This window comes from Actinophytocola sp. (assembly GCF_035762905.1).
In the GTDB taxonomy this organism is placed as follows: Bacteria; Actinomycetota; Actinomycetes; order Mycobacteriales; family Pseudonocardiaceae; genus DASYTH01.
This window is the reverse complement of the sequence record NZ_DASUCC010000076.1, coordinates 1-57,671: the sequence shown is the minus strand read 5'-3', so window position 1 is coordinate 57,671 and position 57,671 is coordinate 1. Positions and strand designations below refer to the sequence as shown.

Here is a 57,671-nt window from a genome sequence, read left to right as displayed (position 1 = left end):
CCAGCTCCCGCCACCGTGCGTCGCCGGCCGGGACATCGGCGCCCACCCGGTGCAGCAGTGCCGGGACGTGCACCGATCCCGGCGGGCGCACCTGCAGGCCGTCGCCCACCGGCCGGGCGCGCAGCAGGTCGTGCCGGTCCAGCACCGCGGTCAGCGTCGCGACCAGTCCGGCGCGGTCGATGCCGGCGGGCAGGTCCAGGACGGCGGACATGGCGAACCGGTCGGTTCGGCCGCCCAACTCGCGCAGCCAGCGTGCGACCGGCGGTAGTGGCATCCAGCCGACGCCGCCGCCGGCCGGCTCGACCGGGACGTCCGCGGCGCCGACCCGGTGGGCAAGGCGCGCGGCCAGCTCGGTGACGGTCCGGTGCCGGAAGATCTCCCGCGGGCTGACCTGGATTCCCCGGGTGCCGGCCCGGGACGCGGCCTGGATCGAGCGGATGCTGTCGCCGCCGATGGCGAAGAAGTCGTCGTCGACGCCGACCCGGTCCACGCCGAGCACGTCGGCGAACACCGCGGCCAGGGTCTGCTCGACCGGCGACCGCGGCGCCCGGTACTCGGGGCCGTGGAACTCCGGCTCGGGCAACGCGGTGCGGTCGATCTTGCCGTTCGGGGTCCTCGGCAGCGTGTCCAGCAGCACGAACGACGCCGGGACCAGGTACTCGGGCAGCCGGGCGGACAGGAACCGGCGCAGCTCGGCACGGGACACGCCGCCGGTGAGGTCGACCTCGGTCTCGCCGATGCTCGCCACGGTGCCGACCCGGGTGGAGCGCACGCCGACCGGGACGAGGTAGCCGACCAGTTGGATGCTGCCGGTGCGGTCCGGGCGGGGGACCACGACGGCCTGGGCGACGCCGGGGTGGGCGGTGAGCGCGGTCTCGATCTCGCCCGGCTCGATCCGCAGGCCGCGGATCTTGACCTGGGTGTCGACCCGGCCGGCGTACTCCAGCTGTCCGTCGGCGGTCCACCGGGCCAGGTCGCCGGTGCGGTACATGCGCGACCCCTTGGGACCGAACGGGTCGGCGACGAACCGCGTCGCGGTGAGTCCGGGCTGGCCGTGGTAGCCCCGGCCGACCGTGCTGCCGGCCACGTACAGCTCGCCGGGCACGCCGGGGGGAACCGGTCGCAGGCCGGCGCCGAGGACGTAGGCGCGGACGTTGTCCAGCGGCCGGCCGATCGGCGCGCCGGTGGTCCACTCGAACGGTTCGTCCGCCGGCAGCGCGAACGCGGTGGCGTAGAAGGTTTCGCTCTGCCCGTAGCAGTTGACCACCCGCACCCCGGGGAAGGCCGCGCGCACCCGCCGCACCAGCGCCGCCGGCAGCGCGTCCCCGGCGAGCACCACGGTGTCCACAGTGGACTTCGCGGCGATCGCGTCGAGCGCCCCGGTGAGCACGGACGGGACCGAGCTGAGCACCCCACCGGTCCAGCCCTCGGTGCGCTCGCCCAACTCCAGCACGTCCCGGACCACCTCGACGGTGCCGCCGGTGGACAGCGTGGTGAGGATCTCGAACACCGAGATGTCGAAGTTGACCGAGGTGCCGGCGGCGATCCGGGCACCCGGCGTGCCCACCGCCGCGACCAGCGCGGGCAGGCAGGTCAGCACGTTGCGGTGGGTGATGCAGACGCCCTTGGGAACACCGGTGGATCCGGAGGTGTACATCACGAAGGCCACGCCGTCCGGCCGCACCGGCACCGGGTTCGCGTTGGTGGCGCACAGGTCCAGCCGGTCCAGGCACAGCCGGTCGACGCCGGCCGGCAGCACGCCGGCCGAGGCGGTGTCGGTGAGCACCAGCACCGGGCGCGCGTCGGCGAGGATGCGGAGCAGCCGGGCGCTGGGGTAGCCGGGGTCGACCGGCACGTAGCCGGCGCCGGCCGCGAGGATGCCGAGCATGGCCACGACCAGCTCGGCCGACCGGGACACGGCCAGCCCGACCAGCGTCTCCGCGCCGGCGCCGCGCCGGGTCAGCTCGGCGGCCAGCGCGTCCACCCGGGCACCCAGCTCGGCGTAGGTCAGCTCGTGCGACCCGCAGGCAACCGCGACCGCGTCCGGGGTGGCCGCGACCTGGCGCCGGACCAGTTCCGGCACGGTCAGCTCGGCCACCGGCACGGCGGTCCGGTTCGCCTCGGCGAGCAGTTCCCGCTCGCCGTCCAGCAGCAGGTCCGCCGTGCCGACCGGCGCGCCGGGGTGCGCCACCAGGTGCCGCAGCAGCCGGACGAACCGCTCGCCGAGGCGCTGCACCGTGGCCCGGTCGAACAGGTCGGTGGCGTACTCCAGGACGCAGCGCATGGTGCCGGCCCGGGTGTCGGTGGCGAAGTTGAACTCCAGGTCGAACTTGGCGGTGCCGGTTCCAAGGACCGCAAGGGTTCCGGTCAGGCCGGGTAGCCGCAGGTCGATCCGGTCCTCGCTCTGCCAGGTGAACATGACCTGGAACAGCGGGTGGTACGCGGTGGACCGGTCCGGGTTGAGCGCTTCCACCAGCCGGTCGAACGGCACGTCCTGGTTCTCGTACGCGGCAAGCGCGTGTGTCTGGACCTGGTCCAGCACCTGTGCGAAGGACGGGTTCGCGGCCAGCCCGACGCGCAACACCCAGGTGTTGACGAAGAATCCGACCAGCTCGTCCAGTGCCTCGTCGGTTCGGCCGGCGATCGTGGCACCGAGCGGGATGTCGTCGCCGGCGCCGAGGTGGTGCAGCAGCACGGCGAGCGCCGCCTGCACGGCCATCGGTGTGGTCGCGCCGTGCTTCCTGGCCAGCCATTCCAACGCGGCCAGCACGTCCGGGGGGATCGGGAAGTCGACCGCGCCGCCCTGCCGGGTGGGCAGTGCCGGGCGGGGCCGGTCGGTGGGCAGCGGGAGGTGCGGCGGGGCGCCGTCGAGCCGCTCCCGCCAGTACCGCAGCTGGGTGGCCAGCACGCTGTCCGGGTCGTCCTCGGCGCCGAGCAGCTCCCGCTGCCAGAGCGTGTAGTCGGCGTAACGCACCGGAAGTTCTTGCCACCGAGGGGGTTGCGACCGCAGCCGGGCCTGGTACGCGGTGGCCAGATCGTCGGCGAGCGGCCGCAGGGACTCGCCGTCGATCGCGATGTGGTGCACGGTGAGCACCAGATCGTGCGCGTCCGGGGCGTGCCGCAGCAGGCAGGCGCGCACCGGGATCTCGCCGGCCAGGTCGAACCGGTGGCCGGCCGCGCGTGCCGTCGCCTCGGCCAGATCCTCGGGTACCACGTCGATCACCGGCAGGTCGAGCCGCAGCTCGTCCATCGGCACCACCACCTGGGCCGGGACGCCGTCGGTCGCAACGATCCTGGTGCGCAGAACCTCGTGCCGCCGCACCACGTCCCGCAGTGCCACGCGCAGCGCGGCAACGTCGAGGACGCCGCGCAGCCGCGCGACGAGCGGTACATTGTAGACCGTTGACGGTCCCTCGAACCGGTCGATGAACCACAGTCGCCGCTGCGCGTTGGACAGGGGGATCATTACGATGGCTGCTCCCGTACGCCAGTGTCCCGGCGAACACAGTGGACTTTCCGGCGAGATTTCCCGGCCTTTACATTCAAGGCCACGGGGCACCGGGATCAATGGAATACGGCTGAGGTCTGACCGCACTCGGCATCGTGGGCCTCGCGACAACTGCGGGGTGGCCCGCCCGACGGTCGGTCGGGTGGGCCACCCCACGATGCCCCTGCTCGGATGGTGCGCGAGAGGGCATGTTCGGCTGAGGGTGCTCAGCCGGCCAGGGGGAGGTCGCGGCGTTCGATGCTGGCGGCCAGCGCGGCGACGGTGGGGTTGGCGTACAGCTCGGCGGTGCTGACCCGGGTGGCGAGCCGGCTGTTGACCAGGGCCAGCAGGCGCGCGGCGCGCAGGGAGTTGCCGCCGAGTTCGAAGAAGGAGTCCTCGCGGCCGACTTCCGGGCGGTTCAGGGCATCGGACCAGATGCGGGCGAGCCGGCGTTCGAGGTCGGTGGCGGGGGGAACCGGGCGCCGGCGGCGGCCGGTGGCCGCGCCGGGTAGCAGGCGGGGTCGGTGGTCGGGGATCAGGTCGTCGATGATCGCCGGGTTGGTGCGGTCGAGGCCGATAAGGACCTGGTGCTCGGGCAGGGCGAGCGCCTCGAGGAACAGGCGGACGCCGGTGTCCGGCTCGATCGAGCGGAAACCGCGGTGGTGCGCGGCGACGGTGGGTTGGGCGCGGCTCATTCCGACGCCGGTCCACATGCTCCAGGCCAGCGCGCGGACCGGTCGGCCGCGTTCGTGGTGCCAGTGGTCGGCGAAGCCGGACAGGAAGCTGTTGGCGGCCGAGTAGGCGCCGAACGAGTGGCCGCCGAACTCGCCGTTGACCGAACCGAACAGCACCAGGGACGTGCGCGGCCGGGTTTCCAGGACCCGGGCGATGGCCAGGGTGCCGGCGACCTTCGCCCGGTACTGCTCGGCGAACGTGGCCGGGGACTCGGTGCCGATGGTGTGCTGTTCGAGGTTGGCCCACTGGCCGGTGGGATCCTCGCCGGCCAGGTGCAGAACGCCGTCCAGCGGCCGGCCCCAGCGGGCTTCCGCCGCCGCCACCGCCGCCGAGAGGGCGTCGGCGTCGGCGATGTCGAGCCGCTGGTAGTCGACGTCGCCGAGCGCGGCCAGCTCGGCAAGCCGGGCGGCCCGCTCCCCGGTGACCGGCGAGCGGCCGACGAGCAGCAGCCGGATCCCATGGCCGGCAACGAGATGGCCGGCGATCTCGGCCGCGATGCCACCGAGCCCGCCGGTGATCAGGTACCGGCCGCCGGGGACGACCGGCGACGAGGCGGGCGCGGGCGCGACCACCGGCGCCAGCCGCCGCACGAACCGCTGTCCACTTCGGACGGCGACGATTCCCCGGTGCTCCCGGTCGGCCAGCTCGGCGCGCACGGCGCCGGGCCAGTCGGCCGGGTCGGCCGGCAGGTCGACCTGGCGAACCGGCAGGTCGGCCTCGGCGACGACGGTGCGGACCAGCCCGGGAAGCGCGCAGCTGCCCAGATCGATGCGGTCGCCCGGACGAACGGACACCGCACCGGAGGTGAGCACGAGCACCTGGGGCCGGCCGAACTCACCGGTGCCGAGCGCACCGATCAGGGCGCTCAGCTCGGCGGTCGCCACGGTGAGCCGCTCGACCGGGTCGGCGCCGGGCAGGGACAGCGGCAACGCGAACACGACGGTCGACACCCGCTGGGTCAACGAGCGCAGCAACGCGGCGGGATCACTTGCGGCGCACCGGTCCGCGGTGACCACGGGACCGGGAACGTCCAGCAGCGAACGACACTCGGGCGAGCCGAGGACGAGCCGGACCCCGGCGTCGCCGGACCCGGAATCGGACCCGGCGACCGGCGCGAGCGCCACCCACCGCCGCCGCACGAACCAGGTGTCGGCGGCCGGTTCCGCCGCACCGGAGCCGATCGCCCGCCCGGCGAACGTGCCGGCCCGCAGCTCGGTCACCAGCGCCGCGCGCTGGATCTTCCCGCTGCCGGTCTTCGGGAACTCCGCCTCGGTGACCGGAATCAGGAGATCCGGCGCAAGGCCGGCGGCCCGGCCGAGCGTGGCCCGGATCTCCTCGGCGAGTGCGGGCAGCGCGTCCCAGCGCCGCGGCACGAAGAAGATCACCAACTGGTCGGTGTCGTCGCCGGGCTCGCGAACCCCGGCCGCGGCCACGAACGTGACCCGGACATCGGCCACCCGCTCGACGACGCTCTCGATCTCGTGCGCCAGGTAGTTGCTGCCGCGCACGATGATCTGGTCCTTGATCCGCCCGGCGATCACCACCTCGCCGTCGTGCACGAAGGCGAGGTCGCCGGTGCGGAACCAGCCATCGGCGTCCCAGGACTCGCGGTTGGCCTCGTCGTTGTCGACGTAGTGGCGCAGCATCGTGTCGCCGCTGATCCGCAGTTCCCCCAGCCGGCCTTCGGGCAGCACCTGGCCGGCCTCGTTCACCACCCGCAGCCGCACCCCGGGAATCGGCCGCCCGACCGTGGACAACACCACCGCGCCGGTGTCCCTCGGGTCGACGTGGCGGATCACGCCGGACAGCGTCGACGGGTCGATCGTGACGGTGCCCGCGGTCCGGTCGTCGCGACTCTGCCGGGTGTAGGTGACCCCGGAGCAGGTCTCCGACATGCCCCAGCACGGGGTCATCACGTCGGCCGGCAACCCGTGCGGCGCAAGGAGGTCCAGGAACCGGTGGCTGGTGGCCGCGATCACCGGTTCGCCTGCGTTGGTCAGCTCCCGGACACAGGACAGGTCCCAGGACCGTTCGCGGATCTCCGCCGCCCGCTCGTTGATCATCGCGAAGGCGAAGTTCGGCGCCCACAGGTTGGTCACCCGGTACCGGTCGATCCAGTCCAGCCAGAGCAGGCTGTCACCGAGGAAGTGGTTGGTCCTGGCGTTGACGTGCAGGCACCGCAGGAACGTGTCGCGGACGTTGTACATGGCGACCGTGACGTGGTCGAACGGCATCCAGATCAGGGTGACGTCGTCGCCGGTGAGCCCGCAGTGCTCGATCACCGCATAGGTTCTGGCCACCACGCTGGCGTTGGTGTGCTGCACGCACTTGGGCACGCCGGTGCTGCCCGAGGTGAGCAGGTTGAGCACGGGAGTGTCGGCGGTGGCCGGGAACCAGTGCGTGTCCGGCGGATACCCGGCGAGGCCGGCGACGGTATGGATGCGCACCTCCGGCTCGCCCCACAGGTCCCGGACCCCGGCGAGGGCTCCCGCGGTGCCGGCGTCGGTGAGCAACACCGGCCGGCCCAACAGGTGCCAGGCGTTGTGCAGCTTGCGGTTCACCTCGTTGGCCGACTCGTAGCCGGCCGCGACGGCGACCGGCGTCGGCACGAACCCGCCGAGCACACAGGCCCAGAAGGCGGTGAGGAAGTCCCGGTTGTCGTCGAACACGAACAGCGCGGCGTCACCCGGACGCAGCCCGGCCGCCCGGAGCCCGGCGAGCACCCGCTGGGCGCCGTCGAGCAGTTCCGGATAGGTCTGCATGGCATCCGCGTGGCCCTCGGTGATGAAGATCGTTCCCCGGTCCGGGGCCAGCTCGGCCGCCGCGCGCAGCGCCTGTTGCAGGGTCACCGGCGCGCCGTGCGGGATCGGCACCGGGCCGCCGTCGAGGTTCGTCATGCGGTCTTCCGGTCCGTCGTGGCCGCCAGCAGCCGACCGCACATATGGCGGACCACGTCGGCGGTCCACTCCAGGAAGTAGAAGTGTCCGCCGGGGTAGAACCTGGTGCTGAACCCGGCGGTGGTGTGCGCGCGCCATTCGTCCACTGTCTCCAGTGGGGCGCGCGGATCGGAGGTCCCGCACAGCACGGTGATCGGGCAGTCCAGCGGAGCCCGCGGGGTGCTGCGGTGCCGTTCCCACAGCCCGAAGTCGGTTCGGAGCAGCGGCAGCAGCGCGGCCATCACGTCCCGGTCTTCGGCGATCTCGTTCTCGATGCCGCCGAGCGCGACCAACTCGGCCAGGAGCTCGTCGTCGGAAAGATCGTGCAGCTGCCGGATTTCGGTCGTGTGCGGGGCCGGCCGGGCGGACAGGAACAGCTGCTCCGGTCCGCGGCGGCCGCGGGACCGCAGCGCCGTGGCCAGTTCGTAGGCCAGCGCCGCGCCGCCGGAGTGTCCGAAGAAGGCGAACCGGCCGTCCAGCACGGGGCGCAGCGCGTGGGTGAGCACGGTGAGGAGCGGACCGGTGTCCACAAAGGGTTCCTCGGCGATGCGGTTCTGCCGGCCGGGCAGCTGAACAGCGACCAGCTCGATTTCGGGTGGCAGAAACGGAACCCAGTCGGAAAATGCGGTGGCACCCGCCCCGGCGTGCGGAAAGCAAATCAACCGGTGCGTGTGCGCCGGATTACGCGCCCGCCAGATATAGGGGCTCTCCGGAAGGAGTTCCCGGTTTTCCAACGGATTCATCTGCCACCTTATTCAACCGGCGAAACTCAAGCCGTGATCTTCCCCAGGTTCGGCCGCGCCGGCCGGCCGGTCAAGCCGGCCCGCGTCCGGTCGACCGGACGCGGCTCCTTGCCACCGGATCACCATGCTCCGTGCTCGTGCGGAACATGCCCAGGTCGAAGCGAACTTGCACACTGTCCAAGTCCGGCCTATCGTTCAACTTGAACGACGTACAAGTCGGACGAGTCGGAGAGCAGCATGCCTACCTACGCCACCCCCGGGCCGCTCGCGGTGACCGTCGACCTGGACGTCGGGGACGTGCAGATCGTTGCCAGCGACCGCGCCGACACAATCGTCACGGTCGTCCCGGCCGACCCGGGCAACGACGACAGCCGCCAGGCCGCGCGGCGCGTGCGACTGATCCAGTCGCCCGGCATTCTGGAGATCCGGCAGTCGCTGCCCTGGTACCAGCAGTTCGGCCGCGGCACCAAGTTCGGAATCGTCACCATCACCATCGAGCTGCCCACCGGTTCGACCGTTCGGGGCCGGACCTCCCTCGGCACGTTCGTCACCGATGGCCGGCTCGGCGAGAGCGAGTTCAGCTCCGACCTCGGTGACTTCCGGCTCGGCGAGATCACCGACAGCCTGCGGGTCAACGGCGTCACCGGGGACGTGCTGGTGCGGCGCGCGCACGCCGACGTGGACGTCACGACCACCACCGGCGACATCCGCCTCGCCGAGGTGATCCGCGGAACGGTCGTGCTCAGCACGTCCATCGGCGAGATCGAGGTCGGTGTTCGGGAGGGCTCGGCCGCCCGGCTCGACGTCCGCACCAAGCTCGGCCGGGTTCGCAACACCCTCAACGGTGTCGACAACCCGGCGGACTACGCGGACACGATCCTGGTCCGCGCCCGCACCAACCTCGACGACATCGTCATCCGGCGGGTCTGACAACCCCACTTCCGGTCGGGTACCCCCCAGCCCAGCCGGCGCCAGCGGCCCGGAATCGCTCACCCCCGGCGATTCCGGGTCGCGGCGCGTCCACGGCCAAACCGGGTTGAGCCAGGGTCCGGGCGGGCTCCCGCGACGTTTGAGGCGCAGTTGACACCGGGACCGGACCATGGGCGGTGTCCGGAGAGGACGGTGTGGCGGCCCGACACGATCGGGCCGGCACCGTCGTGGTTGCCCTGCACACAAAATTGGGAGGTTTTGTGGCCGAGACTTATGAGTTAGCCAGAACGGCTGTCGCCCTGCCCGACGTGCGTCCGCGCATGGAGGGTCCGGCACAGCTGCGGCAGGTGCGGATGAACGGAGTCGGGCTGCAGATTCCCCGGGATCTCAGCTTCGAGGACTGGGCGAAGGCGGGTCGCCAGCTGTCCGGGATTGTCGACTCGTCGGCATGGTGGCTCGGCGACTGGTTGGTGTTCGGCAAGACGCACTACGCCGACTGCTATCAACTCGCCATCCAGGGTGCGGGGCTGCGGTATCAGACGCTGCGCAACTACGCCTGGGTGGCGCGGCGGTTCGACCTCGGCCGGCGCCGCTCCGCACTGACCTTCCAGCATCACGCGGAGGTCGCCTCGCTGCCGATCGAGGAGCAGGAACGGTTGCTGGATCAGGCGGAACGGGAGATGTGGTCGACGAAACAACTCCGGTCCGCGGTTCGCGAGGAACGGGTCGGCGAGGCCGAGGAGGAGGAGACGGCGGCGCTGGTGCCGATCAGCTCCCGGATCGCGGTGCCCAGCCATCGGGTCGGCGTGTGGCGCCGGGCCGCCGACTGCCTCGGCGTCGCGTTTGACCAGTGGGTACTGACGATCCTGGACCGGGCGGCCATCGAGGCGCTGGACAGCGAGTTCGTCGAGGGCGCCGAGGTTCTGGTCTGAACCCCGAACAGCGGTCGCCGTCAGTCCCGTCGACATGAAACTCTCCGAATCGCGACGCAAAGGGAATCCTATGGTGCTGCCACAACCAGATGACGACGCCTTGACATCCGGCAGAACGGCTCGGCCGCGGACCATCTTGATGTGTGAGCCGACGTACTTCGACGTCAACTACTCCATCAACCCGTGGATGGATCCGAGCCGGCCCACGTCCCAGGCCAGTGGCCTGGATCAGTGGAAGTACCTGCACGACCTGTTCGTCGAACTGGGCCACGAGGTCGAGCTGGTCGGGGCCCGGCCCGGCCTGCCCGACATGGTGTTCGCCGCGAACGGGGCCACCGTCATCGACGGAAAGGCGCTCGTGGCACGGTTTCGGCACGCGCAGCGGCATGACGAGTCCGAGGCGTACCTGGAATGGTTCGCCCAGCACGGCTGGACCGACGTCCGGATGTCCAGGCACGTCAACGAAGGTGAGGGCGACATCCTGTTCGCCGGCGACGTGATTCTTGCCGGCACGGGGTTCCGGACCACACGCGCGGCGCACGATGAGGTCGCGGAGTTCTTCGGCCGCCCGGTGATCAGTCTGACACTGGTCGATCCGCGCTTCTACCACCTGGACACGGCGCTGGCCGTGCTCGATCACAACGAGGTGATGTACCACCCGCCGGCATTCGACGAGCAGAGCCGGGAACTGCTCGCCGCCCACTTCCCGGACGCGGTCCTTGCCGCCCGGGCGGACGCGGAAGTCTTCGGCCTCAACGCGTTCTCCGACGGCCGGCACGTCGTCCTGCCGCAGGCGGCGGTGGGGCTGGCCGGGCAGCTCGCCGAGCGCGGGTTCGAGCCGATCGGCGTCGACCTGGCCGAGCTGCTCAAGGCCGGTGGCAGCGTGAAGTGCTGCACGCTGGAACTTCGCCGGTGACACCGAGCCGGGTGCGCGCTGGGGTGGCGGACCCGCGCACCCGGCACCGGCTGCCGTTCGGCATCGACGACGACTTCTGACGGGAGCCCCGATCGTGACCCATCCCGCCCAGCCGTGGCCCCCGGTGCTGGTGCCGGCCGACCGTCCGCGCCGGCCGGGATCGGTCCGGCGCACGGCGGTGCTGCGGGCCGAGCTTCGGCTGCCCCGGTTGGCCTTGGGTGCGCACGCGGACATCGTGTCCGCCGGCTTCGCCGCCGTGCTCTACCGCTATACCGGCCAGGACCGGATCAGCCTGCGCCAGGACGGTGCGCAGGTCCGGGTGCGGGTGGGCGGCGAGTCGACGCTGCGGGAGCTGACCGCCGCCGTCGCCATCGGCCGGGTTCGGAGTTCCGGGCCGGCCGAACTCGAGCTGCGGGTGCTGGACGGGGCGGTCGAACTGCACTACGACGCCGCGCTGTTCAACCGGGACACGGTCGAGCGGTTGGTCGACCACTACCGGACGCTGCTGTGGGACGGCGTCACGCACCCGGACCGCCCGGTGTCCCGGCTGCGGCTGATGACCGACCCCGAGCTGCGCCGGGTCCTGCTCGACTGGAACCGGACCGAGGCCGACCTGCCGCACGATGCCTGTCTGCACGAGGCTTTCCAGTACTGGGTGGGGCGTTCGCCCAACGCCGTCGCGGTCGTGCACGGCCGGCAGCGCTGGACCTACCGGCAGCTCAACGCCTCGGCCAACCGGCTGGCCCACCACCTGCGCGCGCTCGGGGTCGGCCCGGACGTGCGGGTCGGCCTGTGCCTGGACCGCTCGCCCGGTCTGCTGGTGGCGGTGCTCGCGATCCTGAAGGCCGGCGGCGCGTACGTGCCGATCGACCCGGACTACCCGGCCGCGCGGATCGCCGCGATGGTCGAGGGGACAGCGTGTTCGGTGACGATCAGCCGGTCGGCGGTGTCCGGCAACCTGCCGGACACCGGTGCCGGCAAGCTGATCCTGCTCGACCGGGACGCGCGGCCGCTGTCCGGCTGGCCCGAGCACGACCCGGATGCCGTTGCCGGGCCGGACAACCTGTGTTACGTCATCCACACCTCGGGCTCCACCGGTGCGCCCAAGCCGATCGCGCTGTGCCACCGCGGCGTGGTGAACAACCTGGCGGACCTCAATACCCGGTTCCGGGTCGGGCCGGGCGACTCGGTGCTGGCGCTGTCCTCGCCGAGCTTCGACATGTCCGTGTACGAACTGCTCGGCATCACCGGCGCAGGCGGCACCGTGGTGCTCCCGGAGCCGGGCCGCACCAGGGATCCCCGGCACTGGGCGGAACTGCTCGCCGGCCACCGGGTCACGATCTGGAACTCGGCCCCGGCCCTGCTCGGGCTGCTGGTCGAGGCGCTGGAGCAGGCCGGCGGTCCGGCGTTGCCGTACCTGCGGCTGGCGATGCTCGGCGGCGACTGGGTGCCGGTGCCGCTGGCCGACCGGGTCCGCGCGATCGCACCCGGGGTGCGATTCATCGTGCTGGGCGGCGCCACCGAGGCGTCCATCCACTCGACGATCTACGAGGTGACGGCGACCGATTCGGGTTGGCCGAGCATCCCCTACGGCCGCCCGATGGCCAACCAGCGCACCTACATCCTCGACGACACCGGGACACCGGTGCCGCCGGGCGTGGCGGGGGAGCTGTACCTGGCCGGCATCGGTCTCGCCCGTGGTTACCTCGACCAGCCCGAGCGCACCGCCGAGCGGTTCAGCACCTGGTCCTACGGCGAGGTCCGTGGCGAACGCCTGTACCGCACCGGTGATCTGGCCCGGTTCGGTCCGGACGGACTGATCGAGTTGTTGGGGCGCAAAGACTTCCAGGTCAAGATCAACGGCCTGCGGGTGGAGCTCGGTGAGATCGAAGCGGTGCTGCGCGCGCATCCGGGCGTGCGGCAGGTCGCGGTGGCCGCCCGCGACGGCCGGCTGGTCGGCTACGTGGTGCCGGCGGGCGGGCTGTCCGAGGACGACCTGCGCGAACTGGCGGCGAGCCGGCTGCCCGCGTACATGGTTCCCGGCGCGTTCCTGATGCTGGACCGGTTGCCGTTGTCGCCCAACGGAAAGCTGGACCGGGCCGCGCTGCCCGAGCCGGACCGGGCGGTCGCCGGGTACCGGGCTGGACGGTCCACGCGCGAGCGGGCCCTTGCCGAGGTCTACGCCGAGGTGCTCGGCCTGGACCGGGTCGGCGTCGACGACGACTACCTCGCGCTCGGCGGGGACAGCATCCGCGCCATCCAGATCGTGACCAAGGCCCGCGGCCGGGGCATCGAGATCACCCCGCAGCAGGTTCTCGGCCTCCGGTCGGTGGCCGCGCTGGCCGGTGTGGCCCGGGTCGCCACGGAGTCCACCGTGGACGATTCGGCGCCGCTGGTCACCGTGCGCCCGGCCGATCTCGCGGCCTGGCGCCTGCGCTACCGGCGGGTCGCCGACGTGTGGCCGCTGACCCCGATGCAGGCCGGGATGCTCTACGAGTCGATGCGCACCGACACCGGTCCCGACGCGTATCAGCTGCAGACGGTCTACCACCTGTCCGGGCCGGTGGATCCGGTCCGGCTGCGGGCCGCCGGCCAGGCCGTGCTGGACCGGTACGCCAACCTGCGGGCCGCCTTCGTCACCGATGCCGCCGACGAGTTGGTGGCCGTGCCGGTGGACGGGGTCGCGTTGCCCTGGCGGGAGATCGACCTGTCCGGCGCGCCGGACGACGCGGTGCGCCGGTTCCTCGCCGAGGACCGGGCCCGGCGGTTCGACCCGAACACCCCGCCGCTGCTCCGCATGACCCTGCTCCGCCGTGGCCCCGAACGCGCCGCCCTGGTCGTCACCGCCCACCACGCGCTGATCGACGGCTGGTCCGAGCAGGTGCTGGCGCGCGACCTCGTCCGGCTCTACGCCGCCGACGAACCGGAGCCGGTGCCCGGCTTCCGCGACTTCCTGGCCTGGCTGTGCCGGCGCGACCCGGACAAGAGCGCCCGGGCCTGGGCCGACGAACTTGCCGGTGTGTCCGGCCCGACCATGCTGGTCCCCGGCGCCTCCCGGGCGCGAACCGCCGACGTGGCCGAGGTTCGGGTCGACCTGTCGCCCGCCGAGTCCCGGCTGCTGACCGGTGGCGCCGCCGCACTCGGCGTCACCCCGAGCACCCTGGTGCAGGGCGCGTGGGCGATCCTGCTCGCCGCGCTGACCGGGCGGACCGACGTGGTGTTCGGCGCCACGGTGGCCGGCCGCCCCGCCGAGCTCACCGGCGTGGAGTCGATGGTCGGCCTGTTCATCAACACCGTCCCGGTGCGGGCCCGGACCGACCCCGGCGACACCATCGCCGATCTACTGACCGGTCTGCAGATCCGGCAAACCGCGCTGCTGGACCACCAGCACCTCGGGTTGACCGAGATCCACCGGATCGCCGGTGTCGACGCCCTGTTCGACACCCTGGTGGTGTTCCAGTCCTACCCGCCGGGCGCCGGTGCCGCGGCCGGCATCGAGATCACCGCCATCGACTCGGTCGGCACCGGCAGCTACCCGCTGACCTTGATCGTCACTCCCGGCCGGCTGATCCTGCAACACGACCGCGACCTCGTCCCCGAGCCCGCGGTCCGGCGGCTCGGCACCCGGTTCCGCGCGGTCCTCGGGCAACTCGCCGGCCCCGACCGCGCCCTCGGCACGCTGGACGTCCTGCCGCCCGACGATCCGCTGCGCACCGTGCTCGGCCCGGCGCCGGTTCCGGCCGCTCCCGCGCACGCCCCGGCCTACCGCCCCGGCCGCACCCCGGTGGAGTCGGCGCTGTGCGAGCTGATCGCCGATGTCCTCGGCGCCGACCGGGTCGGCATCGACGACCACCTGTTCGTGCTGGGCTGCAACTCGCTCAAGGCCACCCGGATCATCAGCCGGATCCGCCGGACCCTCGCCATCGAGGTCTCCATCCGGACCCTGTTCCGGTACCCGACCGTCGCCACCCTGGCGCCCCGGTTGGGCCCCGCCACGACCGGCAGCCGCCCCGGCCTACGCAGGATGACATAGGCAGGGCGGCTGGGCCGGTCAGGCCGCGCGGCGGCGGAGCAGGGAGTCGGCGATCTCCCCGCCGCGGATGGCGATGTTGGACAGCAGGGACGCCGACAGGCCGTGGGTGTGCTCGGTACCGCCCTGCAGGTAGATCCCGCACGGCAGCCCCGAGGTGACGACGCGGTAGTCGCGCTCCACGCGCAGACGGCCGGACGAATCGCGCAGGCAGTACTGGTCCAGGTCGCCGAGCAGGGCGGTGGGTTCCATGGCGTCGTAGCCGGTGGCGAACACCACCACGTCGACGGACAGTTCCTGCGGATCGTTGTCGATCAGCGACTGCACCTTGACCCGGGTCTCGGTGCCGGCCCGCTTGACCGCGGCGACCCGGGTCAGGTTCAGGAAGTTCAGCCGCTGGGAGTTGCGGACGCGCTCGCCGTAGGTGCGCCGGAACAGGTCCCGGATCACGTCGTCGTCGACGACCGAGTAGTTGGTGTTCTTGTGGTAGCGCCAGAAGGCTTCCCGGGTCTGGTCGGTGCCGTTGTAGTACTCGTCGACCGCGCCGGGATCGAACACCTGGTTGGCGAACGGGGTGTCGTCGGCGACGGCGTAACCGTAGGACGGCATGATCGCGTAGATCTGCGCGTGCGGCACGTTGTCGTGCAGGAACCGGGTGATCTCGGCCGCGCTCTGGCCGGCGCCGATCACCGCGACGCCCTTGATGTCGTCCGGATTGATCCGGCCGTACCGGTCCAGGAACTCGGAGGTGTGCCAGACCCGGTCGTCGACCTCGATGCCGGCCGGCATCCGCGGCACCAGCCCGGTCGAGATGACCACGTTGCGCGCGTTGACCAACCGCTCGCCGCCCCCGCCGCGGTCGGCCACCTCGACCTGGATGTAGTCGGCCGATCCCGGCGACGTCCCTGGCGGCAGCCGGATCGCCCGGACGTCGGAGTTGTACGAGACCCGGTCGGACAGGCTGGCCGCGGCCCATTCCAGGTACTGGTGGAACTCCTGCCGGGTCGGGAAGAAGTCCTGGTTGTTGACGAACTGCACCAGCCGGCCGGCGTCGTGCAGGTAGGACACGAAGCTGAACCGCGACGACGGGTTGCGGAACGTGGCCAGGTCCTTGAGGAACGAAATCTGCATGGTCGCGTCCGGCAGCAGCATGTTGCGGTGCCAGCCGAACGACGGCTGCCGCTCGAAGAACGCCGAGGAGATCGGACGTCCCCCGACGTTCCCCGGGTGTTCGTCCAGTGCGACGGCAAGCGACAGATTAGACGGGCCGAACCCGATGCCAACCACGTCGTACATCTCGTGTTCAGGCGTACCCATAAGAATCTCCTTGCCGCACAGCCATGACGGGCTCTGCCGCACCTTCGAGGGTCAGTTTCGTAATCCAATGTATGGACTAGTTTTACATTGTTCAACTCAGGCGCCAATGGAGCCTCGGAGGCGGATCTGTAAAGATTGACCGGTGGGCGTCATAGCGGGGGCGTCCTGTCCTGCCGACAGGACGACGCGACGCTTCGCCCGCACCGGCGACAATCGATGGACTGGGCGCGGGCGCGGCTGCCATCGTGAGGTGGTCAGGCTCATGTGGCTGTATGGCAAGGAAAGCTGATGGCCGGTTTCGCTGAGCGGTGGGGTTTCGGCCCGGACAAATTCTGGCTGTACGACGGGTTGCCCGAGGAGTTGGTCGAGTTCGACGAAAGCCTCGGACTCTGGCATGTATATGGATATCCGGAGGCGCTTGAGGTTCTCAACAATCCCGATGCGTTCTCGACCGACTCCGCGCGGCTGTTCAACCTCGATGAACAGACGGCGAAGTACATCGACGGCGACCTGACGCAGATGACCGGTGCACAGCATGCGCACCTGCGCGAGCAGGTCGCCACGGCGTTCGGCGCGACCGCCATGGCCGACCTCGAACCGCGGGTGCATGAGGTGGCCGGCGGACTGCTGGACAACCTGGCCGGACGGGACCGGTTCGACCTGCTCGGCGAGTTCGTCGGCGACCTGTCCGGGATCGTCTTCTGCGAGCTGCTGGGCATCCCGGCCGAGGACCGGGCGCTGTTCGCCCTGATAGACCAGAACATGGACGCCGAAGCGCAGCTGGCCACGGTGGCGACGAGCGAGGGTGCGGACTACTTCGACAACCTCACCGCGCCGTTGCAGCCGTTGCGGGACATGCTCGGCGCGCACATCGACCGGCGGATCCGGCAGCCCCGCAAGGATCTGCTCAGCCTGCTGGTCGGTGTCCGCAAGCTGGACGGCACGCCGCTGTCCCGGGACCAGATCATCAACTTCGTGATCGGGATGCTCGGCGCCGGGCACCTGTCCACCCCGTTGCTGATCGGAAACGCGACGCTGTGCCTGGAGTCGTTCCCTGATCAGGCGGTCCGGGTGCGCACGGACCGCTCGCTGGTGCCGGGCATGCTCGAGGAGACGATGCGGTTCCTGACTCCGGCCGCCGCCACCTACCGGGCCACCACCGTGGCCGCGCAGATCGCCGGCCGGACCATCCCCGCCGACCAACTGGTCCGGGTGTGGTTCGGTGCGGCCAACCGGGATCCGCGCCGGTTCGGCGATCCCGGCAGGTTCGACGTCACGCGCGATCCCAACCCGCATCTCGGGTTCGGCCACGGTGACCATTTCTGCCTTGGCCGGCGGATGATCCGGATCGAGACCCGGATCGTGTTCAACCTGCTCCTGGACCGTTGCCCGGACCTGCGGGTCGACCCGGACGTCGCCCCGGCCTTCTTCGGTTCCCCGGATTTCACCGGTGTGCGTTCGGTCTGGGTGCGCAGGTAACCACCGTTTGGAACCAACAGCTTGGAACCAACAGAAGGACGACCATGACCGACTTTGCCCACCGGTGGGGATTCAGTGCGGACCGGTTCTGGTTACACGGCGCGCCACCGAAGGCGCCGGTCGAGTTCGACGAGGCGCTCGGCCGCTGGAACGTCTACGGCTACCCGGAGATCGTCGAGGTGCTGAACGATCCCGAGGCTTACACGCCCAACTGCACGCGGCTGTTCGACCTCAGTGCGGAGGCCGCGCAGTACGTCGAGGGCGACATGTCGCAGATGACCGGGCCGGAGCACACGCACATCCGCGGCCAGGTCGGCCGGGCGTTCACCCCGAAGGCACTGGACGGTCTCGAGGGGCGGATCCGCGAGCTGGCCAGGGAGCTCGTCGACGACCTTGCCGGCCTGGACCGGTTCGACCTGCTGGGCGACTTCGTCGAGGACGTGTCCGCGATCGCCTTCAGCGAGCTGCTCGGCACCCCGGTGGAGGAGCGCGAGGTGTTGCGGGTGAAGGACCAGGCGATGGACTACGAGGGGGAGATGAGCACCCTCGACTCCGGCGAGGACTACTTCGACGGCCTGACCGCACCGCTGGCTCCGCTGCGCGAGTTCGTCGGCAAGTACGTCGACGAGCGGGTCCGTGAGCCGCGCGATGATCTGCTCAGCCTGCTGGCCGGGTTCCGCAAGCTGGACGGCACCGCGCTGACCCGGGACCAGATCATCAACTTCGCGATCAGCATCCTCGGCGCCGGCCGCCTGGCCACCCCGATGCTGTCCGGCAACGCGCTGCTCTGCCTGGAGTCGTTCCCGGACCAGGCCGCCCTGGTGCGCGCGGACCGCTCGCTGGTACCCGGCATGCTCGAGGAGAGCATGCGGTTCGTGACCCCGGCCAACGTCTCGTTCCGGGCCACCAACGTCGACGTGCGGCTCGGCGGGCACCGGATTGCCAAGGACCAGTTGGTGATGTTGTGGTTCGGTGCGGCCAACCGGGATCCACGACAGTTCACCGACCCCGACGAGTTCGACGTCCTGCGCAACCCCAACCCCCATCTGGGGTTCGGCCGGGGCGCCTACTACTGCGTCGGCGCGCAGTTGGTGCGGATCGAAACTCGAATCATGTTCAACCTGCTCATGGACTACTTCCCCGACCTGCGGGTCGATCCGGACCGTTCGCCGGTTTTCTTCCGATCGCCCGAGTTCACCGGAGTGCGGTCGATGTCGGTGCGCCCGGCCGGGCCGAACGCGGCCGGCCGATCGTACGTCCGGCCCGCCGCCTGATGGGGCGGACTTACGGCGATCGGCAGCAGTCGAGCCGCCCGAACGGCCGGCAGCACGCATTCCCAATACCGCATCGGGTCTGTGCAATTTTTGCGGTTCACGTATAATCACGGAACTTAACGCCTGAATGAATCCGGTGCTGGTGTACGCTACTCACCAAGCATCGGACCTGTTCAGGTGGACTGGGATATGGCCCAGGGGGTTGTGGTCCGCCGAATGTAGGCGTGAGCATCGCGTCCGTCCGGGGGTGGTCGTCGGTGTTGAGGATTCTCGGGCCTCTCGAGCTCACTGCGGAGCGCCGGTTGTTGAAGATCGGTGGGCCGCGCGAGCAGGTCGTGTTGGCCATCCTCGCGCTGCGCGTTCACCGGGTGGCCTCGATGGACCAGCTCATCGACGTGGTCTGGGCCGACGATCCGCCACCGACCGCGCGTGGCCAGATCCAGACGTCCATCTCGGCCCTGCGCAAGCTGCTCGGGGATGCCGGCCGGCCGGACGCGATCAAGACCCGGTCCTCCGGCTACCTGCTCGACATTCCCGACGACGACCTGGACAGCACCCGGTTCAGCAGCCTGATCGCGGCCGCGCACCAGCAGGCTGCGGAGGGCCAGCTGGCGGCCGCGGCCGAGACCATGCGCAGCGCGCTGAACCTGTGGCGAGGACCGGCCTGCGACGGCATCCAGAGCGACATCGTGCGCAACGCCGCGTCCGTGCTCGAGGAGTCCCGGCTCACCGCGACCGAGGAACTGGTGCGGCTGGAGCTCGAGCTCGGCCGGCACGTCGACATCACCGGCGAACTGCAGGCGCTGATCGCCGAGCATCCCTGGCGCGAGCGGCTGTACGGGTTCCTGATGCTGGCCATGTACCGCTCCGGGCGGCAGGCCGAGGCGCTCGAGGTGTACCGGCGGGCCCGCACCGTGCTGACCAACGAGGTGGGCATCGAGCCCGGCCAGGAACTGCGCGATCTGGAGCGCGCCGTGCTCAGCGGCGACCCGTCGCTGGACCTGCCGGAGGCCGGCGAGGAGCCCGCAACCGAGCAGCCCTCGGTGATCCCGCGCCAGCTGCCGAGCAGCATCGCCGACTTCGTCGGCCGCGAGGATCTGCTCGACGAGATCAGGCAGATCCTGGCCTCGGGGGAGTCGACCGCCCCGTACGCGGTGCCGGTGGTGGCCATCTCCGGCCGGGGCGGCGTCGGCAAGTCGACCCTGGCGCTGCGGGTGGCGCACGAGCTCGGCGATGCGTTCCCGGACGGGCACATTTACGTCGACCTGCAGGGAGTTCGCGACGACGAGAGCCCGCTCGCGCTGCTGGCGCGGTTCCTGCGCGCGCTCGGCGTCCGCGGCTCGCTGATGCCGGACGGCCTGGTCGAGCGGGTGGAGATGTATCGCAGCCGGCTGGCCAGCAAGCGGTTGCTGCTGGTGCTCGACGACGTGACCAGCGAGCAGCAGGTGATCCCGTTGCTGCCGGGCAGCCCGAGCTGTGCGGTGCTGGTGACCAGCCGGGCCCGGCTGGTCGGCCTGCCCGGCGCGAGCTTCATCGGCATCGACACGTTCGACGAGGCGACCGCCGCCGAGTTCCTGGCCCGGATCGTCGGCCGGGACCGGGTGGAGGCCGAGCCGATGGCCACCACGGAGGTGATCACCTACTGCGGCCGGCTGCCGCTGGCGCTGCGGATCGCCGGCGCCCGCCTGGTTTCCCGGCCGCACTGGCGGATCGGCGACCTGGCCCGGCGGCTGAAGAACGAGGTCCGCCGGCTCGACGAGCTCAGCCATCAGGGCCTGGCCATCCGGTCCAGCATCGGGCTGACCTACCGCAGCCTGCCGGAGCAGGCCAAGCGGCTGTTCCGGCTGTTCGCGATGATCAAGGTGCCGGACGCGCCCGGCTGGCTCGCGGCGGCTCTGCTCGACATCGAGCTGACCGAGGCCGAGGACCTGCTGGAACGGTTGGTGGAAGCCCAGATGCTGGACGCGGTCCGCGATCCGGTCGGGCAGATCCGCTACCGGTTCCACGACCTGATCCGGGTCTACGCGCAGGAACGCCTTGCCGAGTCGGAGAAGGAGGATGAGCGGCGAGCGGCGTTGGAACGGGTGCTCAGCGGCTGGCTCGCGCTGGTCGAGAACGCGCACCGCAAGGAGTACGGCGGGGACTACACGATCCTGCACGGCACCGCGCCGCGGCTGCGGCTGGCCGAGTGGGCCTATGACGACCCGATCGGCCACCCGATGGACTGGCTGGAGAACGAGCGGATCTGCCTGGTGTCGGCGATCCAGCAGGCGGCCGCGGCCGGCTTGGACGAGACCTGCTGGGATCTGGCGCTCACGGCCGTGAGCCTGTTCGAGGTCCGCGGCTACCTCGACGACTGGCGCAAGACCGCCGAGCTGGCCCTCGCCACGGCCCGGCGGGCCGGCAACCGCACCGGAACCGCGGCGATGCTGTACTCCCGAGGGTCGTTGCATTACAACCAGAAGCAGCTCGACGACGCCGCCGTGATGTTCGCCCAGGCACTGGAGATGTTCGAGGCGGACGGGAACCTGCACGGCCAGGCACTGGTGCTGCGCAACGCCGCCAACGTGGACCGGCTGCGCGGCAACTTCGACGCGATGCTCGCCAGGTACACCGACGCGCTGGCCATGATGCGCACCGTCGGCGACCTCATCGGCCAGGCCAGCATCCTCACCGCCCTGGCCCGGTACGAGATCGACGAGGGCGACTTCCCCGAGGCGCAGGAACTGCTGCGGGAGGCGCTGGAACTGTGCCGGACCGCGAACTACCGCCGCGGTGAGGCGCATGTGGTGTGCCGCCTTGCCGAGCTGTACCGCCGGACCGGCCAGCTGGCGCTGTCCCGCAAGTCGCTGACCGACGTGCTGCGCACGGTTCGGGAGACCGGCGACCGGGTGGGCGAGGCGTACGTGCTCTACGGGCTCGGCATGGTCCGGCGGGACGAGGGCCGGCTGGACGCCGCCGAGGCGACCCTGGCGCTCGCCCTGGACCTCGCGGAACGGACCGGCGAACAGCAGGTCGAGGGCCAGTCGCGGTACTCGCTCGGCGAAATCGCGATCGTCCGGGTGGACAACACCACCGCGGCCCGGCATCTGGAGAAGGCGCGGGAACTGTTCAGCCGGCTGGGTGCCGCGATCTGGATGGCCAGAACCTACATTCTGCAACTCGAGCTGCACGATGCGGCGGGCGAGGCCCAGCAGGCGCAGAATGTACTGGAACAGGCACAGAACGTGCTGTCCGGAATCGATTCGAAGCAGTCGACACAACTGCTGCTTCAACTCGAGGAAATGAAATCCGCGCTGCTCACCGAGGACATCTCGGGGCAGCGCGGATAACGGAGGCGAATGTCAGGGCCGGTCCCACGGCCAGTCGTCGCTGTTCGGGCTGGGGCCGTCCCACGGCCAGTCGTCGCCATTGGGCGCCGGCCCATCCCACGGCCAGTCGTCGCCATTTGCCTGGGGAGCGTCCCACGGCCAGTCGTCGCTATTCGGCTGGGGACCGTCCCACGGCCAGTCGTCCTCGACGGCGCCGGCGGGAGCGGATAACGCCGGTGCACTGCTCATCGAATCCGCGGAATCCGCCGATGCGGTTGCGGGCAGGGACAGCAGGAACAGGGTCGCGCCGGCGGCGGTCAGGATGGCGCCCTTGATGCTCATGGTGTTCTCCCAGATTTGTTTGGATTTCGAGCCGTTCTCGATCTGGGCTGAAGCACACAGTCCGGCGATCCTGATCTACGCTTCACTCGCTCACGGCTACTCCTGAGAGCTGAGGATCGGTTGAGGAGCGGTTGAGGAGCGGGCCGTTGACGATGAGGTGCAGACGATCTGGTCTGGGATAACTAGCGAGCGGTGAGTCATGAAGAACGTTCCGATGCGCCTACGGCACAGCGACATGCTGCGTGCCCTGGAGACCATCGATCTGCTCGATGTGGTGGCGCACGAGTTGACCCGGCGGGCAAATGGAGCCGCCGGCCGACCCCGTGGGTACCGGCTCGTTCCGCACACCGAAGGTGCGGCGGCCGGCGAGCTGACCGCGGTGGAGGACGTGGAAACCGGGCAGGTCTGCCTGATGCCGGCGCCGAGCCTGCAGATGATCTGTCTGGCCGGACTGACCGGGCTCGCCTCCCGGACATTCCTCGAGCCACGCGTGGTGACCGCCGCGGTGTTCGGCTCGGCAGTCGCTGCCCAGCTGCACCTCAGCGTGATCGCCCGGTACGTGCCGAACGTCAGTCACGCGGCGGTGCATCCGGCCGTCGTCGAGTCCGGGCCGGACGCCGGCTGGGGACTGCGTGACGAGCTGGAGCTGGCCGGCATCGTGGTGTCCGATGCCGACGATGCCCGCCGGGCCGCGTTGGGCGCCAATCTGGTTGTGGTCGCCGAGCTCGGCTGGGAACGGCTGGACATGCCCGTGCTGCATCCGGGTGTGTTGCTGGTCAACGCCACCCGGCGGGACCTGCCGGACGAGCTGCTGGCCCAGGTCGACCACGTCTACGTCGACGACCTCGAACTGATGGAGCACAACCAGCACCGGAAGTTCGTGCGCCAGCACATGTCCGGATCGAACGGGCCGGATACGGCGCGGCAACACGAGGGCTGGCACCGCCGCGAACCGCGGTGGCGCTATCAGCGGCGGATCGACGGTGAGCTCGGAAACGTGCTCGGCGACGAATACCGCCCGGACATCGACGACATCATCCTGGTCGAACTCTTCGGCGGCGGCGGGCTGGATGTCCGGCTCGCCGGGCACATCCATCAGGCTGCGATCAAGCTGGGTCTCGGCCAGCACGGTAACGACGAAAGGGAGTGAGTCTCGTGCGATTCGACATCAAGTTGCTTGGTAGTTTCGAAGCCACCCTCGACGGTGTGTCCATCGTTCCTACCGCGGCCAAACCGCGTCAGGTTCTGGCGATGCTGGCGCTGAACGCCGGCCATGTCGTATCGGCCTCGGCGTTGATGACCGAGCTGTGGGGGCAGTTGCACCCGCGGGCGGCAACGACGACGCTGCACACCTACATCGGCAAGCTGCGCCGGGGAATCGAGCTGGCGATCGACGGAAAGTCGGCCTACGAAGCCAAGAAGATCCTGGTGACCGAGCAGCTCGGCTACTGCATGAACGTTCCGATCGAGGCCATCGACATCGGCAGGTACGAGCGGTTGGCCCGCGCCGGCCGGATGGCGGCCGACGCAGGCGACTACGAGACCGCGGCCCGCAACCTGGAGATCGCGCTGCAGTTGTGGCGCGGGCCGGTGATGACCGACGTCGCGGTCGGTGCGCACCTGTCGATCGAGGGCGTGCGCCTTGAGGAGAACCGGCGCAGCGACCTGGATCTGCGGATCGAGGCGGACCTGCGGTTGGGCCGGCACCGCAAGGTGCTCGCCGAGCTCGCCTGGCTGTGCACCCGGTTCCCGATGTCGGAGAACTTCTGCGCCAAGTACATGCTGGCGCTGTACCGGTCGGGCGAGCAGTGGCGGGCCCTCGAGGCGTTCACCCGGATGCGGTCGATCCTGGCCGACGAGCTCGGTGTGGACCCGTCGACCAACCTGCAGGAGCTGTATCTGGCCATTCTTCGGCGGGACGCGGCGGTCGAGGACTTCCGGTTCTTCACCGGAAACTGGGCGCTCACCGGGGCGAAGGCCGGCTGATGTTGCTACAGGCAGGCCGGGAACTGCGTGAGGGTGACCGCGGGCTTCGGCTCGGGCAGTCGGCTCATCAGATCGGCGGTGTCCCGGTGCAGTGTGGAGTCGCGCTCCGCGAAGTCGGTGCGGACCCGCTCTTGCACCTGGGGCGGCTGCTCCTGGCTCAGCTTGAACATTCCGTCCGCCTTGGTGATGGTGAACTGGAACGCACCGACGCCGGGCAGAATGCGCAGGAAGTGTTCGATGGAACCGGCCATGTCCCAGCCCGCGCCGAACTCGGCTTCGAAGGCGCGCACGGTGGCCATGACGACGGCGAGCGTGCGCACCCGGGAATCGATCTTCGTCAGCGTGCCGTGCACGTGCACCGAGGTGAAGTTCCAGGTCGGGGCGGCCGGGGTGGTCTGGTATACGGTGGGGGACACATAGGCGTGCGGGCCGGTGAACACGAGCAACGCGGATGCGCCATTCTCGAGTTTCTGCCAGTGCGGGTTGGCCCGGTTCATGTGTCCGAGCAGGGTGACGCCGCTGAGGTCGTCCGGCCAGTTTCCGGTCATCCGGGACTCCGGAATCACCGGTAGGTGGGTCGCGAACGGAACGTCGCCCGTCGGGCCGTCCGTCACCAGCAGAGCCAGTGGGTTCTGCCGAACGATGTCCACCATCCATGAGCCGTCCGGCTCGCGATACTGGCCGGGAACGAACATACGCGCCATCCTTCGGAATTTGTTTGATAGCCCCGATTTCGATGATCAGGGACGGATTCGGCGCGAGCAAGGGAAACGCGGCACTGGGTGTCTGGTCGGCAGGACGGGTTCGAAGGTTCGCTTGCACAATGTTCAAGTTGTGTTCGTGCAGGTGGCGGAGTTGGCCGGGCACTTGCCCGGCTCGCCCCGCTGAACCTGCTCGCCTGCGCCGGAGTGATCAGGCTCGAGGAACGCGTAACGTATCGCCCGGGTGGATCACATCGGGATTGGTGATGGTCAGCGGGTTGGCCGCCACCAGCCGGTCGAAATGGTTGCCCGAGCCGTAGTAGCGGACCGAGAGGTCCCACAGCGTTTCGCCCGGCGCCACAACGTGTTCCAGGTAGTTGCGGTAGCCGGGAACGATCATCCGGCCGAGCAGCACCGGAACCGTCACCGTGTCGCGCTCGGCGCCGTCCGCGGGCGAGACGTGGAACACCGCGACGGTGAGCCGCTCGCTGGTGAACGCCGCGCCCGCCACGTTGGCCACCAGTTGGAACTGGTCGTGGCCGCCGGCGCCGTCACCGGCCATGAAGCTTCCGGTCACCGTGGTGTGGCCGTCCGAGATCCGGTAGTTGAAGGCGGCTTCGAACGCCCCACCGGCCAGGCCGCTGACGCGAACGTTGTCGCCAACCAGGTCCTGCGGTCGCGGTTGCTGAACGTCGATCGACATGCGGGCCATTATGCCGCTATGTTGGCATCTCACGTGATCATGACACTTCTGGTCAAGGAGGTACGGATGAGGCGGCTTCTCGGCAGCGTGGCCGTTTCGGTGCTGGTGGGCGCAACCTGCATGGCGCTTTCCGGATCGGCCGCCGCGGCACCGAACTTCCAACTGCCGTTCACCTGCGGGCAGCAATGGCGCCTGGACACCTGGGGTCACAGCCCCGCGCTGGACATGGTGCGTGAGCCCAACCAGGTCGGTACCGAGGGCGCGGCACTGCTGGCTCCGGCCGCCGGCACCGTGAACCAGTCCTTCTTCCACAGCAACGCCGGCAACGTCATCCAGATCAACCACGGCAGCCGGCACTTCACCACCTACCTGCACCTGCAGTCCCGGGCCGTCTCGGTGGGTGCCCGGGTCGCCCAGGGCCAACTGATCGGCCGGGTCGGCCGGACCGGCCCCACCTCGAACAACCATCCGCACCTGCACTACGAGCAGGGCTTTGACAGCAACGGCAACGGCAGCGTCACCTGGGGCGCCGCCGGCACCGAACGGGTCGCCGCGGTGTTCAACGGAACCACCTACACCGGCTCGAGCCGCACCTGGCGCAACGTGGCCAGCCGCAACTGTGGGGCGGCGGCCGCGGACCTCGAGCGGGTGTCCGACTTCAGTGGTGACGGCGCGGCCGACGTTCTCGGCGTGACCGCGGACGGGAACCTGTTGTATTACCCGAACAACAATTTCGCGTTGTCGTCGGCGCGGCAGATCGGACAGGGCTGGGGTGAGTTCCGGCATGTGATGGCCGCGGACTTCAGTGGCGACGGCGCCGCCGACGTCCTCGGCGTGACCGCGGACGGAAACCTCATGTATTACCCGAACAACAACTTCGCGTTGTCGGCCGCGGTGCAGATCGGGCACGGCTGGAGCGAGTTCCAGCACGTCTTCGCCTCCGACTTCAGCGGCGACGGCGCCGCGGACGTCCTCGGCGTGACGGCGGACGGAAACCTGCTGTATTACCCGAACAACAACCATGCCCTGTCCCCCGCACGGGAGATCGGACATGGTTGGAGTTCGTTCCCGCAGGTGATGTAGCGGTCAGCCCATGCTCTTCGCGCCGTCGAGGGATTCCCTGATGATGTCGGCGTGGCCTGCGTGCTGGGCGGTCTCGGCGATGATGTGCATGAGCACCCGCCTGGCCGTCCAGCGCGCGTTGGGCTCGAACCAGGGCGCCTCGGGCAGCGGCTGGGTGGCGTCCAGATCGGGCAGGCCGGCGACCAGCTCGTCGGTGCGCCGGGCCGCCGCCTCGTAGTCGGCCAGCACCCCGGCCAGGGTCTCGTGCGGGAGCAGGACGAACTGGTTTCCCCACTCGGCCCAGTCGTCCTCGGTCATGGTGGCCGGGTCGCCGCCCATTCCGGCGGGCCCGTCCAGGATGAAGTCCACCCAGTTCCGCTCGACCGCGGTCACGTGCTTGATCAGACCGCCGAGGCACAGCTCGCTTGCGGTGCTGCGCCGCCGGGCCTGCTCGTCGGTCAGGTCGCGGGTGGTGAAGCGCAGGAAGTGGCGGTGCTTGGCCAGCATGGCCAGCAGGTCGGCGCGCTCGCCGGTGACGGTGGCGGTCGGTGCGGGGGCCTGGGTGGCGCTCATCCTCGGTGCCTCTTTCCTTGTCGTTCCGGTCTGAACCCAGGCTATGCGGTATAGCGGCCACTTTTTGACCGCAATGTCCGGCACGATTGACGGCATGGCGAACACCAGCTCCCGAACCCTGCGGCTGCTGTCCCTGTTGCAGACCCACCGGTACTGGTCGGGCACCGAACTGGCCGACCGGCTCGGCGTGTCGGCGCGCACCCTGCGCCGGGACGTCGACCGGCTGCGCGAGCTGGGTTACCCGGTCCAGGCTCAGCGCGGGGTGGACGGCGGCTACCAGCTCGCCGCGGGCGCCGCCCTGCCGCCGCTCGTGGTCGACGACGAGGAGGCGGTCGCCCTGGCCATCGGGCTGCAATCGGCCGCGCAGGGTGCGGTGGAGGGCGTCGCCGAGGCGGGCGTGCGGGCGCTGGCCAAGGTGGTGCAGGTGATGCCGGCCCGGTTGCGCCGCAGGCTCGAGGCACTGCGCGCGATGACCGTGTCCGCGAGCTGGACCGGCCCGGCGCGGCCCGGCGTCGACCCCGGGGTGCTCACCGCGGTCGCGCTGACCTGCCGGGACAGCGAGCGGCTGCGGTTCTCCTACACCGCCGCAGGCGGCGCCCGGACCGACCGGCACGTCGAACCGCACCGGCTGGTCAGCCTCGGCCGGCGCTGGTACCTGGTCGCCTACGACCTCACCCGGCACGACTGGCGCAGCTTCCGGGTCGACCGGCTCGAGGCTCCGCAGGCCACCGGTGCCCGGTTCCGGCCCCGCCCGCTGCCCGCTGCCGACGCCGCCGAGTTCGTCCGCGCGGGGCTGGACCAACAGCCCCGCAACTACCGGGTGGAGGCGCTGGTCGACGCGCCGGCGCCGAGCGTGCGGGACAAGATCGGCCAGTGGTGCACCGTCGAGGAGGTGGATGCCGGTCGCTGCCGGCTGCACATGACGCCGGACTCGCTGGACTGGGCGATCCTGGCGCTCGGCGTGCTCGGCGCCGACTTCCGCGTCCTGCACCCGCCCGAGTTGACCGACCAGATCCACTCCTGGGGCGCCCGGTTCACCCGTTGCTCGGCGTAGCCGTGATCACCAGTCCACAGCCACCTTCGTGTTGTCCACAGCCCCGAACTGGGAAAAGTGCCGGTTATCCACGGCTCAATCCACAGGCTGGGCTACAGCTGGCGGCGTTGCCACTGCTGGTTGGTGCCGGTGCCGCAGGTCCACTGGGTGGCCGGGGCGCCGTCGGTGGTGGCGGCGCCGCGGATGTCTAGGCACTTGTTGCTGTGCCGGGCGATGAGCTGGACGTACCCGGTGCCGAGGTCCTGGACGCGCCACTGCTGGTTCGTGCCGGTATGGCAGGCCCACTGGACCACCCGGGCGCCATCGGCGGTGGACGAGTTGAGCACGTCGAGGCACTTGTCGCTGTTGACGCTGACCACGGTCACGAAGCCGTTGCCGGCGTCGCGGAGCTGCCACTGCTGGTTGGCCTGGCCGTTCGCGGTCCACTGCACGATGTCGGCGTCGTCGGTGGTGGCGGCGTTGAAGACGTCGAGCAGCTTGCCGCTGTGCCGCGCGGTGAGGGTGTAGCGGGCGGGCACCGGAACGGTGCTCTGCGGGGCCAGCCGGTAGAGGGCGGCGCCGTGGGCCGGGATGGTGCGGGTGAGGGTTCCCGTGACGGTGCCCAGGTTGGCGCCGGTCCACAGGTCGGTGACCGTGGCGGAGCCGATGCCGAGGCCGGCGAGGTTGACCGAGACCGGTCCGGCCGCGGCATCGCGGTTGAACACGGCCAGGTACCGGTGGTTCGTGCCGGGCACGTCGGCCGTCCACACGGGACGGTTGCCGCCGGTCAGCTGGCGGTTGTTGGTGCTGTTCTGGTCGACCGCGAGCACCGCGGCGTTGGTCATCATGGCCAGGTCGGCCGGGCGGTTCTCGACCAGGTTTCCGCCCCACATCAGCGGTGAGCGGGTGATCGACCACAGGGTCATCAGCGTGCGCTGCTCGTCGGCGGTCAGGTTGGAGTAGCGCGGCGAACCGACCGGTCCGAACTTGGCCAACCGGCCGATCGGGATCATGTCCGGATCCGGCCAGGCGCCGGTGGACCGGAACGGGGTCCAGTCCCGCAGCACCTCGAACAGCGCGTTGACGCTGGACCAGTTGTCCCACAGGTCGTTGACCGTGCGCCACAGGTGCGCGTTGGCCTGTACGTGCGAGCCGCTGGCCAGCGGGGTGGGGCCGGGGGAGAGGCTGAGCACCATCGGCCGACCACTGCGCTCGATCGCCCGGCGGTAGCCCTCGACCTCGGACTGCCGGTAGGTGGGCGCGGCGATGTCGTCCACCTTGACGTAGTCCACGCCCCAACTCGCCAGCAGCGCGAACGCCGAGTCCAGGTAGGCCTGCGCGCCGGCGTGGCTCATGTTCAGGCCCCACATGAGGTTCAGCCAGGACGCCGTGGTGTTGTTGTTGATCTGGTTGGCGCGGAACGAGGTGCCGAGGATCGGCACGTTGTCGGCGACCGCCTGGCGCGGGATCCCGCGCATCAGGTGCACCCCGAACTTCAGCCCCTGGGCGTGGATGTAGTCGGCCAGCGGCCGGAAACCGTTGCCGCCGGCCGACGACGGGAACCGGGTGGGATCGGGCAGCAGCCGGCCGTTGCCGTCCATGTGCAGCCGCGGCAGCAGGTTCGCGTCCTGGTTCGGGCTTGCGTTGTGCCGGCCCGGGTAGTACCAGGCCCAGTCGATGACGACGTACTGCCAGCCGAACCGGCGCAGGTTGTCGCGCATGTAGTCGGCGCCGGCCCGCACGTCGGCCTCGGTGACGCTCCAGTTGAACGAGTCGTAGGTGTTCCAGCCCATGGGCGGGGTGCTGGCCACCCCGTTGTTCCAGGCGCCGGCCGGCTGCCCGCTCGTGCCGACCAGGCTCGCGAGCAGCAGCAGTACCGCCAGGAACAGCCGCGAGCGCATCACGGTGTGGCCGGCTCGCCGGACGGGCCGGGCAGCCGGGTGCTCAGCGCCACCGGGGTGCCGAAGTTGGGTGTGCCGTTGGCGTTCCAGGTGATCTTCTGGGCCCGGGTGCTGCGGTTGAGTTCGCAGCCGCCCGGCGTGCTCGTGGCGTGGTAGACGATCCAGTCCTCGGTGCCGTCCGGCGACTTGAAGAAACCGTTGTGGCCGGGGCCGAACACCCGGTTGGCGTCGTTGCGCTGGAAGATCGGCTGCGGGGATTTCACCCAGGATGACTGGTTGAGCGGGTCGCCGCCGTTGTAGGTGAGCAGGCCGAGCTTGTAGTCCGGGGTGGAGCAGTGGCTGGCGGAGAACACGATGAACGTTCGGCCGTTGCGCTGGATCACCTCGGGGCCCTCGTTGACCGCGCCGCCGATCCGTTCCCAGTTGAATGTCGGGTTGGACAGGATGCGGCGGGTTCCGCTGGCCGTCCACGGGTTGGACAGCGGGCGGATGAACGCCGGCTGCGAGCCGTTGAAGAACGTGCCGAGCAGGTAGAGCCGGCCATTGAGTTGCAGGATGCTGCCGTCCAGCTCCCAGGTGTTGTTCTGCTGCGGATCGAGCATGGAGGCCTTGAACGTGTACGGGCCCATCGGGTCGAGGCCGGCGCTCTCCGCCACGTGGATGCGTTGGGAGTTCAGGTTGAACGGCTCCCGGCCGGCGGTGTAGTAGAGGTACCAGCGTTGTCCGCTGGGACCGTTGAGCAGGTGGAACTCCGGCGCCCACATGGTTCCCGCGGCGGTGGGCCGGGTGAGCCGGAAGACCACCGTCTCCGGCGCGCTGGCCAGGCCGGCCAGTGTGCGCGCCCTGCGCATCGTGATGGTGTTGTTCCAGGTCGTTGTGGCCAGGTAGTAGTTCCCGTTGAAGTACTGCAGCCACGGGTCCGGCCCGCGCTGGACCAGCGGGTTGGTGAACGGCGCCGCGCCGGCCGCCGGCGCGGAGAGCACCGGGACGAGCGTGATCGTCAGCAGCACCACCAGAAACTTCGCGAACCGGGACAGCCAGGTACGGCGCGACATGGGCAACTCACCCCTCGGCAGCCAGGCGAAACGCACAGCAGGGAACCGGGCGTCACCGAGCGTACCTCCCGTTCGACTTCTCGTATAGCATTCGAAATATCGAACAAGATCAGAGGGTGTCCGGGTATTCGAAGAAGCCCCGGCCGGTCTTGCGGCCCAGCTCGCCCGCGCCGACCTTGGCCACCAGGAGGTCGCAGGGGCGGTAGCCCTCGTCGCCGGTGCGCTCGAGCAGCACGGCCAGTGAGTCCACCACGTTGTCGAGGCCGATCAGGTCCGCGGTGGCCAGCGGGCCGCTGCGGTGCCCGAGGCAGCCGGTGAACGCGGCATCCACCGACTCCGGCGTGGCCAGGCCGTCCTGCACGATCCGGGCCGCCTCGTTGATGGACCGCTGCAGGATCCGGTTGATCACGAACCCCGGGCCGTCGCCGACGTGCACCGGCGTCTGACCGAGCGCGGCGAGCAGTTCCTCCGCCGCGCGGACGGCCGCCGCGCTCGAGCGCCGGCCGTGGATCAGCTCGACCGTGCGGATCAGGTACGGCGGGTTCATGAAATGGATGCCGACCAGATCCTCCGGCCGCGCAACGTGATCGGCCAGCTCGTCGATTGGAATCGCCGACGTGTTGGACACCACCAACGTGCCGGCGGCCAGCACCGCCGTCGCGGTGGCGAGCGCGGTCGCCTTGCTGTCCAACCGTTCGGTGACCGACTCGACCACCGCGGTGGCGTCGGCCACCCGGGCCACGTCGGTGGTGGTCTCCAGCGCGGCGTCCGGCGTGCCGGCCGGGAACGCGCCCATCAGCCGGGCGAGCCGAAGCTGCCGGGCGATGCCGGTCCGGGCCCGGTCCAGTGCCGGCCCGTCGATGTCGACCAGGACGACCGGAACGCCGGATCCGATGGCCAGCGCGGCGATTCCGGTGCCCATCACGCCCGCGCCGAGCACGCCCAGCCGGGGGTCCTGGCCGCCGCTCACCGCCGGCTCGTCTCTGGCTCGACCGGCCGGCCCTGTCTGAGGAAGGCGATTCTGGCCATTACTCCCGTTCCTGTTCGCCAGTCGAGTGGCAACCCGAGACCAGGAAAAGTGAACAATGGCGCACACCGCAAATGTCGGCGAACAATTCCAGGCCCCGGGTTTCCTGTGGCCCCCCTCGGACAAATGCACACAATCCATCCCGGAGCCGCCGCGAACGGTAAGCTACCACGCCCGACGATCACCGGACAACAGATGTTGTTCACACCGCGTGGTCTTCCGGCCGGCCCCTCGGCGACCGGCGCCGGTGACGGGCGGACACGGTGGGTGCCGGACCATCAACGCTTGGTATGGGTCCTTGGGATGGTCGGGACCGGGGTGGGGCACCTAACGTGTTCGTGGGCATACTGCCCGGTTTCGTCGTGTCTCCCTGCTGGCGCGATGTTCGAGGAGTTGACTATGCGCAGCCCTAAGCGATTGGTCGGCCTGGCCGTGGTCGCGGTCAGTGCCCTGGCGGTCCTGGCATCGCCGGCTTCGGCCCATGATCCCAACTCGCCTGAAGGAAAGGCCGAAGCCGCGGCCATGGAGCGGGATCATGAACCGGCCTGGCGCCAGGATCCGGTCACCGGCCTGGCTCTTGTCCCCTGCACCAACGGAATGGCCGGCCAGTTCCCGTGCCGCAACGTTGACCTGCTGGCTCACCTGCCGCTGACCAGCATCGGCGGCGGCCGGGGCAACAGCATGTGGGGCTGGACCGACTCGTCCACCGGCCGGGAGTACATCATCTTCGGCCGCAGCAACGGCGCCGCGTTCGTCGACGTGACCACGCCGACCACCCCGCGCTACCTGGGCAACCTGCCGTCGCACAACGGAACCAGCAGCAGCTGGCGGGACATCAAGGTGTACCGCAACCACGCGTTCATCGGCGCGGACAACATCTCCAGCCACGGCATGCAGGTGTTCGACCTGACCCGGCTGCGCAACGTCACCACCCCGCAGACGTTCACCGCCAACGCCCGCTACACCGGCTTCGGCAACTCGCACACGCTGTCGGTCAACGAGCAGACCGGGTTCATCTACGCCGTCGGCACCAACACCTGCAGCGGTGGCGTGCACATGGTCAACGTGCAGGCCCCGACCTCGCCGCGCAACGCCGGCTGCGTGAGCAACGACGGCTACGTGCACGAGAACCAGTGCGTGGTCTACAACGGCCCGGACACCACCCACCGCGGCCGGGAGATCTGCTTCAACTACAACGAGGACACGCTGACCATCGTCGACGTGACCACGAAGACCGCGCCGCGCCAGCTCTCCCGCACCACCTACACCAACGCGCGGTACACCCACCAGGGCTGGCTCACCGGTGACCACGCCCGCCTGGTGATGGACGACGAGCTGGACAACAACCCGCGCACGCTGATCTGGAACGTCTCCGACCTGGACCGCCCGGTGCACACCGGAACGTACAACCCGACGTTCGGTACCGCGGTCGACCACAACCAGTACGTCGTTGGCAACCGCATCTACCAGGCCAACTACCGGGCCGGACTGCGCATCCTGAACGCCAGCGGGATCGCGTCGAACCAGCTGAGCGAGATCGGCTTCTTCGACATCTACCCGGCGAACAACAGCAGCGGTTTCAACGGTGCGTGGAACGTCTACCCGTTCTTCAGCAGCGGAACCATTGCCATCAGCGGAATCGAACAGGGCCTGGTCCTGGTCCGGGCGACGGTGTAGCCATGCGGGACCGATCGTTTTGATTCGTGACCGAACCGGCCGGCGCGCGGAACTCCGCGCCCGGCTCGGTTACCGCCGACCGAACAGGGCGGTGACGACCTCGATGGCCGTCGCCGCCCTGGTCCTGGCCGGGCTTCTGGTGTTCGTCTCGGCCAGGTCCTGCGGCAGCGCGTCCGGGCACCAGGCCCACCGGGTGGTGCCGCCGAGTACCTCGGTCGTCGACGAGGGCCTGGACGTGGTGCACGACGGCTACCGGATCGTGCTGTCCGAAGAGCCCGCCGAACGCGGTGCGGCGGTCCCGGTGGCCTTCCGGATCCTCGACATGCGCGGGAACCCGTTGACCCGCTACGACATCGGGCACACCAAGCCGCTGCACTTCTACGTGTTGCGCGAGGACATGAGCCAGTACCAGCATCTGCACCCCGAACTGCACGGGGACACCTGGCACACCACGATCGCCGTGCCGGACGGCGGCCTGTACCGGCTCTACGCCGAGTTTCTCGCGCCGGAACGGACCGACCCGATGCACTCCACCGTGCTCGGTGTCTCGTTCGTGATCCCCGGGGACACCGCGCTGGTTCCCCTGGCACCCCCGGCGGCCAGCGCCAAGGCCGGCGCGCTCACCGTCAGCCGCGCCGACGGCGCCGCGGCGGTGGCCGTGAACAAGGTCAACGAGCTGCGGTTCCGGGTCACCGACGAGGCCGGCGCGCCGGTCGACCGCCTGGACGCCTATCTCGGCGCCTACGCGCACATGTCGGCGTTCAACTCGATCAGCATGGGCCTGCTGCACCAACATCCGCAGGACCAGGTGATCGGGGAACTGCTCGGCGGCCCGGAGATTCGCTTCGCCGCCCAGTTCGCGCATCGCGGCGAACACCGGCTGTTCCTCGAGTTCAGCGTGGCCGGCCAGGTACACCGGGCCGAGTTCACCGTCTTCGTCACCTGACCTCGCGGTCCGTCGCGCAATGTGTCGCGGGCGCTACGGAAGGCCGTTTCGAGCATGATCCACCTGGCTGGTTCTTCGTCGTGCCGTGCGACCTTCTTGTGCCAGAATGAGGTTGACCGTAAAGGGTCGTCTGTTCCTGTCTCGGTGGTCGGCTGAGGCGTTCAATCTCCTGACTGGCCGTGGAGGTGCAGGCGCTCCTTCTTCGCCGGGCGAAGGAGATGGCGCACGTTGTCCACGCAATCCGACAGCACGCACCTGTTCGCCAGCCTCACCAAGCGGGAATGGGACGTTCTCCGGCTGCTGGCACAGGACAAGACCGATCGGGAAGTGGCCGTACTGCTGGGAATCCGCGAGCGAACGGCGCGCGCCCACGTGAGCCGGATCATTCAGAAGCTCGGGGTCGCGTCCCGGGTGGGCGCGGCGGTCGCCTATGTGGAATGGACCCTGCGCGCGCCGGGATCGGACCTGGCGGAATAGCCAATGGAGCACACCGCCCCGGCGTGTCACCCTGCGTAGAACCCCCGGACGCCCACCGGCGGGGGGAATCCGGGCCGGCTCTGGGTGCTGGGGGTGCAGAGCCGGCCCGGACCCGGGCTCATCCGCCGGCGACGGACGGGATGATCTGGACCTCGGCGCCGTCGGACAGCGGGGTGGCGGCGGCGCCGGTGTACCGGCATTCCTCGCCGTTGACATAGAAGTTGACGTAGCGGCGCAGGGTGGCGCTCTCGTCGCGCAGCCGGCGCTCGAGCGCGGGGTAGCTCGTGGCGAGCACGTCGAGCAGGCCGGCGAGGGTTGCCGGCTCGGCGACGTCGACGTCGAGCCGGGACTGCCCGTCGGCCCGGTCCCGCAGCACGCCGGGAAGCAGCACGGTGACCCGCATGGCGTCAGACCACAGCGGCCCGGACGCACAGCACGTCGGGCAGGTGGGTGGCGACCGGCTGCCAGCTGTCGCCCTCGTCGCGGCTGGCGTAGACCTCGCCGGTGCGGGAGCCGAAGTACAGCCCGGCCGGGTCGGCGTCGTCGGCGCACATGGCGTCGCGCATCACCCCGGACCAGAACCCGTCCGGCAGTCCCTTGCCAAGCGCGTCCCAGGTCTTGCCGGCGTCCTCGCTGCGGTACACGCGGCACTTGCCCTCCGGCGGGAACCGCATGGCGTCGGCCACGAGCGGGAAGTTGTAGATCACGTCGGGCCGGTGCGGGTGCGCCACCATCGGGAAGCCGAAGTCGCTCGGCAGCCCGTCGGCGATGGACTGCCAACTGGCCGTGGCGTCGTCGCTGCGGTAGACGCCGTGGTGCACCTGGACGAAGTACCGGTCCGGGGCGGCCGGGTTGGCGGCGATCTTGTGCACGCAGTGGCCGTACTCCGGATACGGGTCGGGCACGTGCACCGCGCGGATGCCGGTGTTGCGCGGCTGCCACGAGGCGCCACCGTCCTCGGTGCGGTAGACGCCGCCGGTCGACATGGCCACCGTGACCACCTCGGGCGCGGTCGGGTGCGGGATCACCGAGTGGATCGCCTTGCCGCCGCCGCCGGGCGTCCAGTGCTCGCGGTGCGGGTGGTCCCACAGGCCGCGGACCAGCTCGTAGGTGCGGCCGCCGTCGGTGGAGCGGAACAGCGCGGACGGCTCGACCCCGGCGTAGACCACGTCCGGCTCACCGGCCGGGCCGGGGGCGATCTGCCAGGCGCGGGCCAGCGCCTCGCCGGTGTCCTCGGGGAAAGCGATCGGGGCGTGGTCGGGCTCCTGCCAGGTGGCGCCCAGGTCGTCGCTGGTGGCCACGCTCGGCCCGAAGTGCTCGCTGTTCACTCCGGCCAGCAGCCGCGGCGTGTCCCGGCGGGTGTCGATGGCGACCGCGTACACGTCGGTCATGGCATGGTGCGGGCCGGTCACGTCCCAGCTGGCCCGGCCGTCGGTGCTGGTGGCCAGCCATAGTCCCTTCCGGGTACCGATCGCGAGCAGAACCTTCTGTGGCATCTGTCCTCCCAGGATCTTCGGATCGGCGCTGAGCCTATGCCCGGGGACCGACAGACCGCTCCTTGCGCTGGGGATACCGAGTATGCATACTCAGTATCCATGTCGGTCAGGTACGGGTTGCTCGCGCTGCTTGAGCGCGGGCCGATGCACGGATACCAGTTGCGCGCGGCGTTCGAGGAGTCCACGGGCGGGACGTGGCCGCTGAACATCGGGCAGGTGTACACGACGCTGTCCCGGCTGGAGCGGGACGAACTGGTGCACGCGATGCCGGACGGCGACGACGGGCACCGCGACTACGAGATCACCGACGCCGGACGCGCGGAGCTGGCGCAGTGGTTCGCCACGCCGGTGGGCCGGGCCGACCGGCCGCGCGACGAGCTGGCGATCAAGCTCGCGCTGGCGCTGACCACACCCGGGGTCGACATCCAGGCGGTCGTGCAGACCCAGCGCACCGCCACGGTGCGCTCGCTGCAGGAGCTGACCCGGCTGAAGCCGGCCGACGCCAGGCCGGACGACCTGCCCTGGCGCCTGGTGCTGGACGCGATGATCTTCCAGGCCGAGGCCGAGGTCCGCTGGTTGGACCACTGTGAGGCCAGCCTGGTCCGGTACACCCCACCGCCGGACGCGGCGACGCAGCCGGCAACCGAATCGAGCTGGGAGGTCTCGAGATGACGGTTCTGGAACTGCGCGACGTGCACCGGGTGCACGGCAGCGGCGAGACGGCGGTGCACGCCCTGCGCGGAATCACGCTGGCCGTCGAACCCGGCGAGCTGGTCGCGGTGATGGGACCGTCCGGTTCGGGGAAGTCGACGCTGCTGAACCTGGCCGGCGGGCTGGACCGGCCGAGCCAGGGCTCGGTGCACGTGGACGGCGTCGACCTGAGCGGCTTGGGCAGGCGGGCGCTGGCCACCGTGCGCCGGCAGCGGGTCGGCTATGTGTTCCAGGACCTCAACCTGCTGGCCAGCCTCACCGCGGCGGAGAACGTCGCGCTGCCGCTCGAACTGGACGGGGTGGCCGCCCGCAAGGCGCGGGCGCTCGCCGCGTCCGCACTGTCCGAAGTGGACCTCGACGGCTACGCGTCCCGGTTCCCGGACGAGATGTCCGGCGGTCAGCAGCAGCGCGTGGCGATCGCCCGGGCACTGATCGGCAAGCGCCGGCTGATCCTGGCCGACGAGCCCACCGGGGCGCTGGACTCGCAGACCGGCGAGGCCGTGCTCCGCCTCATCCGGTCCAAAGTAGACGATGGGGCGGCCGGGGTGCTGGTCACGCACGACGCCCGGCACGCGGCCTGGGCCGACCGCGTGGTGTTCCTGCGCGACGGCGTCGTGGTCGACACCGCCGGTCCGCTGGACCAGCCGGACGAGCTGCTCGCGCCGGGCGGTGCCCGGTGAGGGGTTGGCGTGCGGCGCTGCGCATCGCCCGGCGGGAGGCGGTCCGGCACCGGGGGCGCTCGGCGCTGGTCGTCGCGCTGATCATGGTGCCGGTCGCGGCGGTCACCTTCCTGGCGGTCGCCTGGGACACCTTCGAGATCAGCACCGCGCAGCGGGCGCGGCAGCTGATGGGCACCGGGCAGGCCGTCGTGGCCTGGCAGGACGACGGCGCGGTGCGGCAGCTGCCCGAGCACCTGGTTTCGTTCCCGGTCAACGCATCCAGCGCGCCGGCCGGGCCGGCGCCGACCGACGAGCAGCTGCGCGAACGGCTTCCGGCCGCCACCCGGGTGCTCCGGGACCAGTCCGGCGACCTGACCGTGCGCACCGCGACCGGGGTCGGCACGCTCAGCGCCCGGGCGCTGGACTACGCCGATCCGTTGGCACAGGGCATCTTCCTGCCGAAGGAGGGCCGGGCACCGGCGGCCGCGGACGAGGTCGCGCTCACCCCGGCCGCCGCCGAACGGCTCGGCACCGGGGTCGGCGGCACCGTGCGGCTGGCCGAGGGTGACCGGACGCTGCGGGTGGTGGCGCTGGTCGAGGATCCGGCCGACCTGCGGGCCAGCGTGATCGTGCTGCCCGGCTCGTCCGACCTGATCGAGCCGGACCGGCAGGGCCTGCGCTGGCTGGTGGCCACGTCCGCCCCGGTGACCTGGGCACAGGTCAAGGAGCTCAACACCGACGGGCTGCTGGCGGTGTCCCGGCACGTGCTGGAGAACCCGCCGGCTCCGGCCGAGCGGTACGACATGGACGTCTCGATCAACGAGGGAGAGGGGCCCCCGGCGGGCATCCTCACCATGGTCTCCGGTCTGGCCATGCTGGAGATCGTCCTGCTGGCCGGCCCGGCGTTCGCGGTCGGCGTCCGGCGGCGCAGGCGCGAGCTGGCGATGGTCTCCGCGGCCGGTGCCGCCCCGGCGCAGGTACGCCGGATCGTGCTGGCCGACGGCGTGGTGCTTGGCGCGGTGGCCGCGGTGGGCGGGGTCGCGCTCGGCCTGGCCGCGGTCACGCTGCTGCTGCCGGCGCTCGAGCGGTTGGAGAACGCGCGCAGCGACGGCCTGCGGGTGGCGGCCCTGCCGCTGGTGATCGTCGCCGGGCTGGCGGTGCTGACCGGGGTGCTGGCCGCGCTGGTGCCCGCGTGGATCTCCGCGCGGCAGGACGTGGTGGCGGCGCTCGCCGGGCGGCGCGGCGTCGTGCGCAGCCGCCGCCGCTGGCCGGTGCTCGGCGCGGTGCTGCTGGCCGCCGGTGCCGGGCTGGCCGTGCTGGCGGTGGTGCGGGTCGACCCGGTGATCATCCTGGGCGCCCTGATCGTGTTCGAGCTGGGCCTGGTGCTGTGCACGCCGGCCCTGGTCGGTCTGGTGGCCCGGCTCGGGCCGCTGCTGCCGGTCGCGCCGCGGATGGCGCTGCGGGACATCGCCCGCAACCGCACGGCCGCCGCGCCGGCCATCGCCGCCGTGATGGCCGCGGTGGTGGGCACCATCTCGGCCGCCGTCGTGCTGCTCGCGGTGGCCGGGCAGGAGGCGAACGCGGACGCCGGGCAGGTGGGCGACGTCAGCGTCGGCCGGTTCGGTCCGTCCGCCGAGAGTCAGTCGACGCTGCCGCCGAGCGTGGCGGACGCGATCCGCCGGACCATGCCGGTCGAGGCCGTGCACGAGATCAACGTCCCGCTGTGCGGCGGCCGGCGGTGTTTCGCTTTCGCCAAGACACCCGCGGCCAACGCCTGCCCGTACGACCCCGCGACCCTGCGGCGGGACCCGACCGCCGACGAACAGGCCGCCGCCCGGCGCGACCCGCGCTGTGCCGGCGTCGGCGAGGAGCACATCTACTTCGGCGCGATCGGGTCGCCGTTCGGCCTCGTGCTCGTCATCGACGAGGCCGCGGCGGGCGCGGTGACGCAGATCCCGGCCGAGGACCTGGACCGGGTCACCGCGGCCCTGCGTTCCGGCGCGGTGGTCGTCGATCACGAGCGCCTCCTGGACAACGGCAAAGTGACCCTGACGCTCGGGGGGGTCGGCGGCGGCGACGAGCGGACCGTGACCGCGCCCGGGTTCGTGCTGCCGCACCAGCCGAAGGCTCCGATCGCCCTGCTGACCGAGGCGACCGCGCGTTCGCTCGGGTTGGAGTCCGCCCCGCTGGTCGTGCTGGCCACCACCAGCCGGGTGCCCACGGTCGCGGAACAGGACGAGCTCCAGGCGGCGGTCGGCACCGAGTACCAGGTGTACGTCCAGCGGGGCCCCGAGGACGGCGCGCGGGATTTGTTCGTGCTGGCCGTCGTGGCCGGGCTGCTGACGATCGTCACGGCCGCGCTGGCCACCGGGCTGGCCGCCGCGGACGGCCGGGCGGACCTCGGCACGCTGGCGGCGGTCGGTGCGTCGCCGAGGTTGCGCCGGGTGCTGTCGGTGAGCCAGTCCGGGGTGATCGCCGGGTTGGGCTCGCTGCTCGGGGTGGCCGCCGGGCTCGGCGCGTCGTTCGCCGTGCTGGCCGCGCTCAACCAGCGGTTCGCCGGCGTGTGGCCGGAGGAGCCGCTGCTGCCGATCGGGGTGCCCTGGCTGAACCTGGTCATCACGCTGCTGGTGGTGCCGGCGGTGGCGATGCTCGGCGCCGGCCTGCTGACCCGCTCGCGGCTGCCGATCGAACGCCGCCGTTGACATTTGTCGGAACCGGAGCGGAATGGTAGGAGAACAGGCCGGAATCTTATTCCGGTAACCGAATCCGTGATCCGTGTGCTGTACCGATCTTGTTCCGGCCGACCGAGATCTTTCCGGGTCGAAAGTCTCTTGGTGAACGGTTGGCGCGGATCGCAGAATGATCCCCCTGCGGCGTGCGCGGCAGCGCACCGCAGGGCGGCACGACCGGTCGGACTTTGCAGCCGCCACACCGTTTGCTTCGCGCCGGCCGGCGGAGCCGGATCCGGAGGGCGGCATGCCGGAAAGCGCTTCCGAACACCACGGAAGACAGCTCAACCGAGCGGTGGCGATCTTGGAGGCGCTGGTCGAATCGAGTGTGGGGCTCGGGGTCTCGGACGTGGCCAGGCGAACCGACCTGCCCAAGACCACCGCCGCCCGGATCCTGTCCGACCTGGCCGGCGCCGGGATGCTCGAGCGGGTTCGCGAGCACTACGTGCCGGGACTGCGACTGCTGGCGCTGGTCGGCCAGGTCGAACCGGCCGGCGTCCTGGCCCGGCAGCGGGTGATCCTGCCGCAACTGGACCGGCTGCGGGAGGAGACCGGGCTGGCCGTGGCGTTCTCCACCCTGCGGCACGGCCGGGTGCGGTTCGAGGCGGCGCTGTACGTCAACGGTGCGGTCGACCGGGTCTCCCCGGTGCAGCACTGGGTTCCGGCGCATTGCACGTGCAGCGGCAAGGTGCTGCTGGCGTTCACCCCCCATGCCGAGCGGCGCTACCTGCCGGACCGGCCCCAGACGGCCTACACCGCCAGCACGATCACCCATCCACAGGCGCTGGCCGAGGAGCTGCGCCGGATCCGCGACGCCGGCGTGGCGCGCAACGACGGGGAGTACGTTCCCGAGGTCAGCGGGCTTGCGGTCCCGGTGTTCGGGGCCCGGTCGGCGTTGGTCGGAGCGCTCGCGGTGTGCGGAGCGCACAACGACGTGTCGCGGAAATCGGTTTGGTCGGCGCTGCGCCAGACCGCGGTGGAGTTGAACACCCCGGTCCGGTGAACCTGCACCGCCGGCCGGCACGATATGGACGTTTTGACCTTATTGTCAGGTCATGCGAGGCCCGCGGTGACCATGACGGCCCCGGCGATGCCCAGCTCGCCGTTCGTTCCCCGGATCAGCCCGTTCGCCGCCGAGGCCGAGCGGGAGGTGCGGGCCCATCTGCGCCGGTGCGGGCTGCTGCGCTCGCCCGAGGCCGCCCGGTACTACGACACCAGCCGGCTCGGCCGGCTCACCGCCCAGATCTACCCCGACGCCCTGCCCGAGCGGCTGATGCTGATCGCGCAGTGGTTCTGCGTCTGGACGATGTTCGACGACCAGCTGGAGATGCTGCCGGACGTGCGGCCGGCCGCGGCGGTGGACCTGGTGGCCGAGCGGATGATCTCCTGGCTCGACTCGCGCCGCCCGCGCACCGGCGCCGACGGGCCGTTCGCGACCGGGTTCGGCGAGGCCTGGGCCGGCATGCGGGCGTGCAGCTCGGCCGGCTGGCAGCGCCGGTTCCTGGCGCACACCCGGCAGTATCTGGCCGGTTGCCGGTGGGAGGCGGACAACCGGAGCGCCGCCACCGTTCCCGACCTGGAGTCCTACGTGTTCCGCAGGCGGCGGTTCGGCGGCATCCGGGCGGCCATGGACCTGTCCGAGTTCGGCGGCGGCTACGAACTGCCCGGCTGGGTGCACGGCGCCGCGCCGGTCCAGGAACTGCTCGACGTCCTCGGCGACATCGCCCTGTGGGGCAACGACGTGTTCTCCGTGCACGTCGACCGGGAGGAGGGCAACGTCAGCAACCTGGTGTTCGTGCTGCAGCGGCAGCACGCGTGCGACCTGGCCGAGGCGGTCGTTGCGGCGTCGGCGATGCTCGACGAGCGGCTCGCCCGGCTGCGGGCTCTCGAGGACGAGCTGGCCGACTGGTGCGTCTTCCAGCACCTGCATCCGCGGCGGTGCGCCGAACTGGCCCGCTTCGTCGAGGGCCTGCACACCTGGATCAGCGGGAACATCGCCTGGTCGGCGGCGAACAGCCGGTACGTCACCGCCCGGGGACGTACCGGCGGGTCACAGCCGAACTTCCTGCTCGCGCTCCTGCCGGGCTGACCCGGCGCCGGTCCGCGGTTCGGGCAGCATGGTCATCCGGCTGGGCCGGATGGTGGCCAGCGGAACCGGGTGCACCGTCACTCCTGGTGCCGGCCGCAGTCGCCAGCGGGCCGCGATCGTGGCCAGTACCACGAGCATCTCGGTCCACGCGAACCATTCGCCGAGGCACTTGCGGTTGCCGTCCAGGAACGGGATGAACGATCCGCGCGGCCGCGCCTTCTCCACTCCGGGTAGCCACCGGTCCGGGTCGAACTCGTCCGGCCGGGGGTAGAGCGCCGGATCGTGGTGCAGCGCGTAGAGGCTGAACGCCATCTCGGTGCCGGCCGGGATCGCCCACTCGCCCAGCCGCAGCGGCCGCAGCGCCCGCCGGGTGCTGATCCACACCGACCGCTGTCGCAGCACCTCGCACAACACCCGATGGCTGTATTCCAGCGCGTCCAGGTCGGCGGCGGTGACCGGTCGGGTACCCACCACCCGGTCGATCTCCTGATACACCCGGATGCCGACCTCCGGCCGGGTGGCCAGCTCGTACCAGGTCCAGGCCAGTGCCGCGCCGGTGGTCTCGGTCCCGGCGACCATGATGTTCACCAGCTCGTCGAACTGCTGCTGCCGGTTCATGCCGGGCTCGGCGGTCTGCATCAGGTGCACCAGGTCCGGCGGGCGGTCCGGGTCGGCGGCGCACCGCCGCAGCAGCTCGTCGATGATCTGGTGCACGCCCGCCGCGGTCGGGAGGAAGTCGCGGTTCATCGGCAGCGGCAGCCGGCGTACGAAGTCCGGCGCGAGCGCCCGCACCATCGAGGTCCGGATGAGCAACCGCAGCGAGCGCACCAGCCGCTCCTCGGCGTCCGGATCCAGCGCCCCGGAGAACATCACCCCGGTGATCGCCCGGAAGGCCACCCGCATCATCGCCCTGCCCAGCTCGACCGGTTGCCCGGCATGCCACTCGCCGGACAGCCCGAGCGCCGCGTCCCGCATCGACGGGACGTACTCCGCGACCCGCGGCGGGTTGAATCCTGGCTGGATCATCCTGCGCTGCTGGTGGTGCAGTTCCCCCGCCGAGGTGATCAGACCCTCCCCGATGTAGGTCTTGCCCTCCTCGAAGATGCTGCCCTTGTCGCAGTCGTTCGCGTGCACGACGACCAGCTCCCGCAGCAGGGCCGGGCTGGTGACCGCGTAGACCGGCCGGCCACCGAAGTAGATCCGAACCACATCCCCGTACTTCGGCAACGAACGGACGAAGGGGAGCGGCCGAACCAGCAGCGAAGCCAGATGACCGAAGATCGGAACCCGGCCCGGAGCCGTCCGGACCGCGTCGAGGGTGGTGCGCATGACCCATCGAATGTAAGGCCGTCACCCGGTGCTGTCCACGCGAGACGCTCGCGGTCAGCCCTTGATGGCGCCGGTGGTCAGCCCGGCCACGATCCGGCGGTTGGCCACCATGAACATCACCAGCGGCGGGATCGTGATCAGCAGGATGTTCATGAACAGCAGGTTGTACTGGGTGGCGTACTGGCTCTGGAAGTTGTAGAGGGTGAGCTGAACCGTGGCGTTCTGGTCGCCTGGCAGGAAGTACAGCGGGTTGGCAAAGTCGTTGAAGATGACCACCGACTGCACCACGATCACGGTGATCGCGATCGGGCGCAGCAGCGGGAACACCACCCCGAAGAACAGCCGCACCGGGCCGGCGCCGTCGATGATCGCCGACTCGTCCAGCTCGCGTGGGACGGTGGCCAGGAAGTTGCGGAACAGCAGCACCGAGAACGACAGTCCGAACGCGACCTCGATCAGGATCAGCCCGGACATCGTGCGGAACAGGCCGAGCGACTGCAACACCCAGATGGTCGGCACCACGGCCGGCGGGATGATCAGCCCGGCCAGCACCAGCACGTTCACCGGGCCGGTCCACCGGCTTCGCCTGCGCTGCAACACGAACGCCGTCATCGCCGACACGATCACCAGGATGGTCACGCTGCCGACGGTCAGGATCGTGCTGTTGACGAACGCGATGATCAGCATGTAGTCCCGGGCGCGCACCACGTCCAGGAAGTTCTGTACCACCGGAAAGTGGTCCGGCCAGGAGAAGTCCAACCGGCCCGCCTGCTGCCGGTCCTTGACCGCGGTGAGCAGGATGAACGCGAACGGCACCACGAACACCAGCACCGAAACCAGGATCGCCGCGCCGCCGAGCAGGTAGCCCTTCTGTTTCACAGCCGCACCTCCTTGCGGCCGAGGAACCAGGCCAGCGGCAGCACGATCGCCGTCACCAGAACGAACAGCACCACGTTGCCGGCCGTGGACAGACCGTAGAAACCGGCCTGGTACTGCTTGTAGATCACCGAGGCGATCACGTCGGAGGTGAAGCCCGGCCCACCCCTGGTCATCGCCCAGATCAGGTCGAACGAGCGCAGCCCGCCGATCAGCGACAGGATGATCACGGTGACCGTGGCCGGCCGGGACAGCGGCAGCAGCACGTGCCGGAACGTGGCCCACCGGCCGGCTCCGTCCACCCTGGCCGCTTCCAGGTACTCCGGCGGGATGGCCGCGATGCCGGCGATGTAGATCAGCGTGGCCAGCCCGATGCCCTTCCACACGTCGACGAGCGCCACCGACAGCAGCGCGTAGGACGGGTCGGTCAGCCAGCGCGGGCCCTCGATCCCCAGCAGCGCCAGGCTGTCGTTGATCAGGCCCTGGCTCGGGTGCATCAGGATGGTGAACGTGATGCCCACGCCGATCGTGCTGACCAGGACCGGGAAGAACACCGCCGAGCGCAGGTAGGCCCGGCCGATGATGTTCGACGTGAGCAGCACGGCAAGCGGCAGCCCGAGCAAGACCTTGAGCCCGGACGTGACCACCGCGTAGATCACCGTGTTGACCAGACCCTTGACCAGTGCCGGCTCGGCGAAGAACAGCGCGAAGTTCTCCAGCCCGATGAACTCCTGGTCGAACAACGTCCACCGGGTCAGGGCGAAGTAGAACGACACCACGGTGGGCAGCAGGAACAGCGCGCCGTAGACGACCGCGGCCGGCAGGTAGAACCAGTGCGGGTAGGCCGACCGGATCCGGGACCGGGCCGCCGCGGCGGCCCGGCCCGGTCCCTTGACGCTGGTGCGCCGGCTGACCGTGGCGACCATCTGCCTACCAGCCTGGCAGCCCGAGCTGCTTGGCCTGCTTCTGCACGTCCTGGTCGTAGAGCGCGGCGCCGTCGGCCGCGGAGCGGATGCCGGATCCCACCTCGACCGTGATCTGTTCCAGCGCCGGACCCTTCACCGGGGACAGGAACTCCAGTGCCGGCGTGGTGGTGCCGGTGGACTCGAAGTACGGCAGCATGTCCTTGACCGCCTGCGGCAGGTCGCTCGGCAGCTCGTAACCCTTCACCAGGTACGGCCCGGTCGGGGTGTACGCCTCGGTCTGCACCCGGCAGCCGTCCGGGCTGGCGATGAAGGCGAGGAACTTCTTGGCGGCATCCAGCTGGGCTCCCTCCGTGGTCTTGGGAATATAGATGCCGCCGGGGGTCCACACGGTGAGCCCGTTCTTGGCCGCGTCGTCGCCGGGCTGGGCGAAGAACCCGATGTCGTTGATCTGGGCCGCGTGGCTGGCCGTCAGCGCGCCGACGGCGAAGGTCAGGATCGGGTAGTGGGCGCCGGTTCCGGTGGCCAGCTCGCGCAGGCCGTCCTCGTACTTCGCCGCCGCGAAGTCCTCGTTGAGGTAGCCCGCCTCGTGCACGGTCTGCAGGCGCTGGAAACCCTTGAGGGCCGCGGCCGAGGTGGCGTACTTGACCTTGTTCGCGGTGTAGTCGTCGGCGAAGTTCGGCTCGGCCGCGGCGACGTTGTGGAAGTCGCCGAGCACGAACAGCTGCGAGGTCCAGGTGTCCTGGTAGGTCTGGATCACCGGGGCAACCCCGGCGGCCTTTATCTTGGCGTTGTTGGCCATGAACTCGGCCCAGGTCTTCGGCACCTGCAGGCCGAGCCGGCTGTACACGGCGCGGTTGTACAGGATCCCGCCGCCGACCGCGGTGCCGAACGGCACCCCGTAGACGTCCTCGCCGACCGAGACGGTGGGGAAGAACGTCTCCTGGACGTTGTTCAGGAACCCCTCGCCCTTCAGTGACACCAGGGTCTCCTGCGGCTTGAGCGCCTGGAGCAGCGAGCCCGAGTTGTACAGGAACACGTCGGTCATGTCCCCTGTGGACAGTCGGGTCTTCACCACGTTGTCGCCCTCGCCGCCCTGCGGGCGCACCTCGACCTTGACCGTGATGTCCGGGTTCTTGGCGGTGAACTCGCGGGCCAGCGCATCGGCCGGCTTGGTGCTCGCCTCGTTGTTGTCGACCAGGAACGTCAGGGTGACCTTGCCGTCGCCCGCACTGGAACCGAGCGAGCCGGGACTGCAGCCGACCAGGGCGAGCGCGGCGCACACCGGGATGACCAGCGCCAAGCGGCGCTTGGGGAAGGGTTTCATCGAAACCTCCGGGAACTGGACGGGTTCACTCGCCGGCGTGGGCGGTCCGGCCGAGCAACGGATCGAGACGGCTGTGCAGTTCGTCGGCCCGCCGGGCCAGGCCGCCGAGCACCTCGGGCAGCGTGGTGGCCGGCGCGTCGAGGAACCGGGAAACCCGGGCGGCGGCATGGGGTTCGTCGCGGGCGGCGCCCGTTTCGGTGGCGGCGGCCACGACCGCGGCCCAGGTGGGCTCGTGGTCGAGCACGTCGCGCACGGTCGGCTCGGCGGGCAGGGCCGGATCGAGCACCGGATCCGGCACCTGGAAGGCGTGCTCGCCGTGCTCGACCACGACCGGTTCCGGCGCACCGGGAACGTGCACGGTGGCGGTGCTGCCGACCGGCACGGTCACGGTGAGGTGCAGCGTGCCGGCGGTGCGCTGCCAGGACACCGCGGCCGGGCCGTACGGCGTGTGGTGCCGGGCGGACGCGGCGGACAGTCCGGGACCGGGGCGCGGCCGGATGGCCAGCTCGCGGTAGCCGGGTTCGGCCGGGGCCAGTCCGGCCACCGTGCGGTGCAGCCAATCGGCCACCGCGCCGAGCGCGTAGTGGTTGAACGAGGTCATGTCGCCGGGGTTGATGGTGCCGTCCGGCAGCATGCTGTCCCACCGCTCCCACACCGTGGTCGCGCCCATCGTGACCGGATAGAGCCAGGACGGACAGCCGGTCTGCAGCAGCAACCGGTAGGCCAGGTCGAGGTGTCCGGTCGCGGTCAGCGCGTCCATGATCAGCGGGGTGCCGACGAAGCCGGTGGAGGTGCGGAAACCCGCGCCGCGCACCAGATCCGCCAGCCGGTCGCCGGCCCGGTCGCGCTGCTCGCCGTCCGGAAGCAGCGCCCAGTCCAGCGCCATGGCGTAGCCGGTGGCCGCGTCGGTGACGATCCGCCCGGCCGCGGTGGCGTACTCGCGCCGGAACGCGTCCCGCACCTGCTCGGCCAGCTCCGCGTACTGCCGGGCGATCTCGTCCTCGCCGAGCGCACCGGCCGCCGCCGCGACGATGCCGGCGGACCGGGCCAGGCAGGCGGTGGCCAGCACGTCCGGGTCGGTGCGCGCGGCGAACGGGTCGTCCGGCGGCGCGGCCGGGTCCAGCCAGTCGCCGAACTGGAAGCCACCGGTCCAGATCCGGTCCTTGCCAGCCAGGCCCGCGACGTGGTCCACCCAGGCCCGCATGCTGGGCAACTGCCGGCGCAGCAGGGACCGGTCGCCGGTGCGCTGGTAGACCACCCAGGGCACCACGGTGGCCGCGTCGCCCCAGGCCGCGACCGACCGGGGCGCCCCGGGCAGCACGTCCGGCACGACGATCGGGACCGACCCGTCCGGGAACTGCTCGGCGGCCAGGTCGGCCAGCCACGAGGTGAGGAAACCCGCGCTGTCGAACAGGAAGCAGGCGGTGGGGGCGAAGACCTGGATGTCGCCGGTCCAGCCCAGCCGCTCGTCGCGCTGCGGGCAGTCCGTCGGCACGTCGAGGAAGTTGCCGCGGGCGCTCCAGACCACGTTGTCGTGCAACCGGTTGAGCAGCGGGTGCGAGCACTCGAACTCGCCGGTGCGGTGCAGGTCGGTGCCGATCACCACGGCCTCGGCGTCCTCGGCGCGCAGCCCCGGAACGCCGGTCACCTCGGCGTAGCGGAAGCCGTGGAAGGTCAGCGCCGGTTCGAGCAGTGCGTCGCCGCCGGGCAGCAGGTAGCTGTCGGTGGCCGCCGCCGTGCGCAGCGGGCGCACGCCCAGCTCGCCGTTCTCGAGCACCTCGGCGTGCCGCAGCACGACCTCGGCGTCCGGTGCGGCATCCCGCACCCGCAGCCGGATCCAGCCGACCAGGTTCTGGCCGAAGTCCACCAGGGTGGCGCCGGACGGCGCGGTGCGTACCTCGACCGCGGGCACGGTGCCGGTCACCCGGACCGGCGGGCCGTCCGGGGCGACCAGCAGCGTCAGGTCGGTGTCCAGCACGTCGACCGGCTCGGCGGCATCGGTTCCGGCACGCAGGTCGGTGCGCTGCCCGTCGTAGAGGTCGTCGGCCAGGACGCCGCTCGCCCGCGCGGTCCACGATCCGTCGGTGGCCAGGACGTGCACCGCACCGTCCACCGTGGTCACCTCGAGCTGGGCCAGCAGCGCCAGCCGGTCGCCGTAGAGCGCGCGGCCGCCGACGAAGCCCAGCCGGCCGCGGTACCACCCGTTGCCGAGCAGCGCCTCGACGACGTTGTCGCCGGACCGGACCAGGTGGGTGACGTCGTGGGTCTGGTAGCGCAGCCGGTGCGAGTAGCTGGTCCAGCCCGGCGCCAGTACGTGGTCGCCGACCCGCTGGCCGTTCAGCTCGGCGACGTAGACCCCGTGCGCGGTCAGGTAGAGCCGGGCGGCGGCCACCACGCCCGGCACGTGCAGCCCGCCGCGCAGGACGGGGGCGGGCGCCGCGATGCCGCCGAGGGTGCGCGGGCTGATCAATCGCGCCGTCCAGTCGCCGGGCTCGAACAGGCCCGCCTCAACGGTTCCCGGCTCGCTCCACGCGGTCCGGTCGGTGCCGTCGCCGACGCGGACCCGGACCCGGATCCGCTCGCGCGCGGCCAGCGGCTCGCCGGGCCAGGGCACCAGCACCTGTTCGGCGGATGCCACCACGTGGCGCCGGGTGGCGCCGCTGGCCGGGGTCAGCTCGAGCTCGTACTCCCGTTGCCGGAACCCGGGTTCGGCCTCGGGGAGGTACCAGGACAGCCGGGGCCGGCGGTGGCCGATGCCGATGGCCGGCGCCGCATGGTGCTCGAAGCGGAGTCCGGTCGGGGCCGCGGCGGTTGGCATCCTGGCGTCCCTGCCTCTCGTCCTGAAACGTTTCAAGGAGTATCTGGCCCGCCCCGACCCGTTGCTAGCCCGATGTGCACCAGTGGTAGCACGATATTCACTTCGGCCCGATCCGGCCTTAGGGTTGACCGGCATGGATAGCGCACCGGTCGGGAACAAGAACGACCTGCTGTACTTCACCGACGGCTCGCTCGCCTACGCCGGGCACCACCTGCACGATCCCGGACACCACCTGCACACGCACAGCTTCATGGAGATCGCGGTGGTGACCGGCGGCCAGGGCGTGCACGTCTCCCTCGCCGGCCGGGAGCCGGTCCGGGCCGGGGACGTGATCCTGCTGCGGCCCGGGGTCTGGCACGGCTACGAGGAGTGCCGGCGGCTGGACGTGTTCAACTGCTGCTTCTCCACCGGGCTGCTGCACCGGGAGCTGGCCTGGACCCGGGAGGACCCGCTGCTCGGCTACCTGCTCTGGACCGGACCGTACTCGTTGCGGCGCCGGGGGATTCTCAGCACCAGCCTGGACCCGGCCACGCTCGCCGAATGCGCCGGCCACCTGGACGCGCTGGACGCCGTGCGGCACAAGCCGATCGGGCTGCACCGGGGCGACATCATCGGCCGGCTCGCGCTGTTCCTTTCCGCGCTGGCCCGCACCGTCGCCCGGGCCGGCGGCGAGGTGGAGGAGCCCACCGGGCCGACGCATCCGGCCGTGCTGCACGCGATGCGGCTGATGGAGGCCAGTCCGGAGTTCCGCTGGACGCTCGGCGAGCTGGCCACCCGGCTGCACCTCGCACCCGGCTATCTGGTGCGGCTGTTCAAGTCCGCCGCCGGCCTGCCGCCGATCGCCTACCTGGCCCGGCATCGCGCGGAGCTCGCGGCCAGCCTGCTGCTGCACACCGACGAGCCGATCGCGCACATCGCGCACACCGTCGGCTGGCCGGACCAGAACTACTTCGCCCGCCGCTTCAAGGCCCACTTCGGACTCAACGCCTCCGCGTACCGCAACCGGTTCACCCACAACGCCGTGCGCCTCGCCTCCGGCACCATCGTCGCCGGAACCGGGAAGGACGCCGCCTAGGGCACCCAGGGTGGGGAGATCTGCCAGGTGACGTCCGCCGGGAAGCCCACCGCCGACTCGTAGGTGTTCGGACCGCCGTTCGCCGCCAGCCACAGCTCGGCGTTGAAGTGGCGCAGGAACTTGCCGGGGAAGTCCAGGCTGTCCAGCGCCACGTTCGATCCGGTCAGGCCGGGACGGCTGCACCAGGTGGCGTCCCGGCGGTAGAGATCGGAGCCGTCGTTGCCGTCCTTGCGCACCCGGGAGTTCGCGTGCCGCAGGTACTCGCCGGGGAAGTTGACCGACTCGAACGAGTAGCAGGTGGGGTCGGCCAGGCCGGTGGTGATCCGCCAGGTGGCGTCCGCCTTGAGCAGCGCGGCGCTGCCGGCGTCCACGTGCTCGGTGAAGGCCAGCGCGTTCTGGTGCCGGACGTAGCGGTCGGTGAAACCGGGCGTGGTGACCCGCAGAGAGATCCGGGTGTTGACCGGCAACGGTGCGGCCGGCAGCACCCGGGCTCCGGTGAGCAGCGCCCGGTTGGCCGCCCGGACCGCGGCCGCGTTCGTCTTCAGCACCGCGCGGTCGTAGGTGTAGAAGCCGTTGACCTCGTTCTCCACGTCGGTGATCTGGGTGTAGATCGCCGCGGACAGCCCGGTGCGGGACACCAGCCGCTGCACCCCGGCGATCAGGCTGACGTAGCGGTCGGTCAGCACGGTCCCGTTCGGCACCATCTCGACGCCGAAACCGTTGCCCGGGCTCCATTCGTGGCCGGGGACCCGCAGGCCCAGCCCGCCGAACTCGCCGAGCTGGGCGACCCGGGTCGCGCTCGGCCGCTGCGGGTTGCCCGGTCCGACGTAGATGTGGTCGTCGACGGTGTCCCCGTTGCCGCCGTCGAACCCGCAGCAGTTGGAGCCGGAGTTGTTGTCCACCAACCGGGTCGGGTCCATCGCCTTGACCAGGTCGGCGATCCGGGCCGGGTCGTACTCGCCCCAGCCCTCGTTGAACGGCACCCACTGCACGATCGAGGTGACGCTGCGGTGTTGGTCGATCATCTCGCGCAGCTCGGCCTCGAAGTTGGCCCTGGCCGCCGCATCCGGGTTGCGTCCGGTGGTCATGGACGGCATGTCCTGCCACACCAGCAGACCCAACCGGTCGGCCCAGTGGAACCAGCGGTCCGGCTCGACCTTGATGTGCTTGCGCACGGTGTTGAAGCCGAGATCCTTGTGCGCCTGCAGGTCGAACCGCAGCGCCGCGTCGGTCGGTGCGGTGTAGATTCCGTCCGGCCAGTAGCCCTGGTCCAGGGTGCCGACGTGGAACACAAACTGTCCATTGAGGACCGGACGGAGCACGCCGTTCACCATGGCCTTGCCCACCGAGCGCATGCCGAAGTAGCTGGTGACCGCGTCACCGCCGGTCAGCGCCACGTCCAGGTCGTAGAGGAACGGATCGTCCGGCGACCACCGCCGCGCGTTCGGCACCGGCAGCGCGATCTCCGCGTTCACCGCTCCGGTGCCGCGGCTGATCACCGTGCCGCCGGTGCGCACGGTCACCGTCGCGGTGGCGCCCGTGGTGCCGGCCGCCCGGACGATCACCCGGACCCGGTTGCCGGGCAGGTCCGGGGTGACGTCGAGCCGGGTCACCCAGGCGCTCGCGGTCGGCTCCAGCCACACCGTCTGCCAGATGCCGGACGCGGCGGTGTAGAAGATCCCGCCCGGGTTGCGGCGCTGCTTGCCCACCGGCTGGCCGCCGGAGTCGATCGGGGCGAACACGCCGACGATCAACTCGTTGGCGCCGGTGCTGAGCCTTGGCGTGATGTCGAAGGAGAACTTGCCGTAGCCGCCGGTGTGCCCGCCGACCCGGACCCCGTTGACCCAGACATCGGCCTGCCAGTTCACCGCGCCGAAGTTGAGCTGCACCCGCCGTCCGGCCCAGCCGGCCGGCACGGTGAACGTGCGCCGGTACCACATCCGGTCCGAATGCGCCGCGATCCCGGACAGTGCCGACTCGATCGGGAACGGCACCAGGATCGACTGGGCCAGGTTCTGGCCGAACGGCGGCGCCGCCCCGGCCGCGGCCGGCGCGAACTGCCACACCCCGTTGAGGTTCTGCCAGTCCGGCCGGACCAACTGCGGCCGCGGGTACTCGGGCAGCGCGTTGGCCGGGCCGACCTGGGCGGTCCACGGGGTGGACAGCGGCGGGGTCTTCGGCTGCCAGGCCGGCGGCTGGGCGAACGCGGGGGTGACCGAGGCGGAGAGCGCGACCACGACGAGCGGCAAGAAATGGCGGAGACGGGGCATGTCCTCCATTAACCCCCATCGGCTGCCCGGCAAGAAGGGGGGTGTTCTGCCTAGGTGCCCCTGGGTGGTCCGGCGAATTTGTCGGTGCCCCTGGCTATGGTCGCCGACATCCGACAAGCGTGAGGAGAACGGTGATGAGCCATGTGACCGCGAACCAGCCCAACGGCACCCCGACCTGGGTCGACCTGGGCATTCCCGACCTGGACCGGGCAATGGCGTTCTACGGCGCGGTGTTCGGCTGGACCTTCGCGGTGGGTCCGCCCGAGGCCGGGCACTACACGACCTGCCTGCTCGACGGCCGGCGGGTGGCGGCGCTCATGCCGAACCCCGATCCGGGGGAGGCCGAGTTCTGGTGGAACGTGTACCTGGCGACGGACGACTGCGACCGCACCGTCCAGCGCGCCCTCGATGCCGGCGGCAGCGTGATCAGCCCGGCGATGGACGTCATGGAGCAGGGCCGGATGGCCATCGTCCGGGATCCCGCCGGCGGGCAGTTCGGGCTGTGGCAGGGGCGGGCGCACATCGGCGCCGAGGTGGTCAACGAGCCGGGATCCTTGGTGCGCAACGACCTGGTCACCCCGGACCCGGACCGGGCGCGCACCTTCTACGCCGCGGTGTTCGACTTCACCCTGGACCGCAACGAGGATCTGCCCGAGTTCGACTTCACCTTCCTCCGCCGGCCGGACGGGCACGAGGTGGCCGGGATCTTCGGCAACCCGGACGCCAAGAGCACCACCTGGGCCACCACGTTCGAGGTGGCCGACACCGACGCCGCGGTGGCCGCCGCGACCGCTGCCGGCGGAACCGCCGCCGAACCGTCCGACATGATCTACGGCCGGATCGCGACCGTCACCGACCCGTTCGGCGCCGAGTTCTCGGTGATCACCCGCCCGCCGGCCTGACCGTGCTCGTGCTGGGTGGTCATCATCAGCCCGCCGGTCTTCGGGATATGGACCTGGGCCGTTCTTCGGGGTAGAACTGGTCCGTTCGAGAGAGCGCTCTCTCAGCACGTTGCCGGCTGTGCTCGTTGGTTCAATTGGGCTACCGGCCTGCTCTATGCGTGAGAGCGCTTCCACCGCTCAACGGAGAGGGTGAACGGCATGATGATCCAACGGCGTTGGGGCGGCGCGGTCGCGCTCTGCCTGGTGCTGGTGGCCGGCGGGACCACCGCGTCCGCCGACCCGCCATGGCATGGCGGTCACCCCAACCCGGGTCTCGGCCCGCAGGTCACGATCTTCGATCCGAGCATGCCGGTCGCCCAGATCCAGGCGGCCCTCGACGCGACGCACGCCGCCCAGGTGGACAACGAGATGGGCACCGCGCGGTTCGCGTTCCTGTTCAAGCCGGGCAGTTACGGCACGGCGGAGCAGCCGCTGCAGCTCAAGGTCGGCTACTACACCGAGATCGCCGGGCTGGGCGCATCGCCAACCGATGTCGTGATCAACGGCAAGATCGAGGTGTACAACCGGTGCCTTGAGGGCGGCGGCACCAGCAACTGCCTGGCGCTGGTCAACTTCTGGCGCACGCTGTCCAACCTGTCGCTCACGATCAACGCGGCCGGCCAGGACGCCTGCCGGTCCTCGGCGAACTTCTGGGCCGTGTCCCAGGCGGTGTCGATGCGCCGGCTCGACATCAGCGGCGGCACCCTGTCGCTGATGGACTACTGCACGGCGGGCCCGCAGTTCGCCAGCGGCGGGTTCATCGCCGACTCCCGGCTGCCGGCCACGATCAACGGGTCGCAGCAGCAGTGGCTGACCCGCAACAGCGAGCTCGGCAGCTGGTCCAACGGCGTGTGGAACCAGGTGTTCGCCGGAGTGGTCGGCGCGCCGGACGACGCGGCGTTCCCCACCCCGCCGTACACAACCCTGGACACCACTCCGGTCAGCCGCGAGAAGCCGTATCTGTTCGTCGACGACCGCGGCCGGTACAACGTCCGGGTTCCCGCGGCGACCACCGACTCGCGCGGCATCACCTGGGGCGCGGGGATGACGCCCGGCCGCACCCTGCCGCTGTCCGACTTCTTCGTGGCGCGCCCCGGCGACCCGGTGTGGCTGATCAACGCCGCATTGGCGCGGGGCAAGCACCTGCTGCTCACGCCGGGCGTGTACGACATCGCCCGCAGCATCGAGGTCCGGCGGCCGGGGACCGTGGTGCTCGGCCTCGGGCACGCCACCCTCACCGCGGTCGGCGGCGCCGTTCCGCTCGACGTCGCCGGCGTGCCCGGTGTCATCATCGCCGGCGTCACGATCGACGCCGGCACCGTCGAGTCGCCGGTCCTGCTGCGCGTCGGTCAGCGCCACGGCCACGACCACGGCTCCGCCCGCAACCCCACCACCCTGTCCGACGTGTACTTCCGGGTCGGCGGCCCGCACATCGGCAAGGCCGACACCGCGTTGGAGATCAACAGCGACCATGTGCTGATCGACCACACCTGGGTGTGGCGCGGCGATCATGGTGTCGAAGGCTTCACCGACACCGAACGGTGGAACACCAACACCGGGCGGTACGGCGTGATCATCAACGGCGACCACGTGACCGCAACCGGCCTGTTCGTGGAACACTTCCAGCGGTACAACACGGTGTGGAACGGCCAAAACGGAACCACGATCCTGTACCAGAACGAGCTGCCCTACGACCCGCCGACCCAGGCGGACTGGATGAATGGCGCGGTCGAGGGGTTCGCCGGGTACAAGGTGGGAGATCGGGTCCGCACCCACACGCTGTACGGTGGCGGCGTATATGTTTTCAATAGGAACAACCCGACGATTCACACCGAAAACGGGTTCGAGGTTCCCGATCGTCCCGGCGTACGGTTGCATCACATAATGACGGTGAATCTGAGCGCGGGGATCATCGATCACGTGGTGAATGGTTTGGGGGAGGCGGCGGATACAACCCGAATCGGAGCCCCGGTGTACATCGCGGACTATCCGGTGCCATGATGGTTTCCGAATTTGGTGCACCTGGTCGGGGTAGGGTCCGGGGCGGGCCGGGAGCGTAAGGCACCGCGTCTCCTTGTCAAGGGCGCCTTCGGCGTCGCTGCGCGATCGCTTCGCGACCCTTGACAAGGAGCCTCGCGCGGTGCCTTGGGCCACCAAGGGGCAGGGCGAAGCCCTGCCAGATCACCCCGCCCCGCCCCGGACCCATGCACCCAAGTTCCCATCGACGACAAAACCCCCCAACCTTGGCACCCAACCCCGAGCCGAACACCCGGGTTCCCAATGCCATCCCAACACCAGAATCCCCAGCCCCAGCACCCGGGTTACCGACCGCAGCACCCGAACTCCCAGCCCAGCACCCGAGTTCCCAAGTCCAGCGTGCGAGTCGCCAAGCCCGGTCACTGAACTCCCGGCTCCAGTAAGCGAATTGCTAGCCCCCAGCAACCGAGTTCCCAAGTCCAGGACGCGAGTCGTCGGACCCGGCAACCGAATTGCCAACCCCAGCGCCCGAGTTCCCAAGCCCGGGCCCCGCCCTGGCACGGTGGCCACCCCGGGCGTTCCGACGCCGCCGGGTACCCCCGCCAACCCAGCAAAGATGTCTCTGCACCGCACGTCGGAAACCACGCGAATGGCACAATCATGCGTCGAACACCTGATCGAGTGAACAATCTAGGAAACCGTCGAACCGGTCGATAGAATTGCGGGTGTGAGCGAAGTCCAGGAATACCCGGCCCTACGCGGTGCCGAGCTCCCGGCTGCGCTGACAGAAATCTTCACCAGAATGCGCCGGGACTATGCCGCCGCGCTGGACATCATCAACGACATCGCCCACCACCACACCGAATTGTTCACCGGGT

41 protein-coding genes (1 of these 41 running past the window's edge) are annotated in these 57,671 nt (G+C 70.5%); 22 read left to right on the top strand and 19 right to left on the bottom strand.

What is annotated here, in order from left to right; all coding sequences use genetic code 11:
* The 3 genes from VFV67_RS15165 to VFV67_RS15155 all read right to left on the bottom strand — a co-directional run.
* Positions 1 to 3,466, bottom strand: partial view of a non-ribosomal peptide synthetase gene (locus tag VFV67_RS15165; RefSeq protein ID WP_326470578.1) — the beginning only. The gene continues 12,635 nt to the left of window position 1, outside the view; only the first 3,466 of its 16,101 coding nucleotides appear in the window; it begins with the start codon at positions 3,464 to 3,466; the stop codon falls past the left edge of the window.
* A gap of 248 nt (positions 3,467 to 3,714) precedes the next feature.
* Positions 3,715 to 7,119 (bottom strand): SDR family NAD(P)-dependent oxidoreductase, encoded by a 3,405-nt coding sequence (locus VFV67_RS15160; protein ID WP_326470576.1) that lies wholly within the window; start codon positions 7,117 to 7,119, stop codon positions 3,715 to 3,717.
* Positions 7,116 to 7,901, bottom strand: coding sequence for a thioesterase II family protein (locus VFV67_RS15155; RefSeq protein ID WP_326470574.1), 786 nt, complete (start codon positions 7,899 to 7,901; stop codon positions 7,116 to 7,118). Before VFV67_RS15155 ends, VFV67_RS15160 begins: the two co-directional genes overlap by 4 nt.
* 237 nt (positions 7,902 to 8,138) lie before the next feature.
* On the opposite strand from VFV67_RS15155, the gene VFV67_RS15150 reads away from it, so the two are divergent.
* The 4 genes from VFV67_RS15150 to VFV67_RS15135 all read left to right on the top strand — a co-directional run bounded on the left by VFV67_RS15150 (position 8,139) and on the right by VFV67_RS15135 (position 14,712).
* Entirely contained in the window at positions 8,139 to 8,831 is a 693-nt protein-coding gene (locus VFV67_RS15150) for a DUF4097 family beta strand repeat-containing protein (RefSeq protein ID WP_326470572.1), read from the top strand.
* Between the two features lie 260 nt (positions 8,832 to 9,091).
* Complete coding sequence (locus VFV67_RS15145) at positions 9,092 to 9,763, top strand: LmbU family transcriptional regulator (protein ID WP_326470570.1); 672 nt, start codon at positions 9,092 to 9,094, stop codon at positions 9,761 to 9,763.
* Positions 9,764 to 9,833: 70 nt separating this feature from the next.
* The gene (gene ddaH / locus VFV67_RS15140) at positions 9,834 to 10,679 is read left to right on the top strand and encodes a dimethylargininase (protein WP_349256507.1); all 846 of its coding nucleotides are present in this window, start codon (positions 9,834 to 9,836) and stop codon (positions 10,677 to 10,679) included.
* A 94-nt stretch (positions 10,680 to 10,773) separates the two neighbouring features.
* Positions 10,774 to 14,712 (top strand): amino acid adenylation domain-containing protein, encoded by a 3,939-nt coding sequence (locus VFV67_RS15135; protein WP_326470567.1) that lies wholly within the window; start codon positions 10,774 to 10,776, stop codon positions 14,710 to 14,712.
* Positions 14,713 to 14,730: 18 nt separating this feature from the next.
* Here VFV67_RS15135 and VFV67_RS15130 read toward each other — a convergent pair whose 3' ends face one another.
* Complete coding sequence (locus tag VFV67_RS15130) at positions 14,731 to 16,026, bottom strand: lysine N(6)-hydroxylase/L-ornithine N(5)-oxygenase family protein (RefSeq protein ID WP_326470565.1); 1,296 nt, start codon at positions 16,024 to 16,026, stop codon at positions 14,731 to 14,733.
* Positions 16,027 to 16,314: 288 nt separating this feature from the next.
* Here VFV67_RS15130 and VFV67_RS15125 point away from each other — a divergent pair, with 288 nt between their 5' ends.
* From VFV67_RS15125 to VFV67_RS15115, 3 genes are all read left to right on the top strand, one after another.
* Positions 16,315 to 17,505 (top strand): cytochrome P450, encoded by a 1,191-nt coding sequence (locus tag VFV67_RS15125; RefSeq protein WP_326470563.1) that lies wholly within the window; start codon positions 16,315 to 16,317, stop codon positions 17,503 to 17,505.
* A 44-nt stretch (positions 17,506 to 17,549) separates the two neighbouring features.
* Positions 17,550 to 18,779 (top strand): cytochrome P450, encoded by a 1,230-nt coding sequence (locus VFV67_RS15120; protein WP_326470561.1) that lies wholly within the window; start codon positions 17,550 to 17,552, stop codon positions 18,777 to 18,779.
* Between the two features lie 302 nt (positions 18,780 to 19,081).
* Positions 19,082 to 22,111: an AfsR/SARP family transcriptional regulator gene (locus tag VFV67_RS15115; protein WP_326470560.1), complete on the top strand. Its 3,030-nt coding sequence runs from the start codon at positions 19,082 to 19,084 to the stop codon at positions 22,109 to 22,111.
* 12 nt (positions 22,112 to 22,123) lie between these two features.
* On the opposite strand, the gene VFV67_RS15110 is transcribed toward VFV67_RS15115, so the two are convergent.
* Positions 22,124 to 22,432: a hypothetical protein gene (locus VFV67_RS15110; protein ID WP_326470559.1), complete on the bottom strand. Its 309-nt coding sequence runs from the start codon at positions 22,430 to 22,432 to the stop codon at positions 22,124 to 22,126.
* Between the two features lie 199 nt (positions 22,433 to 22,631).
* Between VFV67_RS15110 and VFV67_RS15105 the strand changes: the two genes are divergently transcribed.
* Positions 22,632 to 23,582 (top strand): hypothetical protein, encoded by a 951-nt coding sequence (locus VFV67_RS15105; protein WP_326470557.1) that lies wholly within the window; start codon positions 22,632 to 22,634, stop codon positions 23,580 to 23,582.
* Positions 23,583 to 23,638: 56 nt separating this feature from the next.
* Positions 23,639 to 24,418, top strand: a complete 780-nt coding sequence (locus VFV67_RS15100; RefSeq protein ID WP_326470555.1) for an AfsR/SARP family transcriptional regulator — start codon at positions 23,639 to 23,641, stop codon at positions 24,416 to 24,418.
* A gap of 5 nt (positions 24,419 to 24,423) precedes the next feature.
* Here the strand turns inward: VFV67_RS15100 and VFV67_RS15095 are convergent, their stop codons facing one another.
* Complete coding sequence (locus VFV67_RS15095) at positions 24,424 to 25,122, bottom strand: FMN-binding negative transcriptional regulator (protein WP_326470554.1); 699 nt, start codon at positions 25,120 to 25,122, stop codon at positions 24,424 to 24,426.
* A gap of 208 nt (positions 25,123 to 25,330) precedes the next feature.
* A complete protein-coding gene (locus tag VFV67_RS15090) occupies positions 25,331 to 25,822 on the bottom strand; it encodes a Gmad2 immunoglobulin-like domain-containing protein (RefSeq protein ID WP_326470553.1) in 492 nt (163 codons plus the stop codon).
* 66 nt (positions 25,823 to 25,888) lie between these two features.
* Here VFV67_RS15090 and VFV67_RS15085 point away from each other — a divergent pair, with 66 nt between their 5' ends.
* Positions 25,889 to 26,905, top strand: a complete 1,017-nt coding sequence (locus tag VFV67_RS15085) for a VCBS repeat domain-containing M23 family metallopeptidase (protein ID WP_326470552.1) — start codon at positions 25,889 to 25,891, stop codon at positions 26,903 to 26,905.
* A gap of 3 nt (positions 26,906 to 26,908) precedes the next feature.
* Here the strand turns inward: VFV67_RS15085 and VFV67_RS15080 are convergent, their stop codons facing one another.
* The gene (locus VFV67_RS15080; protein WP_326470551.1) at positions 26,909 to 27,457 is read right to left on the bottom strand and encodes a DinB family protein; all 549 of its coding nucleotides are present in this window, start codon (positions 27,455 to 27,457) and stop codon (positions 26,909 to 26,911) included.
* A gap of 94 nt (positions 27,458 to 27,551) precedes the next feature.
* On the opposite strand from VFV67_RS15080, the gene VFV67_RS15075 reads away from it, so the two are divergent.
* Positions 27,552 to 28,511, top strand: coding sequence for a YafY family protein (locus VFV67_RS15075; protein WP_326470550.1), 960 nt, complete (start codon positions 27,552 to 27,554; stop codon positions 28,509 to 28,511).
* Between the two features lie 92 nt (positions 28,512 to 28,603).
* On the opposite strand, the gene VFV67_RS15070 is transcribed toward VFV67_RS15075, so the two are convergent.
* The 3 genes from VFV67_RS15070 to VFV67_RS15060 form a co-directional block, all read right to left on the bottom strand.
* Positions 28,604 to 30,391: an alpha-galactosidase gene (locus tag VFV67_RS15070; protein ID WP_326470591.1), complete on the bottom strand. Its 1,788-nt coding sequence runs from the start codon at positions 30,389 to 30,391 to the stop codon at positions 28,604 to 28,606.
* The gene (locus VFV67_RS15065) at positions 30,391 to 31,446 is read right to left on the bottom strand and encodes a glycoside hydrolase family 43 protein (protein ID WP_326470549.1); all 1,056 of its coding nucleotides are present in this window, start codon (positions 31,444 to 31,446) and stop codon (positions 30,391 to 30,393) included. Before VFV67_RS15065 ends, VFV67_RS15070 begins: the two co-directional genes overlap by 1 nt.
* Before the next feature lie 109 nt (positions 31,447 to 31,555).
* On the bottom strand, positions 31,556 to 32,416 hold the full coding sequence (locus tag VFV67_RS15060; RefSeq protein WP_326470548.1) for a 3-hydroxyacyl-CoA dehydrogenase family protein: 861 nt from the start codon (positions 32,414 to 32,416) through the stop codon (positions 31,556 to 31,558).
* 456 nt (positions 32,417 to 32,872) lie between these two features.
* On the opposite strand from VFV67_RS15060, the gene VFV67_RS15055 reads away from it, so the two are divergent.
* The 3 genes from VFV67_RS15055 (at position 32,873) to VFV67_RS15045 (ending at position 35,573) form a co-directional block, all read left to right on the top strand.
* A complete protein-coding gene (locus tag VFV67_RS15055; protein WP_326470547.1) occupies positions 32,873 to 34,150 on the top strand; it encodes a choice-of-anchor B family protein in 1,278 nt (425 codons plus the stop codon).
* A gap of 91 nt (positions 34,151 to 34,241) precedes the next feature.
* Complete coding sequence (locus tag VFV67_RS15050; RefSeq protein WP_326470546.1) at positions 34,242 to 35,096, top strand: hypothetical protein; 855 nt, start codon at positions 34,242 to 34,244, stop codon at positions 35,094 to 35,096.
* A gap of 228 nt (positions 35,097 to 35,324) precedes the next feature.
* On the top strand, positions 35,325 to 35,573 hold the full coding sequence (locus VFV67_RS15045) for a LuxR C-terminal-related transcriptional regulator (protein WP_326470545.1): 249 nt from the start codon (positions 35,325 to 35,327) through the stop codon (positions 35,571 to 35,573).
* A 118-nt stretch (positions 35,574 to 35,691) separates the two neighbouring features.
* On the opposite strand, the gene VFV67_RS15040 is transcribed toward VFV67_RS15045, so the two are convergent.
* Together VFV67_RS15040 and VFV67_RS15035 are read right to left on the bottom strand one after the other, a co-directional pair.
* Entirely contained in the window at positions 35,692 to 35,976 is a 285-nt protein-coding gene (locus VFV67_RS15040) for a MoaD/ThiS family protein (protein ID WP_326470544.1), read from the bottom strand.
* A gap of 4 nt (positions 35,977 to 35,980) precedes the next feature.
* On the bottom strand, positions 35,981 to 37,069 hold the full coding sequence (locus tag VFV67_RS15035; protein WP_326470543.1) for an exo-alpha-sialidase: 1,089 nt from the start codon (positions 37,067 to 37,069) through the stop codon (positions 35,981 to 35,983).
* A gap of 99 nt (positions 37,070 to 37,168) precedes the next feature.
* Here VFV67_RS15035 and VFV67_RS15030 point away from each other — a divergent pair, with 99 nt between their 5' ends.
* From VFV67_RS15030 to VFV67_RS15010, 5 genes are all read left to right on the top strand, one after another.
* On the top strand, positions 37,169 to 37,741 hold the full coding sequence (locus VFV67_RS15030) for a PadR family transcriptional regulator (RefSeq protein WP_326470542.1): 573 nt from the start codon (positions 37,169 to 37,171) through the stop codon (positions 37,739 to 37,741).
* Positions 37,738 to 38,460, top strand: a complete 723-nt coding sequence (locus tag VFV67_RS15025; RefSeq protein WP_326470541.1) for an ABC transporter ATP-binding protein — start codon at positions 37,738 to 37,740, stop codon at positions 38,458 to 38,460. The genes VFV67_RS15030 and VFV67_RS15025 overlap by 4 nt, the downstream gene beginning before the upstream one ends.
* Positions 38,457 to 41,141: an ABC transporter permease gene (locus VFV67_RS15020; protein WP_326470540.1), complete on the top strand. Its 2,685-nt coding sequence runs from the start codon at positions 38,457 to 38,459 to the stop codon at positions 41,139 to 41,141. The genes VFV67_RS15025 and VFV67_RS15020 overlap by 4 nt, the downstream gene beginning before the upstream one ends.
* A gap of 322 nt (positions 41,142 to 41,463) precedes the next feature.
* Complete coding sequence (locus VFV67_RS15015; protein WP_326470539.1) at positions 41,464 to 42,171, top strand: IclR family transcriptional regulator; 708 nt, start codon at positions 41,464 to 41,466, stop codon at positions 42,169 to 42,171.
* Positions 42,172 to 42,243: 72 nt separating this feature from the next.
* Positions 42,244 to 43,257, top strand: coding sequence for a terpene synthase family protein (locus VFV67_RS15010; protein WP_326470589.1), 1,014 nt, complete (start codon positions 42,244 to 42,246; stop codon positions 43,255 to 43,257).
* Here VFV67_RS15010 and VFV67_RS15005 read toward each other — a convergent pair.
* From VFV67_RS15005 to VFV67_RS14985, 5 genes are read right to left on the bottom strand one after another with little or no spacing between them, the layout of a single operon-like run.
* Positions 43,219 to 44,586, bottom strand: a complete 1,368-nt coding sequence (locus tag VFV67_RS15005; RefSeq protein WP_326470538.1) for a cytochrome P450 — start codon at positions 44,584 to 44,586, stop codon at positions 43,219 to 43,221. The genes VFV67_RS15010 and VFV67_RS15005 overlap by 39 nt on opposite strands.
* Positions 44,587 to 44,640: 54 nt before the next feature.
* Positions 44,641 to 45,465 carry a carbohydrate ABC transporter permease gene (locus VFV67_RS15000; RefSeq protein ID WP_326470537.1) on the bottom strand — a complete coding sequence of 275 codons (825 nt, stop codon included), beginning with the start codon at positions 45,463 to 45,465 and terminating at the stop codon, positions 44,641 to 44,643.
* A complete protein-coding gene (locus VFV67_RS14995; protein ID WP_326470536.1) occupies positions 45,462 to 46,388 on the bottom strand; it encodes a sugar ABC transporter permease in 927 nt (308 codons plus the stop codon). Before VFV67_RS14995 ends, VFV67_RS15000 begins: the two co-directional genes overlap by 4 nt.
* Before the next feature lie 4 nt (positions 46,389 to 46,392).
* Positions 46,393 to 47,712 (bottom strand): ABC transporter substrate-binding protein, encoded by a 1,320-nt coding sequence (locus VFV67_RS14990; protein ID WP_326470535.1) that lies wholly within the window; start codon positions 47,710 to 47,712, stop codon positions 46,393 to 46,395.
* 25 nt (positions 47,713 to 47,737) lie between these two features.
* Positions 47,738 to 50,530: a glycoside hydrolase family 78 protein gene (locus tag VFV67_RS14985; RefSeq protein ID WP_326470534.1), complete on the bottom strand. Its 2,793-nt coding sequence runs from the start codon at positions 50,528 to 50,530 to the stop codon at positions 47,738 to 47,740.
* 133 nt (positions 50,531 to 50,663) lie between these two features.
* On the opposite strand from VFV67_RS14985, the gene VFV67_RS14980 reads away from it, so the two are divergent.
* The gene (locus tag VFV67_RS14980) at positions 50,664 to 51,605 is read left to right on the top strand and encodes an AraC family transcriptional regulator (RefSeq protein ID WP_326470533.1); all 942 of its coding nucleotides are present in this window, start codon (positions 50,664 to 50,666) and stop codon (positions 51,603 to 51,605) included.
* Here VFV67_RS14980 and VFV67_RS14975 read toward each other — a convergent pair.
* Positions 51,602 to 53,875, bottom strand: coding sequence for an AbfB domain-containing protein (locus tag VFV67_RS14975; protein WP_326470532.1), 2,274 nt, complete (start codon positions 53,873 to 53,875; stop codon positions 51,602 to 51,604). The two genes, VFV67_RS14980 and VFV67_RS14975, sit on opposite strands and share 4 nt — an antisense overlap.
* A gap of 134 nt (positions 53,876 to 54,009) precedes the next feature.
* Between VFV67_RS14975 and VFV67_RS14970 the strand changes: the two genes are divergently transcribed.
* Entirely contained in the window at positions 54,010 to 54,777 is a 768-nt protein-coding gene (locus VFV67_RS14970) for a VOC family protein (RefSeq protein WP_326470531.1), read from the top strand.
* A 198-nt stretch (positions 54,778 to 54,975) separates the two neighbouring features.
* The gene (locus tag VFV67_RS14965; RefSeq protein ID WP_326470530.1) at positions 54,976 to 56,817 is read left to right on the top strand and encodes a hypothetical protein; all 1,842 of its coding nucleotides are present in this window, start codon (positions 54,976 to 54,978) and stop codon (positions 56,815 to 56,817) included.
* Positions 56,818 to 57,671: the final 854 nt, after the last annotated feature.

Bases quoted from the DNA above. Each gene is read 5' to 3' on its own strand.
- VFV67_RS15160 (WP_326470576.1), bottom strand. From the start codon at position 7,119: ATGACGAACCTCGACGGCGGCCCGGTGCCGATCCCGCACGGCGCGCCG.
- VFV67_RS15065 (WP_326470549.1), bottom strand. From the start codon at position 31,446: ATGTCGCGCCGTACCTGGCTGTCCCGGTTCGCGAAGTTTCTGGTGGTG.
- VFV67_RS15130 (WP_326470565.1), bottom strand. From the start codon at position 16,026: ATGGGTACGCCTGAACACGAGATGTACGACGTGGTTGGCATCGGGTTC.
- VFV67_RS15085 (WP_326470552.1), top strand. From the start codon at position 25,889: ATGAGGCGGCTTCTCGGCAGCGTGGCCGTTTCGGTGCTGGTGGGCGCA.
- VFV67_RS15025 (WP_326470541.1), top strand. From the start codon at position 37,738: ATGACGGTTCTGGAACTGCGCGACGTGCACCGGGTGCACGGCAGCGGC.
- VFV67_RS15005 (WP_326470538.1), bottom strand. From the start codon at position 44,586: ATGCGCACCACCCTCGACGCGGTCCGGACGGCTCCGGGCCGGGTTCCG.
- VFV67_RS15120 (WP_326470561.1), top strand. From the start codon at position 17,550: ATGACCGACTTTGCCCACCGGTGGGGATTCAGTGCGGACCGGTTCTGG.
- VFV67_RS15040 (WP_326470544.1), bottom strand. From the start codon at position 35,976: ATGCGGGTCACCGTGCTGCTTCCCGGCGTGCTGCGGGACCGGGCCGAC.
- VFV67_RS15110 (WP_326470559.1), bottom strand. From the start codon at position 22,432: ATGAGCATCAAGGGCGCCATCCTGACCGCCGCCGGCGCGACCCTGTTC.
- VFV67_RS14970 (WP_326470531.1), top strand. From the start codon at position 54,010: ATGAGCCATGTGACCGCGAACCAGCCCAACGGCACCCCGACCTGGGTC.
- VFV67_RS15090 (WP_326470553.1), bottom strand. From the start codon at position 25,822: ATGTCGATCGACGTTCAGCAACCGCGACCGCAGGACCTGGTTGGCGAC.
- VFV67_RS14975 (WP_326470532.1), bottom strand. From the start codon at position 53,875: ATGCCCCGTCTCCGCCATTTCTTGCCGCTCGTCGTGGTCGCGCTCTCC.
- VFV67_RS15155 (WP_326470574.1), bottom strand. From the start codon at position 7,901: ATGAATCCGTTGGAAAACCGGGAACTCCTTCCGGAGAGCCCCTATATC.
- VFV67_RS15035 (WP_326470543.1), bottom strand. From the start codon at position 37,069: ATGCCACAGAAGGTTCTGCTCGCGATCGGTACCCGGAAGGGACTATGG.
- VFV67_RS14965 (WP_326470530.1), top strand. From the start codon at position 54,976: ATGATGATCCAACGGCGTTGGGGCGGCGCGGTCGCGCTCTGCCTGGTG.
- VFV67_RS15080 (WP_326470551.1), bottom strand. From the start codon at position 27,457: ATGAGCGCCACCCAGGCCCCCGCACCGACCGCCACCGTCACCGGCGAG.
- VFV67_RS15075 (WP_326470550.1), top strand. From the start codon at position 27,552: ATGGCGAACACCAGCTCCCGAACCCTGCGGCTGCTGTCCCTGTTGCAG.
- ddaH (WP_349256507.1), top strand. From the start codon at position 9,834: ATGGTGCTGCCACAACCAGATGACGACGCCTTGACATCCGGCAGAACG.
- VFV67_RS15010 (WP_326470589.1), top strand. From the start codon at position 42,244: ATGACGGCCCCGGCGATGCCCAGCTCGCCGTTCGTTCCCCGGATCAGC.
- VFV67_RS14980 (WP_326470533.1), top strand. From the start codon at position 50,664: ATGGATAGCGCACCGGTCGGGAACAAGAACGACCTGCTGTACTTCACC.
- VFV67_RS15105 (WP_326470557.1), top strand. From the start codon at position 22,632: ATGAAGAACGTTCCGATGCGCCTACGGCACAGCGACATGCTGCGTGCC.
- VFV67_RS15095 (WP_326470554.1), bottom strand. From the start codon at position 25,122: ATGGCGCGTATGTTCGTTCCCGGCCAGTATCGCGAGCCGGACGGCTCA.
- VFV67_RS15150 (WP_326470572.1), top strand. From the start codon at position 8,139: ATGCCTACCTACGCCACCCCCGGGCCGCTCGCGGTGACCGTCGACCTG.
- VFV67_RS15070 (WP_326470591.1), bottom strand. From the start codon at position 30,391: ATGCGCTCGCGGCTGTTCCTGGCGGTACTGCTGCTGCTCGCGAGCCTG.
- VFV67_RS14995 (WP_326470536.1), bottom strand. From the start codon at position 46,388: ATGGTCGCCACGGTCAGCCGGCGCACCAGCGTCAAGGGACCGGGCCGG.
- VFV67_RS14985 (WP_326470534.1), bottom strand. From the start codon at position 50,530: ATGCCAACCGCCGCGGCCCCGACCGGACTCCGCTTCGAGCACCATGCG.
- VFV67_RS15030 (WP_326470542.1), top strand. From the start codon at position 37,169: ATGTCGGTCAGGTACGGGTTGCTCGCGCTGCTTGAGCGCGGGCCGATG.
- VFV67_RS14990 (WP_326470535.1), bottom strand. From the start codon at position 47,712: ATGAAACCCTTCCCCAAGCGCCGCTTGGCGCTGGTCATCCCGGTGTGC.
- VFV67_RS15055 (WP_326470547.1), top strand. From the start codon at position 32,873: ATGCGCAGCCCTAAGCGATTGGTCGGCCTGGCCGTGGTCGCGGTCAGT.
- VFV67_RS15125 (WP_326470563.1), top strand. From the start codon at position 16,315: ATGGCCGGTTTCGCTGAGCGGTGGGGTTTCGGCCCGGACAAATTCTGG.